Origin of the sequence: Nocardia sp. NPDC047038 (assembly GCF_040644075.1) — a bacterium.
GTDB classification, from domain to species: domain Bacteria; phylum Actinomycetota; class Actinomycetes; order Mycobacteriales; family Mycobacteriaceae; genus Nocardia; species Nocardia sichangensis.
In genome coordinates this window covers 113,294-156,360 of sequence record NZ_JBEYVQ010000015.1, presented here as the reverse complement: position 1 = coordinate 156,360, position 43,067 = coordinate 113,294, and the positions used below count along the sequence as shown (strand labels likewise).

The following is a 43,067-nucleotide window of genomic DNA, read 5'->3' as shown; positions in this document are numbered from 1 at the left end:
TACGCTTCACGCCGCTTGTTCGGTGGGCTGTCGGGCTGGCGTTTGCGCGGCCGCCGCGCACGCGACGAAGGAGCAAGCGGCGGCCGCGCAAACGCGAGCCACAAGGGGGCCGCGAACACCCAGCGCCGCAGGCGCTGGAAATCTAGTACCGCACGCGCGAGTTCGCGTACAGGCAGATCGCGGCGGCCGTCGCCAGATTCAGGCTCTCGGCGCGGCCGCGAATGGGAATGCGGACGCGGTGGTCGGCGCGGCGCGCGACGGCCGGGTCGAGGCCGTGCGCCTCGTTGCCGAACAGCCAGGCCACCGGTTCGGTGAACAATTCGTCGGCGTCGTCGAGGTCGACCTCGCCGTTCGCCGCCGTAGCGAGGATCGTGATGCCCGCCGCGGCGATCGCATCCAGCGTCTCGGCGACATCGCGGTGCCGGGCGATCGGCACATGGAAGATGCTGCCCGCGCTGGCTCGCACGCATTTGCCGTTGTGCGGGTCGACCGTGTCGCCCGCCAGCACCACGCCGTCGGCGCCGACCGCATCGGCGACTCGGATGACCGTGCCGGCGTTTCCCGGCTCGGCCATCTCGACCGGGACGGCGAGCATCCGGGGTCCGGCGTCGAGGATCGTGGCCAAGGGCACGTCGAGCAGATCGCAGACCGCCACCAAGCCCGGCGCCGTGACCGTTTCCGCGAGATGCTCCGCCGCGCGGTCGCTGACCAGCGTGGTGCGGACGCCCGCCGCGGACGCCCCCGCGATCAGCGCGTGGTCGCGTTCGGCGGCCGCCTGCGAATAGAACAGCTCGTGGACGCGCGCGGTCTCCAGGGCCGCGGCGACGGCATTGGCTCCTTCGGCGAGGAATCGGCCCGCTTTGCGGCGCTGCGCTCCGCGTTGCAGCTTGACAGCGGAAACGACCCGCGGATTGCGCTCACTGAGCGCTTCCACGGGTCGTTCCGAAAGTCGTCCGGGTGTCAACGAACGCGACTCAGGCGGCCGGCGCGTTGACATCCTGCGGCAGGGCGGCCTTGGCGACCGCGACGAGGCCGGCGAACGCCTCGGCGTCCGACACCGCGAGCTCGGCGAGGATCTTGCGGTCCACCTCCACACCGGCGGCCTTCAGGCCCTGGATGAAGCGGTTGTAGGTGATGTCGTTGATCCGCGCGGCGGCGTTGATGCGCGCGATCCACAGCTTGCGGAAGTCACCCTTGCGCGCCCGGCGGTCCCGGTAGGCGTAGGTGAGCGAGTGCAGCTGCTGCTCCTTGGCCTTGCGGTACAGCCGCGAGCGCTGGCCGCGGTAGCCCTTGGAGGCCTCGAGGATGGAACGGCGCTTCTTCTGAGCGTTGACGGCCCTTTTGACGCGTGCCACTGGTCAGTCCTGTTCGATCTGGGGGCGCGGGGCGGCGCCCGGAAATGGGTCGGGGTGGCGACGGAGGTAACTCCGGTCGCGAGTGCGTGCCGGTCTGCGCGCGGGCGCGATCAGAGACCGAGCAGCTTCTTCACGCGACGGACGTCGGCGGAGGCGACGACTTCCACACCGTCCAGACGACGAGTCCGGCGGCTGGGCTTGTGCTCGAACAGGTGGCGACGGTTCGCCTGCTGGCGCAGCAGCTTGCCTTTGCCGGTCACCTTGAATCGCTTCGAGGCGCCGCTGTGCGTCTTCATCTTCGGCATGGATTCCTCTATCTGTCGTCCCGGCGGTCGGGGCGGACCGCCGGTGTTCTGATCGGTGTTACTGCGGGCCGGCCGTCTCGGCCTGCTCCGGGGCGGGCTGACCGGCCGGGGCGGCGCTGGGCGCCGGGCGCGAAGCCGACTCCTGCTGCGCCTTCACCCGGGTCTTCGCGCCCTTGTGGGGGGCGAGGACCATGGTCATGTTGCGACCGTCCTGCTTGGCCGAGGTTTCCACGAAACCGAGATCGGCGACGTCGGACGCCAGCCGCTGCAGCAGCCGGAAACCGAGTTCGGGGCGGGACTGCTCGCGTCCCCGGAACATGATCGTCACCTTGACCTTGGACCCGGCCTCGAGGAAGCGCACGACGTTGCGCTTCTTGGTCTCGTAGTCGTGGTCGTCGATCTTCGGGCGGAGCTTCTGCTCCTTGATCACCGTCTGCTGCTGGTTCTTCCGAGACTCGCGCGCCTTCTGCGCCGTCTCGTACTTGAACTTGCCGTAGTCCATGATCTTGCAGACCGGCGGACGGGCATCCGGTGCCACCTCGACCAGATCGAGGTCGGCTTCGAGGGCGACGCGTAGTGCATCTTCAACACGCACGATCCCAACCTGCTCGCCGCCCGGTCCGATGAGCCGGACCTCGGGAACACGGATGCGATCGTTGATGCGGGTCTCAGTGCTGATGGGGCCTCCTAGGTCAAGCGGTGTCGTCAGACGACCGCGCGCAATAACTGCAACCCCTGTTCAACACAAAGGCCCCGGTGCGGTATTCCGCGCACGGGGCCCGATGTCGACCGATCACCGACCACGAGCGAACTCGGGTCGACTCTCGCGCGGCAGGGTTCTCCATGAGAACCCCGGCACGAGAAACCCACCCTCGCGGGTGAGTGACCGGACCGCTGGACCGTACGATGACTCGTCGGCAACGGTGGGAGTCGGGCTCCACTTATCAGCCCCGGGGCAGCCCGGGGCGGTCGTCAGCGGAAAGTCTAACATTCCGTTCGGCTATCGCCGAATCGGCCGCGAACCATTGCCCGGCCGCCTCCGGCATGCCACGCTCCCCCGGTGCCCACACGACCCCGCGACCTGCTGCGATGGCAGTTCGACCTGACCTGGTCACTCGCCGGGATCCACCTCGCCGACATCGCCGAGATCGGCCACCTCCGGATGCTCCAGGCGGCGTCGCTAGCCTGAAGGCATGACTGACGAGCTCGACGCCTCCGTACGCGAACTGGCCGACATCCCCGCGGTCGAGGTGATCAGCCGCGCCGCCGTGATGCTGATGAGTTCGGCGGCCGAGAAGCTCGGGCTGGCGGACGAGGACCCCGAGACCAGCCCGCGCCGCGACCTGGACGAGGCACGCCGCGTGATCACCGCGCTGGCCGGACTCGTGACGGCGTCGGTGGAGTACCTGGGGCCCCACGCCGGACCGATGCGCGAGGGATTGCAGTCGCTGCAACGTGCGTTCCGTGAGTCCTCCGCGCATCCCGACGAGCCGGGCAAGGGTCCGGGCGAGAAGTACACCGGCCCGGTCTACTGATCTCGATCGTTCCCCGGGCCGCTCAAAGGTCGGCGACAACGCGGGCAACGCGCCGCGCCGGACACCGACCGGCCTGCGGCTGAGCTTGCGCGGGCATCCGGCCGCGACATGTCCGCCCGATCGGTTCCCAGGCTCGGCGGACTCGGCGCGGCGATGCAGGTGATGCTGTCGCCGCCGTTCGTGTCGCTGGTCGCGCGGATCGGCTGTGCGGTTCTGATCACGAGCGGCGCCATGGCCCTGGCCGACCTGCTGCCCTTCCGGCTCCACCCGGTGCAGGAGGATTCCGCAGCAGCGCCGGAGTTGTGAGCGAAATATGAGCGGGGACAACGATGTTTAGGAAGTTCCCCAACGGGTGGGGCACAGTGGGCCCATGGCTACTCGGATTCTTCTCGCTCCCGGATTCTGGCTCGGTGCATGGGCGTGGGACGAGGTCGCACCCGACCTGCGGCGGCGTGGCAACGAGGTAGTGGCGCTCACACTGCCCGGCTTGGACGAAGCCGACCCGGACCGGTTGTCGGCCACCCTGGAATCCCAGGCGCAAGCCATCGTCGACGCGGTGCCCGAGGGCGAGACCGTCGTGCTCGTCGCGCATTCCGGCGGGGCGGCGCCCGCCTATCTCGCCATCGACCGCGCGCCCGAGCTGTTCCGTCGGGCGATCTACGTCGACAGCGCGCCGCTGCCGAACGGTTTCGTCATCAACTCCGCGCTCGACGTCGCCGTGCGCGAATGGATTCTGCCGGAATGGCCGGAACTCGAGGCCGCGGGCAACAGCCTGGCGGGCCTGGACGAGGCCGCCTTGACGCGCTTTCGCGAGCGTGCCGTGTCGGAGCCCACGTCCGTCGCGGCCGCCCCGCTCCGGTTGAGCGATTCGGACGCCCGCCTGGCGGTCCCGACCACCGTGATCTGCAGCAGCATGACCGCCGACGTGGTCGAGAAGCTGCGCGACAACGGTGAAACTCCCCTCTTCGCCGAACTGGCACGCATCGACGCCGAGTACGTCGACCTGCCCACGGGACATTGGCCGATGTGGTCCAAGCCGAAGGAACTCACCGAACTGATCCACGCCATCGCCAATCGCTGAACGAACGGCGGCGCGGCCCGGTGCACCCGGACCGCGCCGCATCGCACGAGAGGTCAGCCGACCGCCGCGGCCTTCTTCGCCGGACGCTTGGTGGCCTTGGCCGCGGTCTTCTTCGCCGGAGCCTTCTTCGCGACGCTCTGCGGCGCGGGTGGCTGGTCCAGCACTTCCTTCAGGAACTGACCGGTGTAGCTGTGCGCGACGCCCGCGACCTCCTCCGGCGTGCCCTCCGCCACCACGGTGCCGCCGCCGGAGCCGCCCTCTGGACCCATGTCGATCACCCAGTCGGAGGTCTTGATGACATCCAGGTTGTGCTCGATGACGATCACCGTGTTGCCCTTGTCCACCAGGCCGTTGATGACGTTCAGCAGCTTGCGGATGTCCTCGAAGTGCAGGCCCGTGGTCGGCTCGTCGAGGATGTACACCGTGCGGCCGGTGGACCGCTTCTGCAACTCGGCGGCGAGTTTCACTCGCTGGGCCTCACCACCGGAGAGGGTGGGAGCGCTCTGGCCGAGACGTACGTAGCCGAGCCCGACGTCCACCAGGGTCTTGAGGTAGCGGTGGATCGAGGTGACCGGTTCGAAGAACTCGGCGGCTTCCTCGATGGACATGTCCAGCACCTCGGCGATGGTCTTGCCCTTGTAGTGCACCTCGAGGGTTTCCCGGTTGTAGCGGGCGCCGTGGCACACCTCGCAGGGGACGTAGACGTCCGGCAGGAAGTTCATCTCGATCTTCAGCGTGCCGTCGCCGGAGCAGGCCTCGCAGCGACCGCCCTTGACGTTGAAGGAGAACCGGCCCGGCTGGTATCCGCGCACCTTCGCCTCGGTGGTGGCCGCGAACAGCGTGCGGATCTTGTCGAAGACGCCGGTGTAGGTGGCCGGGTTGGACCGTGGCGTCCGGCCGATCGGCGACTGGTCCACCTGCACCAGCTTGTCCAGGTGGTCGAGCCCGTTGACCCGGGTGTGCCTGCCCGGCACCTGCCGGGCGCCGTTGAGCCGGTTCGCCAGCACTGTGGCCAGGATGTCGTTCACCAAGGTCGACTTGCCCGACCCGGAGACGCCCGTCACCGAGGTGAGCACACCGAGAGGGAAGGCGACGTCGATGCCCTTCAGGTTGTGCTCGCTCGCCCCGACCACGGTGAGCTGCCGCTTCTTGGTGACCGGGCGGCGCACCAGCGGCACGTCGATGCGTTCCCGGCCCGACAGATATGCCCCGGTGAGCGAGTTCGGATCGGTGAGCAACTCTTCGTAGGGCCCGCTGTGCACCACCGTGCCGCCGTGCTCGCCGGCGAACGGGCCGATGTCGACCACCCAGTCCGACGCGCGGATGGTGTCCTCGTCGTGCTCGACCACGATCAACGTGTTGCCCAGATTGCGCAGCCGCGTGAGGGTTTCGATGAGCCTGCGGTTGTCCCGCTGGTGCAGGCCGATGGACGGCTCGTCGAGCACGTACAGCACACCGACCAGGCCGGAGCCGATCTGGGTGGCGAGCCGGATCCGCTGCGCCTCGCCGCCGGAGAGGGTGGCGGCCGCGCGGGACAGCGTGAGGTACTCCAGGCCGACATCGAGCAGGAAGCCCAGCCGCGCCTGCACCTCCTTGAGCACCTGCCCCGCGATCGCCGCCTCGCGCTCGCCCAGGGTGAGCGAGTTCAGGAACGCCGAGCACTCGCCGATGGACAGATCGCTGACGTCGGCGATGGACTTCTTGTCGCCGTTCGCGGCGATGGTGACGGCGAGGATCTCCGGGCGCAGCCTGGCGCCGTTGCACACCGGGCACGGGATGTCGCGCATGTACCCGTCGTAGTGCTCTTTCATCTGCTCGGACTCGGTGTTCTCCATGCGCCGCTGCAGGAACGGCATCACGCCCTCGAAGTCCGCGTAGTACGAGCGCTTGCGGCCGTAGCGGTTGGTGTAGGAGACGTGCACCTGGTCGGCGCTGCCCTCCAGCACGGCCTTGCGCGCCTTGGGCGGCAGATCCTGCCACGGGGTGTCCATGGAGAAGCCGATGGAATCGGCGAGGCCCGAGAGCAGCCGGGTGAAGTACTCGGCGGTCTGGCCGCGCGACCACGGCGCGATGGCGCCGTCGTTCAGGCTCAGCGCCGGGTCGGGCACCACCAGTTCCGGGTCGACCTCCTTGCGGATGCCGAGGCCGGTGCAGTCCGGGCAGGCGCCGTAGGGCGAGTTGAACGAGAAGGAGCGGGGCTCCAGGTCCTCGATGTCGAGCGGGTGGCCGTTCGGGCAGGCGAGGCGCTCGGAGAAGCGGCGCTCCCGGTCGTGCGCGTGCTCGTCGCGATCGACGAAGTCGAGCACCACGATGCCGTCGGCCAGGCGCAGCGCGGTCTCGATGGAATCCGTCAGGCGCTGCTTGGAACTCGGCTTCACCGCCAGGCGGTCGACGACGACCTCGACGTCGTGCTTCTCCTGCTTCTTCAGCTTCGGCGGATCGGTGAGCGGATACACCACGCCGTCCACCCGCACGCGGGAGTAGCCCTGGGTGTTGAGCTGGTCGAACAGGTCGACGAACTCGCCCTTGCGGGTGCGCACCACCGGCGCGAGCACCTGGAATCGGATGCCCTCCTCCATGGCCAGCACCTGGTCGACGATCTGTTGCGGCGTCTGCTTCGCGATCAGCTCGCCGCAGACGGGGCAGTGCGGCGTGCCCGCTCGCGCGTAGAGCAGCCGCAGATAGTCGTAGACCTCGGTGATGGTGCCCACGGTCGAGCGCGGGTTGCGGTTGGTCGACTTCTGGTCGATGGACACCGCGGGCGAGAGGCCTTCGATGAAGTCGACATCGGGCTTGTCCATCTGACCGAGGAACTGCCGCGCGTACGCCGACAGCGACTCGACGTAGCGCCGCTGCCCCTCCGCGAAGATCGTGTCGAAGGCCAGGCTCGACTTGCCGGAGCCGGACAGACCGGTGAACACGATGAGGCTGTCGCGGGGCAGGTCGAGATCGACACCCTTGAGGTTGTGCTCCCGAGCTCCGCGCACAGTGAGGCGTTCCGCCACGGCCGTCCCTTCTCCTTCGTGTTCGGCGTCCAGACATACCCCCGGCCGCCATGCTAGGCATGGGCACCGACAAGTTTCGCGGACCGGCCGTCACCTGGGCGAATGACGGGACCCCTGTGGCCGGACGTTGCGGATGAGCCGGGAAACGGGCCAGGACGCCTCCGTAGCATCGCCCTCCCGGCACCACTGGTCAACAGCGCGACGTCATTCGGCATTCCCCTGGTCGACACAGTTACGGCAGGCAGCCCGACGCAGGGCGGCCCGCGACGCCCCCAACGGATGCGCGGTGCGCGAGATCACTCCGCGGTGGTGGGATGGAAAACCTCGAGCACGCGCGGCGAACGAACTGGTCAGCACGGTGCGAGCACCCACAGACACCCACAGAAGCGCGGCGCGGATGTCTCCGGCGAGACCGGTCACCACTCCGCACAACTGCGCCCCGCGCGCACCGGTCCCCGACTAAACTGAGCCCGCTGTGCGCCCCCCACCGGCCTCCCCCACTCATCCATGACGATCCTGACCCAGCATCTCCCGTCAACGGTGCTCGACACCCTGCGCGCCCTGCTGCGAACCGCCACCCGCTCGGTCGCGGCCCGCTACGGCGCGCTCGGCATCCGCGGCCACGACGACCGGCTGGTCGAGTTCATTTTCCACGGCGTCGACGACGCGACGGCCGCCCACATCGGCCGCTCCCCCGAGGGACACGGCGTACTGGGCTTGCTGCCGGCGCACCCGCACCCGATCCGGCTGGACGATCTGTCGGAACATCCGGCCGCTGTGGGCTTTCCGCCCGGCCATCCGCCGATGGGCAGTTTCCTCGGCGTCCCGGTGCGGGTCGGCGAGGAGATCTTCGGCAATCTCTACCTCACCGAAAAGGCCGGGGGACAGTCGTTCACCGAGGACGACGAGGCCATCGTGCTCGCCATGGCCGCCGCGTCGGGTATCGCCATCGAGAACGCGAAGCTGTACGAATCCGCGCGGACCAGGCAGGCGTGGATCGAGGCGACGCGCGACATCGCGACCGAGTTCCTCGCGGGCACGGCGCCGGATCTCGTGCTCGCGCAGGTGGTGGCGCGCGCCCGCGCGCTGACCGGTTCGCAGCAGGCGCTGCTGGCCGTGGTGGCGCCGGGGACGCCGCCCGATGAAGCCACCGAACTCGTTGTGGCGCAATGGTTCGGCCCTGGAGGGGGCCCGGAGCGGGTGCGCATCGCGGATACCGCCACCGGCACGGCGTTCACTCGCCGCGCGCCGGTGCGGTTAGCCGACGCCGAATCGGTCGATCTCGGGGCCGAGGTCGGCGCGGCGGGGCCCGCGCTGTTGCTGCCACTGCAGACCGCGGACCTCGCGCTCGGTGTACTGATCGTGGTGCGGCCACCCGGGTGTCCCCCGTACCCCGGCGAACTGGTGGACCTGACCGCCGCGTTCACCGATCAGGCGGCGCTGGCCATGCAACTGGCCCAGACCCAGCGCAGAATGCGCGAACTCGACGTGCTCGCCGACCGCGACCGCATCGCACGCGACCTGCACGACCATGTGGTCCAGCGACTGTTCGCGGTCGGGCTCGGGTTGCGGGCCACCGCGGCCCGCACCGAGGATCCCGTAGTGCGGCAACGGCTTTCGGTGGAGATGGACGGTCTGCAGGAGGTCGTGCAGGAGATCCGTACGTCGATCTTCGACCTGCACGGCGGCGACCCACTGCGCCGTCGGCTCGAGGACGCCATCCGCCAGCAGACCGCCGACGGCGCGTTCCGGACCAGTGTGCGGTTCTCCGGGCCGCTGTCGGTGGTCGGCGACGAGCTCGCCGACCACGCGGAAGCCGTGGTGCGCGAATCGGTCAGCAACGCGGTGCGCCATTCCGGCGGGAACCGGCTCGCCGTCGAGATCACCGTCGGCGACGAACTGACCGTGCTCGTCGAGGACAACGGCGCGGGGATGCCCGCGCAGGTGACACCGAGCGGTCTGGCCAACCTCGCGCAGCGTGCGAGCATGTCCGACGGTCACTGCACGGTGCAGCGGACCGACAGCGGCGGCACCAGGGTGCACTGGTCCGCGCCGCTGGCCTGAGAGTCAGGCGGGCAGCACGATCGCCAGGTCGCCGTCGTGGCGCCGGTACAGCAGCCCGCCACGCCCGCTACCCGGATCGGTACAGAACAGGAACGGCAATCCCTTGTGGCACAGGATGTTCGCGGCCTCGGCCGGGTCCAGGCAGGCGGCGGGAGCCGCGTCGGCCAGGATCGGCGGGGTGCCGCGCACCGGCTCCGTCGACCGGATCGGCGGATACGTCGCCCACTGGCGGACGAGTCGCACGCCCGCCTCCGCCCAGTGCACCACCGCGTCCGCACCGGTCTCGGCGTCGATGAACAGGTGGGCGTCGTAGTCCATGGCGTCCAGCACCGCGACCGCCTCGGCGGGCGTGCAGACGGACAGGACGCACCGCTTGCGGCGCACGATCGGACGCGGCGCACCCGCGCGGGCCAGCGGAGGGCGGGCCGGATCGGGCCAGGTCCGCGTCTCGCCCGCGGCCGAGCGGGCCAGTCGCCGGTCGAGCCGCTCGGCGGCGAAGGTCACCGCGAACCCGCGCGGCCCGGTGACCTGCACCCGGGTGACCACATCCCGGTGGTGGACGTCGACTTGGACCACCGTCGGCGCCTCCGGATCGGGCGGCGCGCCGAGACGCACCCGGGCGGGCCCGTCGAGATGATGCCTGCGCAGAACCCGGGTGATGGCGCGCACCGCCCGCGTCACGTCCATGGCCGAGACCTCCCCACGCGTGGTCACCGCCACTTCCGGCCCCGCGGCCGTCGTCCACTGGTCCGACGCGAATCGCAGTCCCGATGAGACCATCTGCATTGCCCCGCCTTCCGGATCGATTCGTCCCACCCCATGCCAGCACCGCGGGGGATGCCGCGAACAGGGCCGAAAGTCCCCATCGAGCGAAAAAGACTGGCGCAGGCGGAATTCAGGCTCGGCCCGGGGCGAGTGCCCGCGCCGCGCCTCGCGTGGCGGCCACGATCACGCGGCGCCGAGCACCACGACGGAGTTGTTGCCGCCCATACCGAGGGAGAGCTTCACGGTGATGCCGCCCTCGAACGGTGTGGGGCCGTCCAGCAGCCGTGGATGCGCGGGCGCGACGATCGGGGCCGCGGGCACGATGCCCCGGTCGTAGCCGAGCGCGGCGGCCGCGACCTCGACGGCGGCCGCGGCGCCCTGGCAGTGGCCCGCAAGCGGCTTCACCGCGTAGATGTGCGGGCGGTCGGCGAACACGTCCGCGAGCAGATGGTGCTCGGCCACGTCACACTGCCGGGTCCCGGTGCCGTGCGCGTTGAAATAGCGCACGTCGGCGGCGGTGACGTGCGCGGCGGCGAGCGCGCCGCGAGCGCAGTCGAGGATCTGCTCGTGTGTCGGGTCGACCGAGACCACGTGATAGGCGTCGTTGGACATGGCGCCGCCGAGCACCGCCGCATAGGGCCGATCCACCGAACGGGTCAGCACGAACGCCACCGAGGCCTCGCCCATGCTGAAGCCGCGACTGCCCTCCTGGAAGGGACGGCAGGCGTCCAGCGGTTCGGCGTCGGCGACCGCGGCGCCGAGCCGCACGAAACTGTCCAGCATGTCCGGGGTTGCGGACAGGTCGGTCGCCACGAAGATCACGTCGTCGGCCATGCCCGCGTCCAGCCAGAGCTTCGCGGTGATGAGCGCGACGTTGGCGGAACTGCACGCGGCGGAGATGTTCATCGCCGGGCCGTGGAAGCCGAATTCCTGCATCAGCATCGAGACCGGCGTGGACGGCAACAGCCGCAGGTAGTCCCTCGACCGGCGGCGGCCGCCGTCGACGAGGTAGAAGTCGCGCCAGTTCACCACGTCGCCGAGCACGATGGCGTGCAGCAGGCCGACGGTGCGGCCCGGCCGCCAGCCCCGGTCGCGTGCGTCGGCGACGGCCTCCCGCGCCGCCTCGTGCACGGCCCGCCCGTACCGGCTCGTGCTCACCTCGGGGTCCCCGCCGTCGGGGACGAGCGCGACCCACGCGTCGTCGTCGCGGCCGGGCCCGTAGCCCGGTTGCAGAGCCGCCGCCGACTTGCCGCTGAGCAAGCCGTCCCACAGCTGTTCACGTCCCCATCCGTATCCGGTGATCGCGCCGATCCCGGCGATGGTCATGTTGTCTCGAGGCCCCCGCGGATCGGTGCGGAACCGCGTAGCGGCGTTCGGGTCGGCACCCGGCATGTATCGCTCCTTCACCGGCTCCCAGGGCGGGCCGAACCGTCTGCCCCGCCTCGACGCAGAAACCGGTTTCTGCCATGATCGCCGGATCCGGCCCGAGAACGTGCCAGTACTGTGATCGAAGCAATAGCGTGGAGGATGTGATCTTGTCCACGTCGATACCAGAATAATCCCGTGTTCCAATGGCCATAATGGGGTCGATGATCGGGGGTTCGAGTGGGTGACGACAAGCTGGCCGCGGCGGTCGACGCCGCCGAACAGCTGGCTGCGCGCTACCGCTCCCTGGTCGAGCACACCCCGGACGGGATCTGTGTGCACGAGCGTGGCCGGGTCGTCTACGTCAACCCGGCCACCGTCCGGTTGCTCGCCGCGGAGGACGCCGAGGAGATCATCGGCCGCCCGCTGACCGACTTCGTCCACCCCGCCTCCGTCCCCTCGATGCTCGACCGCATCAGCACACTCACCACCGCGGGCGCGGCCTCGATTCCCACCGAGATGACCTTGATGCGGGTGGACGGCGGCACCGTGCCCGTGGAGACGGTGTCCGTGCTGACCGCGTGGCACGATCACCTCGCCTATCAGGTGGTCATCCACGACCTCACCGCCCAGCGCCATGCCGAGGCCGCGCAGCGCAGGGCCGAGCACTACTTCACCACGGTCGTGTCCCAGTTGGAGGAGGGCGTCGTGGTGATCGATCCGGAGGGCCGGATCGAGTCGATGAACCCGGCGGCCAAGCGCATCTTCGGTACCGAGGGGCCCGACGGCATGGTCATCGGGCGCACCATCCAGTCGTTGCCGCTGGTGCTGCTGGACGCGAACGCCCAGCCGCTGCCGCCGAGCCGCCATCCGGTGGCGCGCACGCTGGCCACGGGCGAGACGATCACCGGCTATGTCTTCGGCGTCGACCGGGTGGACGGCCAGCGGCGCTGGCTGTCGGGCAGCAGCCGCCTGCTCAATCCAGGCGATCCGCGCTCGTCGGCGGTGTCCTCCTTCGCCGACATCACCGAATTCCGCGCCAGCAGAAGGCAATTGGAGTATCAGGCCACGCACGACTCGCTGACCGGGCTGGCCAATCGCTCGCTGATCCTGTCCCAGCTGGCCGCCGCGCTGGCCAGCACCGAGGAACTGCTGCCGGTGTCCACCGTGCTGTTCATCGATCTTGACGGGTTCAAGGCGATCAACGACACGCTCGGGCACGCCATCGGCGACACCGTGCTGCAGATCGTCGCCCAGCGCCTGCAGCGCGCCCTGCGCGGCGACGACATCGTCGGCAGGCTCGGCGGCGACGAATTCCTGGTCCTGCTGTCCGGCCGCACCCGCCGCGTCGACATCGACGCACTGGTGAGCAGGTTGCGCTCCACCATGGCCGAGCCGATCATCGCGCGCGGGCACCGGATCGAGGTGAACGCCTCGATCGGCGTCACCGAACTGGGGGTGGGCGACCGGCGCAGCCCGGAGGCGGTGCTGCACGACGCGGACTTGGCGATGTACCGCGCGAAGCCGCCTGGACGGCGGGAAGGCACCGTCACCAAAGGCCGCAGACCCAACAGCACCCACGCGTCCTGACGAGCTCGCCATGATCATCGAACACGCACTTCTGCCGGTTCGCCCCGAACTCGCCGCCGATTTCGAAGCCGCCTTCGCCGCGGCACGGCCGATCATCGCGAGCATGCCCGGCTTCCGGGCGCTGTCGCTGTCGCGCGGTGTCGAGTCGCCGGGCAGCTACCTGCTCCGGGTGGAATGGGACCGGCTCGACGATCACGTCGTCGGATTCCGCGGCTCGCCGGAATATCAGCGCTGGAAGGACCTGCTACACCACTTCTACGACCCGTTCCCGGTGGTCGAGCACTTCACGCCGGTGCAGCTCACACCGCCCGCCGACCTCACCCCCGCCCCGGCGCCGGGGGCCTCACCTGCGGTTACGGCGAGCCCGCCGCAACCCCAGTAGACTCGACAACTCTGTTTTCCGTGCGTGCACCTGCCCGATCCCGGCGGCGTGCTCGCGCCTGTTCGCGGTGACAAGGAGTTCAGTTTGCCCGACCTCACTCAGGACCGTGCCGCAGGCGGCGGCGCGCCCGAGCGGACCCGCGAAACCGATCAGGAGCAGGCCTACCTGTCGGTGCTGTACGAGCGGCTCGACGAGATGCGCGACTACGCGCGCAATCGCCTGCGCACCGTGCTGCTGGAGACCGGCGGCACGCCGCAGGCCCGCAGCGAACGGGAGTCCTTCAGTCAGCTCTACACCGAGGACCTGGCGAAATACGACGCCGCCGAGCACGGCCTGTGTTTCGGCCGCATCGACCTCGACGGTGAACAGGAGGAGTACCGCTACATCGGCAGGCTCGGCATTCTCGACGAGAAGGACGACTACGAGAGCCTGCTGCTGGACTGGCGCGCCCCGCTGGCGCGGCCGTTCTACCTGGCCACCACCGCGGCGCCGGACGGGGTGACCCGGCGCAGGCACATCCGCTCGCGCAACCGCAAGGTCACCGCGATCAACGACGAGTACCTCGATCTGACCGCCGCGCGCCGGGCCGGCGTGACGGCCGCGGACGGCGGTGTCGGCAGCGAGAGCGCGCTGCTGTCCGCGCTCAACGCCGCGCGCACCGGCCACATGAACGACATCGTCGAGACCATCCAGCACGAGCAGGACGCGATCATCCGCTCCGAGCACAAGAGCGTGCTCGTGGTGCAGGGCGGGCCCGGCACCGGCAAGACCGCGGTCGCGCTGCACCGGGCGGCGTATCTGCTCTACACCTACCGGCAGCAGCTGGCCAAGAGCGGCGTGCTGATCATCGGGCCGAACGCCACCTTCCTCGACTACATCGGGCAGGTGCTGCCGTCGCTCGGCGAAACCGGCGTGCTGCTGTCCACCATCGGCGATCTGTACCCCGGCGTCCGGGCCGCGCGCGAGGACTCGTTGCGCGCGGGCGAGATCAAGGGGTCGCTGACGATACTCGAGGTGCTCAAGCAGGCCGTGCGCGACCGTCAGGAGGTGCCCGCCGAACCGATCCGGTTGGGCTTCGACGGCTATCCGGTCACGCTGGATCGCAAGATCGCCACCAAGGCCCGTGGCCGCGCCCGTTCCTCGCGCCGCCCGCACAACCTGGCGCGGCCGATCTTCGCCGCCTCGGTGATCGATGCGCTGACCGATCAGCTCGCCGCGACCATGGGCGCCGACCTCTCCGGTGGGCCCAGTCTGCTCAGCTCGGCCGATCTCACCGAGATCCGCGACGAGATGCGCGCCGACCCGCAGATCCAGGCGGCGATCGCGAAACTGTGGCCGATCCTGTCCCCGCAGGATGTCCTGGCCGAACTGCTCGCCGACCCGAAGCGACTGGACCGGGCCGCCGGCTCGCTGGAGCCGGCCGACCGCGCCGAACTGCTCCGGCCGGACGACGGGCGGTTCAGTCCGGCGGACGCACCGCTGCTGGACGAGCTGGCCGAACTGCTCGGCGTGGACGACACCGAGGAACGCGAACGCGCCCGCCGACGCTGGCGCGCCCAGCTCGCCGAGGCGCAGGACGCCCTCGACATCCTCACCGGCTCCGCGCCCCAGGACCTGGAGGACGACCTCGATCCCGAGATTCTGATGGCCTACGACCTGATCGATGCCGGCCAGCTGGCCGAACGCCAGGACTTCCGCACCCGCCAGACGACCGCGGAGCGCGCTGCGGGCGACCGCACCTGGACCTACGGCCACGTGATCGTGGACGAGGCGCAGGAGCTGTCGGAGATGGCCTGGCGCATGGTGATGCGGCGCATCCCGAACCGGTGGGTGACGGTGGTCGGCGACGTCGCGCAGACCGGCGACCCGGCGGGCACGTCGTCGTGGCAGCGGATGCTGGAGCCCTACGTCGCGGCCCGGTGGAAGCTGACCGAACTCACCGTCAACTACCGCACCCCCGCGGAGATCATGGACGTAGCCGCCGACGTCCTCGCCGCCATCGATCCGACGGCGACCGCGCCGCGCTCGGTCCGCGAGACCGGCCGCGCGCCGCGCGCGTACCGGGTCGAGCCCGGCGACGTGCACGCGGAGGTCGCCCGGCTGGTCGCCACCGAGACGGGGCCGGGGACCACGGCGGTGATCGCGCCGCAGGCGCTGGTGGCACCGCTGGCCGACCTCGCGAGCGAATCGGTGCGCGTGCTGACCGTGCACGAGGTGAAGGGTTTGGAGTTCGACGCGGTCTACCTGGTGGAACCGCGGGACATCCTCGACGAATCGCCGCGTGGCCTCAACGATCTGTACGTCGCGCTGACCCGCGCCACCCAGCGGCTCGGCGTGGTGCACAGCGCGGACCTGCCCGCCGTGCTCGACCGGCTGCGCTGATCACCGACGCACCGGAAGACGAAAGGCTCCGTGCCACAACGCTGTTCGCGGTGGGCGCGGAGCCTTTCGGCCGAGGCGGGACTCAGCGCACGGTGTGCACGATCAGGACGTCGGAGCGCGATTTGCGCGCCACATCGGAGGGCACCGAGCCGAGCAGCCGTCCGGCCAATGTGTTCAGGCCCCGGTTACCGACGACCAGCAGATCGGCGTCGACCTCCTTGACCAGCGCCAGCAGCGATTCCACCGGCTCGCCGACGATGGCGCGCTCGACGATGTCGGCCGCACCCGCCGCGATCGCCTTGTCCCTGGCGACGCGCAGGATCTCATTGGTCGGCGCGGAACCGCGTACCTGGTAAGCCTCCTCCTTGAGCACGTCGGCCGCGGCGGCGACATCGCGGTCGTCGGTCGGGTAGTACGCGCAGGCCACGACCAGGGTCGCGCCGGACACACCGGCCAGGGCCCCTGCCTTCTCGACGGCGACATACGACGAGTCCGAGCCATCGGTACCGACGACAATGGTCCGGTAGGCGGTCATTTCTCCTCCAACTATGCGGTGTGTCGGGTGCTGCGCACGGGTTCGCCTCTGGTTCGACGGCGCGCCGGCGCGGCGACTGGGGTCGACCATAGCGGCAATCGGTGCGGAAATTTCAGAAATCGCAAGACATCACACCGGGGCCGTCCGGCCATTCCCGCCGCGTATTCGCCAGGGAATACCGGAAGGGCCGGACCAACCAGGGCAGACGCAATTTCGGAGAACTAAACTTGTGATGTGCCACAACGGCCTTCAACGCCGTTGCGGGCCTGGGATATTCATCACAGAGCCAGGTCCGTCACACGAAGATCGGTCCGCCCCGCACGTTGATCACGTGCCGGGAACGGACCGATCGGGCCCGGACTACCGTGCGGCTACGGCCACTGCCGATAGTTTGCCCAGAATATGCCGAGAATCGCTCCGATGATGTCCATGGCTTCTTCTTCCTGCGGTGAAAAGGACGCGCAATATTAGCGCGCGGAGCGCGGACTAGAGGTCGAAAAGCGGACCGGTGATGGTCAATCCGAGTTCGTCGACGTGCGCGAAGAACGCGAACAGCATCAGGGCGGCGCCCGCCAGGGCGACGTCCTTGTTGAAATGGATCATCTCGCCCTGTCTGGTCTGCGGATCGGACTCCTGCCAGAACCGGTGCATCACGGCCGCCGTCGGCAGCAGCGCGACTACCAACAGCAGCGAACCGAGGTCGGCCCAGATGCCCAACAGCACGCTGAGGCCGCCCAGCAGGAACAGCGCCCCCGAGCCGAACACTGCGGCCTTCGCCATCGGGACGCCCTTACTCCGCGCGTACCCCGCCATCGCCTCGGTCTGAGTGAAATGCCCGAGGGCGGAGGCCAGGAACAGCAGCGCGAACAACACTCGTCCGATCAACACCACGACATCCATGTCCAGCTCCTCGTCGGCTGTCCGGCAACTAAGCCCTCGCCGGGATGACCTTGGCGGTGACCTCGTTCCGGAGACGTAGGGAATTCTTGGCGTATTCCAGGGGTGCCATACCCACTTCCGCGGTGAACTCACGCGAGAAATGGGCCTGGTCGAAATAGCCCAGTTCCGCGGCCAACGCGGCGAGATCCTCGGTACGGCCTTTCGCGAGCAGGTCGGCGCCGTCCTGCAATCGATAGCGCCGCAGCACCCATTTCGGCCCCGCGCCGACGTAGCGGCGGAACATGCGCTGCAGCGTGCGGGCGGGCACATCGAACCGCTCGGCGATCTGATCGACCCTGGTGAGCTCCTGGTCGGTGGCCATGGCGTCGATGATGCGCAGCACCGACCGATAGGTAGGGTCCTCGTCCGCGGGGTGGTCGGCGAGGTATTCCTCGACGATGTGGCGACGCCGCTCGACAGTCGGCGCGTCCAGCACGCGTTCGGTCAAGCTCGCGGCGTCGGGCAGCACGTCGGCGAGTGGCACGGCGCGATCGCGGAACGAGCCGACATCCAGGCCGGTGAACGCGCCGAATCCGCCCGCACGGAAGCGGATGCCGAACGTCTCCCCGAGCCCGCTGAGTTCGCGGATGAATTTCGTGGTGGTCACGCCGTTGACGAATCCGCCGGTGCGCGTTTCGGATCGCTCGAAGGTGACGTTCACGCTCGGATAGGACAGGACCTCCGCCCGGTACGGCGGCCTGCCCCGCAGATCCCAGCTCACCGCCCAGTACCACTCGATGTAGCGGTCGACCGCGGGACCCGGCGGCAAGCGAACCAGAGAGCGATGCTTCGCCTGCTCGTCCGGATGCAGAATGCCCTTCGTGTCCTCGGGCGCGAAGGGATTGCGGGGCTGCGGCGGCTCGGCGGCGGATGATTCGGCGCTACGCGGCACGGTGTCGCTTTCTTACAAGACCCGGGGGCCCGGACCGGCGAAAGTAGTGGTCATGACGAACACAGTGAATCCCATTGCCGATGGCTACCACTCGATCACCTGTTTCCTCGCGGTCGGCGACGGCAACAAAGCGATCGATTTCTACACCGCCGTCTTCGAGGCCGAGGTCGTCACTCGCAACGACATGCCCGACGGGCAGCCCGCGCACGCCGAACTGAAGATCGGCGACTCGACCCTGCAGATGGGGCTGCCCATCCCGGACAACGGCGTGCTGGCGCCGAACGGCGAGTGGGTGCACACCTCGATCGTGCACTACTGCCCCGATGTCGACGCCGTGGTGCGGCGCGCCGTCGAACACGGCGCCCGCAAGGTCGAGGAGCCGCAGACCTTCGTGACCGGCGACCGGTTCGGCGTGGTGATCGATCCCTTCGGGCACCGCTGGGTGGTGCTCACCAAGGTCGAGGACGTGTCGCGCGAAGAGGCCGAGCGCCGGGTGAACGAATGGATGGCCACCCAGGCCTGACGGCTCGGCTGCCTCCGCGGTCGTTCCGGGAACGGACCGCGGAGGCAGCGCCGCTGCGCCCCGGATCAACTCAACCCGGCGGCGTCCATGCCGCGCAATTCCTTCTTCAGATCCGCGATCTCGTCGCGTAACCGCCCGGCGAGTTCGAACTGCAACTCCCGAGCCGCGTTCATCATCTGTGCGGTGAGTTCCTTCACGAGATCGGCCAGTTCGGCGCGCGGCATCGACTTGACGTCGCGGCCCTCGTACACACCCGCGCTCACCGCCCGCCCCGGCTCGCCTTGCGCGCGTCTGCCCCGGCTGGCGTTGCGTCCGGAGCCGCCGACCTCCACCTCGGTCTCGTCGGCCTCGCGGTACACCTGATCGAGGATGTCGGCGATCTTCTTGCGCAGCGGCTTCGGATCGATGCCCATTTCCTCGTTGTAGGCGATCTGTTTCGCGCGGCGGCGTTCGGTCTCGTCGATGGCGAACTGCATCGAGTCGGTGATCTTGTCCGCGTACATGTGCACTTCGCCGGAGACGTTGCGCGCTGCGCGCCCGATCGTCTGGATCAGCGCGGTCGTGCTGCGGAGGAATCCTTCCTTGTCCGCGTCGAGGATCGCCACCAGCGACACCTCGGGCAGGTCGAGGCCCTCGCGCAGCAGGTTGATGCCCACCAGCACGTCGTATTCGCCGAGCCGCAGCTGCCGCAGCAGCTCGACGCGGCGCAAGGTGTCGATCTCGGAGTGCAGATAGCGCACCCGGACCCCCAGCCCGAGCAGGTAGTCGGTGAGGTCCTCGGCCATCTTCTTCGTGAGCGTGGTGACCAGGACCCGTTCGTCACGCTCGGTGCGCTGCCTGATCTCGTGGATCAGATCGTCGATCTGCCCCTTCGTCGGCTTCACCACGACCTGCGGATCGACCAGGCCGGTCGGCCGGATGACCTGCTCGACCACCTCGCCACCGGTCTGCCCGAGTTCGTACGGACCGGGAGTCGCCGACAGATACACCGTCTGCCCGATCCGATCGGCGAATTCCTCCCAGGTCAGCGGCCGGTTGTCCACCGCGGACGGCAACCGGAAGCCGTACTCCACCAGGTTGCGCTTGCGGGACATGTCGCCCTCGTACATACCGCCGATCTGCGGGACGGTGTTGTGCGACTCGTCGATGACGAGCAGGAAGTCCTCCGGGAAGTAATCCAGCAGCGTCGCGGGCGCCGAACCGGCCGGGCGGCCGTCGATGTGGCGGGAGTAGTTCTCGATGCCGGAGCAGAACCCGACCTGCCGGATCATCTCCAGGTCGTATTGAGTGCGCATGCGCAGCCGTTGCGCCTCGAGCAGCTTGCCCTGGCGTTCCAGCTCGGCGAGCCGGTCCTCCAGCTCGGCCTCGATGTCGTGCACCGCGCGCTCCATCCGCTCCGGGCCCGCCACGTAGTGGGTGGCGGGGAAGATCCGCAGCATGTCGACCTGACGGACGACGTCGCCGGTGAGCGGGTGCAGGTAGTACAGCGCCTCGATCTCGTCGCCGAAGAACTCGATGCGAACGGCGAGTTCCTCGTAGGACGGGATGATCTCCACGGTGTCGCCGCGCACCCGGAACGAGCCGCGGGTGAACGCCATGTCGTTGCGGGTGTACTGCACGTCGACCAGCAGCCGCAGCAGCGCGTCCCGATCGATCTCGGTGCCGACCTGCAGCTGCACCGACCGGTCGAGATACGACTGGGGCGTGCCGAGGCCGTAGATGCACGACACCGAGGCGACCACCACCACATCGCGCCGGGACAGCAGGCTCGAGGTCGCCGAATGACGCAGCCGCTCGACGTCGTCGTTGATCGAGCTGTCCTTCTCGATGTAGGTGTCGGTCTGCGCGATGTACGCCTCGGGTTGGTAGTAGTCGTAGTAGGAGACGAAGTACTCGACGGCGTTGTTCGGCAGCATCTCGCGCAGTTCGTTGGCCAGCTGGGCGGCGAGCGTCTTGTTCGGCGCCATCACCAGCGTCGGCCGCTGCAACCGCTCGATCAGCCAGGCCGTGGTGGCCGACTTGCCCGTACCGGTGGCGCCGAGCAGCACCACGTCACGTTCCCCCGCGGTGATCCTGCGCTCCAGTTCGGCGATCGCGGCAGGCTGGTCGCCCGCGGGCTGGTGCTCGCTGACCACCTCGAACCGGCCGCCGACGCGCTCGATCTCGCCGACCGGGCGGAACTCCGAGTGCGCGAGCGGCTGCTCGGCGGCCCTGTCCTCGAAGCCCTCCGCCGGAATCTCGGTTGCGAATGCCATGCTCACCAGCCTAGGCCCACCCACCGACAGGTTCCCGTGGACAACGGACGGTCACGAGCCGGGCGATGCCCCACGCTTCGGCGCTGTGAAACCGATCACACCGAAAGCGGTCGCCGGCCGGTCGTTCGCCGAAAGTTCCCGAGTTCGCGTGCCACCGATACGCACGGACGCGATCGAGCCGCCTGTCGACCATCGAGAAGAAGGGGATAAGCGACACCGCGCGGTGGGTACACCGAAAGCGAACGATTTCAACGACTTTCGATGAAGCGGTGCGAGCCCGCTCCTATCATCCTCGGCGGCACGGAGTTCGCCGTGCGGCCCGCGCTCGACCGCATCCTCACAGCCCACGTACCCGCGCTCGGCGCGAACGGTTACATGTCCGAAATGTCCGTTGCGGCAACAGGTTTCGTGTGGAAGAACACCTTATCGCGAACCGCGCGAGCACCCCGACCCAGGTGTAACCTGATCTGGTTGTTCGGACGTGGTGAAGGACAAAAGCCATGAGCGGTCTGATTCCATTGCTCGTCGCCGTGCCGGCTGTGACCGGCATCGCCGGGTACGTCGCCAGAGACATCCGCGCGGTGGTTCCCTCCGTCGCCGGCGCCGTCATGGCCGCCCCACCAGGGCCGATCGCTCCCGTCAGACCGGCGCCGCACCGGCCGCGGGTGGAGTTCTTCAATCTGGCCGAACTCAGCAACACCGACGCCAAGGGCTTCGTCCGCCCGGTCGACCGCTTCCACGTCGAGCCGTGGGGCCTGTACATGGCCCGCCGGGTCGGTGGACCGGATTCGCACTACCTCGAATCCTGGTTGCTGCCGGGACTCTCGTTGCGCGCGACGCTGGCGCGGACCAACCCGGCACACCACCGGGAACCGGTCTACCGCCTCGACGTCGGCGAGTTCAGCCGGGTCGGCCAGAAACGCTGGAAGGCGGTGGACCAGTACTTGTCCATCGCCGTGCGCCGCGGCGGCACCGCCGAACTGCTCGGCGTCGACGAACTGCTCGCCGCGCATGCCGCGGGACTGGTCGAGACGGCGCAGGCGCACCGGGCGTTCGAGCGGGCCACGGCCGTGCTGGACGGGCTGGCCGCGCACGATCACCGCGTGGAGGGCTGGCTCGCCACCCACGGCATCACCCTCACCTGGATGTAGCCCGCGGATTACTGCCTCCGGCTCGACGCGCCGGGAACGGCGGTAGATTCTTGATGCATGACGCAGGCACCCATCGTCGACGTGCACCGGCCCAAAGTCGAGTACTTCAACCTCGCGGACCTGACGAACACGGATCCGAAAGGCTTCGTGCGCCCGGTCGAGAAGTACCACGTCGAGCCGTGGGGCCTGTACATGGCGCGCACCTCGGATCACCCGCAGTTCCACTACATCGAGTCCTGGTTGCTGCCGAAGCTGCACCTGCGCGCGACCATCTTCCACTACCTGCCCGCGCATCGGCGCGACCAGGACTTTTACCTCGACATCGGTGAATTCACGCCGGTCGCCCCGAAGAAGTGGAAGTCCGTCGATCACTACCTCGACATCGTCGTGCGCTCCGCACGCGAGACGCAGCTGCTCGACGTCGACGAGCTGATCGCCGCGCACGCCGCGGGCCTGATCAGCCTCGCCGACGCCGAGGCGGCGGTGCAGCACGCCACCGCCGCCATCGACGGCATCGCCGCGAACGGTCACACCTTCGAGGGCTGGCTGGAGACCATGGACATCACGTTGACCTGGCTGTAGTCCCGGACCTGCGCACACCCGACCCGATCGGCGCGGCGGACGGCCGGGGCCGGAGCGGCTAAGGCGCCGACGACTCCCGCCAAGCGAGCGCCCGCGGATACGCGGCGTCGAACCAGGGCTCTTTGACGTCGAGGTAGGCGGCGGTGGCCTCCGCGCCCGTCAGCCCTGCCGCCTTGGCTTCACCCTCACGCTTGACGGCAAGATACTCCGCGCGAGCCCCGGCGTCGGCACGCAGCCAATCCCGCAGCAGCAGCGCGTACTGCTGCCCCGGCGAACCCTCGACGCGCACGTGCACGTTGGCCAGCCGGCCGGGGTCGGCGCTCTGGTGGAAGCGCTTGCTCCACAGCGCGGTGTCAACGCCCGCCGGGTCCTGCGGTGTCGGCTTGGGATTGTCCTGGGTACTCTCCGGCCGCGCCGGGAATCCCGCGGCGGCGATGGCATCGCGCAGGCCGTCGGCGACGGCCAGGTCGGCGACCGTGATCTGCAGATCGATGACGTCCTTGGCGGGAAGGCCCGGCACGGACGTGGAACCGACGTGGTCGATCCGGGAGGCGGCGCTGCCGCAGGCCACCCACAGCCGGGCGATCAGCCGCTGCGCCTGCGCGGGCCAGGCCGGATCGGCGGGCACCAGCCGGATGTCACCGCGTCGCGCGGGCGTCCCGGCGCGCAGGTTGCGCTCGAAGGGCACCAGGCGCTCCGCCCACAGCGCGCGTACCTCCGCCTCGACCTCCCCCGGCGCGCCACTGTTGTCCAGCAATACATCGGCAACGGCTCGGCGCTGCTCGTCGGTGGCCTGCGCTGAAATACGCGCACGCGCATCGGATTCGGCGACACCACGGAATTCCACCAAACGGCGAATTCGCGTTTCCGCGTCGACGTCGACGATGAGCACGAGATTCATCAACGGCGCCAGGCCGTTTTCCACCAGAAGCGGAATATCCTGCACCACAACGGCGTCCGCGGGTGCGGCCGCGATCAATTCCGCGGTACGTTTTCCGACGAGCGGGTGCACGATCGAATTCAGTTTCGCGCGCGCCGCGTCGTCACCGAAGGCGGCGGCAGCCAGGGCGGGCCGGTCGAGACTGCCGTCCGCGGCGAGGATGCCTGCGCCGAACGCCTCCACCAGCGCGGCGAGTCCCTCGGTGCCCGGCTCGACCACCTCCCTGGCGATGAGGTCGGAATCGATGACCACCGCGCCGAGGTCGGCCAGTGCGCGAGCCACCGTCGACTTCCCCGCTCCCATGCCTCCGGTGAGGCCGATTCGTAACATTCGACCAGTCTCGCATCCGGGCCTGGCAGGGGCCTGTGCTGCCCCGAACGCGTCGGCGACGGTCCGCCTCGTAGGCCCGGCCCGTCGACGGTCGATCCGGCCGATTACCCGATGCGGTCGCGTATTCCACCGCCCGGGAAGCCATTTGCCCGATCCGTGACAGCGCCGAGACCGATTCGCAACAATTCCGGATGTTTACGGTTCGGCCGCGACGACTTTCCGACACGCCGAGGCAATTACTCGGGCAAAATACTCTGCCGATCAGTTTCGTTCCGCTAATCTTCGCCGTGGCGATCCAGGCCGACACCAGCGAAGCAAAGGAACACCATTGGGCACCAGAATCAACCGGGCGGGTCGCCACCGCCTGGGCATGGCGGGGCGAGTGCACTGCATTCAGATCCCCGCTGTCGCGGCGGCGCTCGCCGAGCACCGTCGCTCTTGGTTCACCGCGTTCATCAGTCCCGCGCGGCACAGTTTCGCTGCCATGCGGAACCGTCCGGCCGCACCCGCGGTCCGGTGGGTACCTGCTACCGCAAGCTGAACCCGAGCTCGAAGTGGCCCAGCCTCTCGCCAAGGCTGGGCCACTGTTTTGCGTGCCAACGGTGAGCGCGGTTCTCGGTGCACGACATCGGCCGGACAGAATGTAAGTACAGATGCAAGATCGATCGCGGGCCGCGACAGTGAACTCGCTTCCGGCGGAACTCCGCGCCGACCGTCCCCGAATAAGCCGTGCTTCCCCGAGCGCGAACTCCGAGCGGCCCGGACGCCCGGGTGACATCGTAAATAATTACGAAAGTTCTCCTCCGATTCGGTGACGAAGCCGTGCGACGACACGGCATGCACTCGGTTTCGATTCGTGACCGTCACCGGAACGAGAGAAAAACAGCTCCGAAACCGCCGCCGTTTCCACGGCTTCTCGCGCAACTCGACCCACCGAACGGCCCCAAAAGCGCCGACGACCGAATTCCCGGCATTATCGCCAGCGGGATATTGCCTTTCACCAGCGGCCGAAGCCTTTCGGATTCTCGATGTGGTGCGTCTCCTGGCAAACCATCCGCAGCGAGCCGGGCTACCGGGTCTCTCGCGGCGCTCAGCCCGACGTCACGCGGCGCAGCAGCCCGTACAGTTGCCTGCGCTCCGGTTCGTCGAGCACGGCCAGTGCGGGCACGTTGTCGAACACCTCTCGATCGAGAGTTCTCCGGAGCTCCTCTCCCCGCTCGGTGAGAGTCAGCAGGCGCGCGCGGCGATCGGTGGGGTGCACCTCCTTGCGCACCAAGCCCAGCGCCTCCAAGCGGTCCACCATGGTCGCGGTATTCGACAGGTCGGCACCCAACTGACGGGAGAGATCCTTCGGCGTCATGGGCGTAGCCAGTCGCCCCAGTGCCTTCGCCTGCGCCGGGGTCACGCCCAAACGCGCTGTGGCAGCGGCGAAATGCGCACGCACCAGCCCGACCGCGCGCTGCAGCACGTCGACCAACTCCGCCATGCTCGGCACCTCTTGCGGTTCGCTCACCGGCACAGCCTACCCACGGCACACTAATTAGTGGTTGACCACCATTAAATCGGATGTCACCATAGCTCGGTAATAGTGGTACACCACCAATGAAGGAACCATGACTACTTCGACGATCGCACCGCGCCCCGGCCTGAGGTCCGGCTATCTGGCGTTGACGCTGTTGTGCTCGGTGCAGATGATGCTGAATCTCGACGACACCGTGGTCAACGTCGCACTGCCCACCATCCAGCGCTCGCTGCACATGTCCGAAAGCGACCTGACCTGGATCGTCAACGCCTACCTCCTGCTGTTCGGCGGGTTCCTGATCTTCGGCGGACGTTGCGCCGACCTGTTCGGCGGCAAGCGCGTCTTCCTGGTGGGCGTCACCGTGTTCGCGGTCGCGTCACTGACCACCGGCCTCGCGCAGAACGGCTTGATGGTGGTGGCGAGCCGGGCGGGTCAGGGCATCGGCGGCGCTCTCGCCAGTCCGGCCGCGCTGAGCATCGTCGCGGGATTGTTCACCGACCCACGGGCGCGAAGTCGCGCCTTGGGCATCTGGGCCGGCCTCGGCGGCTTGGCGGCCACGCTCGGCGTGGTGCTTTCCGGCGTCATCACTCAGTACGCGAGCTGGCGTTGGTGCTTCTTCATCAATGTGCCGGTGGCGCTGATCGCCCTGGTCGCGATTCCACGACTGGTCGAGACGGGAACCCGGAGCGAGGCCGTGCGGCCGCGCATCGACGGGCTCGGCGCAGCCCTGATCACCGCGGCGGTCGCGGCGTTCGACTACGGGCTGATCGACAGCGGCCGAGCATCCTTCGCCGCGACGGCGTTGCGGCTGGGTGCGGGTCTCGCGCTGCTGCTCGCGTTCCTCGTTCGCGAACGGCGCCACGCGTCCCCGCTGATTCCCTTGTCGTTCTTCCGCGATCGGGATCGGGCGGTCGCCAACGCGGCCAACGTCCTGTTCTGCTCGGCGATCCTGTCGATGTTGTTCTTCCTCACCCTCCACCTGCAGCAGGTCATGCACTACAGCCCGGCCCGAACCGGAGCGGCCTGGCTGCCGTTCTGCGCGTTGGTGATCGCGGGCTTCGCGACTTCGGCGGCCCTCACTCCACGTTTGGGCGTCCGCTGGGTTCTGACCACCGCGATGGTCGCTTGCGGTCTCGGCATGCTCGCGCTGTCGCGGCTGTCCCCCACGGGAGGCTATCTCGAGCTGTTGCCGGGCATGCTGGCCGCCGGGTTCGGAATGGGCTTGGCGTTCGTGTCGATCACCATCGCGGCGGTCGGTGAAACCCACGAGGACATCACCGGACTGGCCTCCGGACTGGTGACGACGACGCAACAGCTCGGCGGCGCGTTCGGGCTCGGCGTGCTCAGCACCGTCGCGATCAGCCGCAGCACCGCGTTGCTGGAGTCCGGGATCTCCACCGAATCCGCACTCACCCAGGGATTCCGGCTCGCATTCGAAATCAGCTCGGCGATTCTCGCGGTGGCGGCGATCCTCGCGGCACTCGGCATCACAGCGAAAGCCGGCACCGCTCCGGCACCGGCTCGCTGAATTCATGGACCGGCGACGGCGAGACACCTCATCGGATGCCTCGCCGAAGCCGCACCAGCCCGGAACGCGGGGTCAGGCAGTCGTACCCGCGTGCATCTGCCGAGGCGGATTCGGCAGCCCGAGTGCGGTATTGAGGCGGTAAGCCCCACCCAGACCGTGGAAGACCGCCATGCTCAGGCCTCCGATGCCGATGCTCACCGCACCGACCCATGGATGACTCGCCAAGTCGGCCCAGTACACCAGCAGCGCCGTCAGCAGCAGTCCGAGGAATCCGGCCACGGAGTTGCGCACGGGCGCGTTACCCGTGACGTTCGGGAACTCCTCCCCCATCATCCCTTTCACGAAATGCGGAACGGCGTTCACTCCCAGGATCCCGGCACCGAGGGCCAGGGCGACAGTGGACCACATCGCTACCACCTCACTCTCCAATTCGGTCAACAGTTGTAGACCGAAAGCTACCCCTGCGTGGCCTTTGAGTCAACGCACGTAGACTGAATTCATGGATGCCACTCCCACCCGAGCCCAGCAGCGCCGCAACACCGAGGAACGGATCCTGGCGGCGGCGGGCCGGTTGTTCGCGGAGATCGGCTACGACCGGACGACCATCCGGGCCGTCGCGACGGAGGCGGACACCGATCCGAGCCTGGTGATGCGCTATTTCGGATCGAAAGAGAATTTGTTCGCGCGGGTCGCGGTCTTCGCCGACGACCACCCGATCACCGGGACGCCGGAGCAGGTCGCCGAACTCCTGCTCGACGCGCTCGCCATCAAGCTCGCCGACCAGCCGGTCAACACGCTGGCGGCGATCCGCTCGATGCTCACCCACCCGGACGCCGCCGACGAGGTACGCGCGGCCATGACCGCGCGACAGCGGGAAGCGGCCGGGCAGTTGCGCGACGACGCGGCGGACCTGCGCGCCGGATTGCTGGGAGCCCTCACCATCGGCGTGGTGATCGGCCGTCATCTGCTCGAACTCGATGGTCTGCGCGACGCGCCGCCGCAGCGCATCATCGCCTTGCTGCGCAACGCCTTTCACGACATCGCGCACGGCCCCGCGGAACCGGGATCGCACGAGGGAACACGACCGGCACGCTAGACCGTCCGAGCTCCGCGACGCCGCTGCGGAACCGCCGCCGAACCCGACGGGCTAGAAGCCGAGCGAACGAACCAGGTCGCGCATCTCGGCGCGGAACAGTTTCCCCGGGTCCTGCGACTGTGGACGCAGGTGGCCGTACACCTCCAGTGCGATCGGGCCGTGCATCCGGCCCCACAGACGCAGGGCGAGGGCGAGCGCGTCGGGAGGTAGATCCGGGAAGTCGGACCGGACATGGTCGACCAAGCTCGCGTCGAAGTCGGACCACGTGCAGTCACCCGCGGACTGGGTAGCCGCGGCCCGTGGCCACGCGGCGGCCGCGAGACCGACCAGGCCGGTACAGGCGCGTAATTCGGCCGCGCCGGCGGGTCCGCCCGGCGGCGGCCGATAACCGGGCACCGGATCGCCGTAGATGAGCCGGAATTCGGCGGGCCGTTCGATTGCCCAGGCGCGCACGGCCTCGGCCCAGGCCATGATGCGTCCGGCCGGATCCGCCGCCGGAACGGCGTCGCGCGCCGCTTCCAGCCGGTCGACCAAGGCGGTGTAGACGTCCGAGATGAGGGTGGAGATCAGGTCGTCGCGGGTGGCGAAGTAGCCGTAGATCGCGCCCGCCGTCATGCCCATTTCGCGAGCGATGGCGCGCAGCGAGATCGCGTCCGGACCGCCCTCGGCGAGCAGCCGCATCGCGATCGTCGTGATGTCCTCCAGCGTCTGGGCGCGCAGGCGCTCCCGGCGACTTCTCACGATCTCGGCCACGGTTGACACCCTACAGCGTTTGGGTACTATCTGCCGTGTTGTTACTGAACGGCGTGTAGTAAATGAACACTGCTAAGGAGAATCGTGGACATCGGAGTTTTCGGGGCGACCGGCGTCATCGGGTCGCGCGTGGTCACCGAAGCGCTGCGGCGGGGGCACCGGGTCACCGCGTTCACTCGCGACGCGGCGCGTGTCCCGACCCGCGGGGGGAGCGCGACGTGGGCGGTGGCCGACTGGCTGGATACCGACAGCATCGCCGAGGCCATAGCCGGGCTCGACGTCGTCGTGAGCGCGGTGAACGCCGGGCACGGCATCGCCGACACCATCGCCAGAGCGGACGACTTCGTGGTGGGCGCACAGGCGATGGTCGCCGCGCTCGACCGGCAGCCGCGCGTCCGGCTGATCGCGGTGGGCGGGGCGGGCAGCCTGGAAGTCGCGCCCGGCATCCAATTACTGGACACCGAAGACGATTTCACTCGCACCCTCACCGAAGTGCTCGATGTTCCCGCGGACTACGCGCGGGTGGTGCGCGCATTGCGCGACGCGTTGAACATCTATCGGCTGTCCAACCGCAATTGGACCTACCTGAGCCCCTCCTCGGGGCGGATCGCTCCGGGCGAGCGCACCGGCCGCTTCCGGATCGGCGGCGATCAACTCTTGGTCGGCGGCGGAGACCTCTCCGCCGAAGACGTGGCGGTCGCCCTCATCGACGAGGCCGAGCAGCAGCGTTTCGTTCAGCGCCGCTTCACCGTGGGCTACTGAGGCTGGAGTCGCCTGCCGAACAATCCGGGGCCTACGGGCGAACAGCCGGGCGCCGCGCACGGTTTCTGTCGGACCCCTCCGGCACAATAAGGGATGTCGGACGTCGATCAGGTTGCCACACAAAGTAATCCGCAACCCGAGAGATAGGGGTCACCATGCCCGACGTCCTTGCTTCGACGCCCGACCGTCTCGCCGTGGACCACGAAGAGCTCGTGGCCTTCGCGGCGGAGATCGAGCGGCACCGTGCCCTGCTGCGCCCCGCCGCGGAGGATTACCGGTACCGCGTGGCCCAGCGGATCGAGCATCTGGACCCGTCGGACCAAGAGCCGTTCCTGCGGCAGGCGGAGCAATTCGTCGAGTCGCTGCTGATCGACCCGATCCGGCACAACACACTGGATCTGGCCGCTTACCGGGCGATCCGAGACGGTGTCCCCGTGCGGTTCGACGCCGAACGTCGAGCCTACGTTCTGCGTCGACCGGAGCGGGAACCGCTGGTGATTCGCCCCGGCTTGCCGGAACATCGGCTGGGCGTCATCGCCCGGCTGGCCTCGCTCGGGTTGCGGCTCGAGCAGATTCAGGTCGTCGCGCTCACCACGGCCCAGATGGTGGCGCCACACGAGGCGCTACGGCCGCCCGCTCACGCGCCACGAGTGCAACGCGGCACGACGAAAGCCTCACGGCACGAGAACGACTGAAAAACTCACCGAAAAACGACTGTGCCCCAACCGAATCCCGGTTGGGGCACAGTCGTTCAGCCTATTGCCGATCAGGCGTTGCCGGACAGCTTCTCACGCAGAGCCGCCAGCTGGGCGTCGCTCGCCAGCGAACCGCCGGCGGGCTCGGCCTGGCCCGCGGAGGACTGCGAACCGCTCTCGGAGGAGTAGTTCGACGCGCCGCCGCCGTTCGCGGCCTCGGCCGCGGCGTCGGCCGCCATCTTCTCCATCTGCGCGGTGTGCATCTTGTGGCGACGCTCCGCCTCGGCGTAGCGGCCCTCCCACTCCTCGCGCTGCTTGTCGAAGCCCTCGAGCCACTCGTTGGTGTCGGGGTCGAAGCCCTCGGGGAAGATGTAGTTGCCCTGCTCGTCGTAGCTGTCGGCCATGCCGTACTTCGACGGGTCGAACTCGGCGTGGTAGTCCTCGTTGGCCTGCTTGAGGCTCAGCGAGATCCGGCGACGCTCCAGGTCGATGTCGATGACCTTGACCATCGCGTCGTCGCCGACGGCCACGACCTGGTCCGGCACCTCCACGTGGCGCTCGGCCAGTTCGGAGATGTGCACCAGGCCCTCGATGCCCTCCTCGACGCGGACGAACGCGCCGAACGGAACGAGCTTGGTGACCTTGCCCGGCACGATCTGGCCGATCGCGTGGGTGCGGGCGAACTGACGCCACGGGTCTTCCTGGGTCGCCTTGAGCGACAGCGAGACGCGCTCGCGGTCCAGATCGACGTCGAGCACCTCGACGGTGACCTCGTTGCCGACCTCGACGACCTCGGACGGGTGGTCGATGTGCTTCCAGGACAGCTCGGAGACGTGCACCAGACCGTCCACGCCGCCCAGGTCGACGAAGGCGCCGAAGTTGACGATCGAGGAGACCACACCCTTGCGGACCTGGCCCTTCTGCAGCTGGTGCAGGAACTCGCTGCGCACCTCGGACTGGGTCTGCTCCAGCCAGGCGCGGCGGGAGAGCACGACGTTGTTGCGGTTCTTGTCCAGCTCGATGATCTTGGCCTCGATCTCCTTGCCGACGTACGGCTGGAGATCGCGGACGCGCCGCATCTCGACCAGCGACGCGGGCAGGAAGCCGCGCAGGCCGATGTCGAGGATCAGGCCGCCCTTGACGACCTCGATGACGGTGCCCTTGACGGCCTCGTCCTTCTCCTTGAGCTCCTCGATGGTGCCCCACGCACGCTCGTACTGCGCCCGCTTCTTCGACAGGATCAGGCGGCCTTCCTTGTCCTCCTTGGTGAGAACAAGGGCCTCGACCTCATCGCCCACGGAAACGACCTCGTTGGGGTCGACGTCGTGCTTGATGGAGAGTTCACGAGAGGGGATGACGCCTTCGGTCTTGTAACCGATGTCGAGCAGGACCTCGTCGCGATCGACCTTGACGATGGTTCCTTCGACGATGTCGCCGTCGTTGAAGTACTTGATCGTGGCGTCGATGGCGGCGAGGAAATCCTCGGCGGAGCCGATGTCGTTGACGGCTACCTGCGGCGAGGTGACGGTGGTGGGCATATGTCGGTTTGCTCCGGACGGATTGTGGTCGGTTGCGGACATTGGAACTTTCGGTACGCTGCGATCTCACCGCGAGGTGTGAAGACGGACACTAGGAACGTACCGCACGCGACGCGCGTGAAACTCAGCACGGGTTGAACTTCGGTACGGCTGTACGGAAGACACTCGCGCGTTCAGCGTACGCGACCTCGGTCCGGGCGGGCAAACCGGTCGGGGCGCCACGCCGATAGTCTGATCGGCGTGTCGGAAGATCGCCATGCGCAAGCAAACGCACTGCTCGGAACGACGGGCACGGTGCGGACCCGGATCGGATCGGCGGCCAGCAGACTGGCCAGCAGGCGATGGTGGGACGCCGACGCCGCGCAGTACCACGAGACGCACGCGGAGTTCCTCGCGTGGACTCCCCCGGCGGCGAGTTCGTGTGGTGCCCGGAGGGCCTGCACGAAGGCGACATGAGATTCCTCGGCGACGTCACCGGCAAAGCGGTGCTGGAGATCGGCTGCGGCTCCGCTCCGTGCTCGCGCTGGCTGGCGGGGCAGGGCGCGCGCCCCGTCGGGCTCGACCTGTCGCGCGGGATGCTCGAGCGGGGCCTCGCGGTGATGGCGCGCGGCGGCCCGCGAGTGCCGCTGGTGCAGGCGGACGCCGAGGCCCTTCCGTTCGCGGACGCGTCGTTCGATCTGGCCTGCTCGGCGTTCGGCGCGGTGCCGTTCGTCGCCGATTCGGCGCAGGTGATGCGCGAGGTCGCGCGAGTGCTGTGCCCCGGTGGGCGCTGGGTGTTCTCGGTGAACCACCCGATGCGCTGGATCTTCCCGGACGATCCCGGCCCGGCGGGCCTGACCGCCACCATCCCGTACTTCGACCGCACCCCTTACGTCGAGGTCGACGGCGACGACGTGCCCACCTACGTCGAGCACCACCGGACCATCGGCGACCGGGTCAGGGAGATCGTCGCGGCGGGCCTGGTGCTGGAGGACATCGTCGAACCGGAATGGCCGGAATGGCTCGACCGCGAATGGGGGCAGTGGAGCCCGCTGCGCGGTGAGCTGTTCCCCGGTACGGCCATCTTCGTCACGAGGAAGCCCGGGCCGTGAGGCGGCGGTCATCGACCAGCTCGAGGATGGAGACCTCGTGGCTGACCAGTAGCATCTGCGTCCGCGGCAGGTCGATCAGCTTGTGCAGACCGTCCCGGAAGGCTTCGGCCTCCGCCATGGTGTCGAAGTCCAGCTCGATGAGCACCCGGTTGGGGTTGTGCGTGAACCGCGCCACCCGGCAGTTGCGGGCTCCCGCCTCGGTGTAGTACTGCACCAGACCGTCGAAGGCGGGCTTCCACGTCTCGTAATCGCGGACGGTGTCATCGATGTGCACGACCGTGGTCATCATTTCCCCTTTCGGTTCCGATGGCCGGACATTTGCTGACACCTTGCAAGTCTTCGCGCCCTCGGGCCGGGGCACCATCTCTGATCGGTATCGAGGTCGTGTCACTGCGACTTCGGTTTGCGTCCGGCCTGCTCCAGCGCCAGGCGCAGCGCGTACTCGATCTGGGCGTTGATGCTGCGCAGGTCGTCGGCCGCCCACTTCGCGATGGCGTCGTGGACGGCCGGGTCCAGGCGTAGCAGCAGTTTCTTGCGCTCGGCCATGGGCAGCCCGCCTCAGGAGTAGAGCGAACCGGCGTTGACGACGGGCTGGGTGGGACGGTCACCGCACAACACGACGAGCAGGTTCGACACCATCGCCGCCTTGCGCTCCTCGTCCAGTTCCACCATGCCCTCCTGAGCGAGCCGCTCCAGCGCCAGGCCGACCATGCCGACCGCGCCCTCGACGATCCGGGTCCGCGCGGCGACCACCTGGGCGGCCTGCTGGCGGACCAGCATGGCCTGGGCGATCTCGGGCGCGTAGGCGAGGTGGGTGATCCGCGCCTCCAGCACCTCGATACCCGCCATTTCGGTGCGTTCACGCAGTTCGACGGTCAGTTCCCCGGCCACCTCCGCTCCGTCGCGCAGGCTGGTGCGGTCGGCCTCGTGCGCGTCATACGGGTGCGTCGTGGCCAGGTGCCGGACGGCCGCCTCGGACTGGGTCTCGACGTACTCCTCGTAGTCGTCGACGGCGAAGGCCGCCTTGAAGCTGTCCACCACCCGGTAGACGACCACCGCGGCGATCTCCACCGGGTTGCCGTCGGCGTCGTTGACCTTGAGCTTCTGGGTCTCGAAGTTCCGCACGCGCAGCGAGATGCTCTTGCGGTCGGTCAGCGGGAGCACGGAATAGAAGCCGGGCTCGCTCACCGAGCCGACGTAGCGGCCGAAGAACTGCACCACTTTGGCCTCGTTCGGGTTCACCACGGTCAGCCCGGTCGCGAGCAGCAGCAGGACGACGACCACGACGACCGCCGCCACCGCACCGGCCACCGCGAAGCCGTTGCCGTCCCTGGCGCCCACGGCGAAACCGAGCGCCGCGCCGCCGCCGAACAAGACCGTGAGCACGAACCACCCGAGCAGCACCAGAAAGCCGTCGACGTGGAACGCGGATCGAAACTGCATGACATTCTCCCAATATCAGAGTGATATCACGAAGATAGCATGACGCCGCCGCGCCGCACCAGGGCGCGGCGGCGGTGGGATCAGCGGGCTTCCGGCCGGATGTTGCGGTTGAAGCGGAACAGATTGCGCGGATCGTGCTCGGCCTTGAGCGCGGCCAGCCGGGCGTAGGTGTCGGGCCGATAACCCGCGCGGGTCTGCGCCTCGTCCGCTTCGGCGCCCGCGCCGTAGAGGAAATTGAGGCTGTGCCCGAGCGTCCACGGCGTCAGCGCGGCGCGGATCGCGGCGCGAGTCGCGGCCTCCTCGGGGCCGGTGATGATTCGCACGACATACGCGGCCTCGCGATGATCCACGGCGATGCCGGTATCGCTCGGGCGGGCCAGTGCCCCGCCGAGATGACGGACGTCGACGACCGCGCCCGCACCGGAATCCGGGCCCGCGGCGGCGAGCAGGGCAGCGGCCGTCTCCTCGGTGAATTCGCCGAGTAGCGCGTTGGTAGCGGCATAGGCGTGTGGATGGTCAGGGTCGCTGTGAATGGTGTGCGACTCCGGGTACGGCATTTCGCGCAGATCGTCCTTCAGTCGTTCCCCCACCGCCCGCAGCGGCGCGACCAGCCGTTCCCCTTCTTCCGCTGGCCCGTTGTAAGCGATCCGGATGGAGGCGACGTACCGCCCACGCAGCGGCGCGGGCACCTGGGGGATATCCGGGAAGGCGAGCATGGTGACCGTCGAGGTGAGGTCCTCCGGCACGGTCGCGGTCCATCGTCGCCACGCGTCCAGCGCCCGCTCGACCAGCGGCGTGTCGAACACCAACTGCCCGCCGTACACCGTGGTGACCGGGACCAGGCCGACTTCCAGCGCGGTCACCACGCCGAAGTTGCCCCCGCTGCCGAGTACGGCGCCGAACAACTCGTCGTCCGGCGTCAGCGTGCGCACCCGGCCGTCGGCGGTGACCAGCTCGATCGATCGCACGTGCTCGGCCGCGTACCCGAACCGGCGCGCGAGCAGACCGACGCCGCCGCCGAGCAGATAGCCGACCACGCCCACCGACGGCGACGAACCGTTCAGCGGCGCCAGTCCGTGCTCGGCCGCCGCGTCGACCAGCGCGCCCGCCCGCACTCCCGCGCGGACATGCGCGGTCCGGCGCACCGGATCGATCCGGATGTCGGTCATGCGCCCGGTGCTGATCAGCACACCGCCGTCCGCGGCGACCGACAGTCCGTGGCCGGTGGCCTGCACGGCGATCGGCAGATCGTGGCGCGCGGCGTATTCCACGGCCGCGCGCACGTCCTCGGTGTGCACCGCGCCCACGATCAGCGCGGGCCGATGGGTGTAGGCGGTCTGGAACCCGGCGATCTCCGCGTCGTAACCGTCGTCGCCAAGGCGGAAGACCGGGCCGGTGAAGATGTCGCTGTTTTCTTCGATCTGTGCGGCGTTGTTTCCCATGGCTTCGACCCTGCCCGGCCAGCGTGAAGAAGTAAAACAGATACTTCTTCTAGTTCCTATAATGACCGGTTATGGAGCTGCGTCAGCTACGGTACTTCGTCACGGTCGCCCAGGAAGCGAGCTTCACCCGCGCGGCGGCTCGGCTGCATCTGGCCCAACCCGGCCTGAGCGCCCAGATCCGGCAGCTGGAGCGCGAACTCGGCCAACCGCTGCTCGACCGTGGCGGGCGTACGGTGACCCTGACCGAAGTGGGCGCCGCCGTTCTGCGGCACGCGCAGGCGGCGCTGGCCGCCGCCGAGCGGATCACCCATACGGTGGACGAGTTCAGCGGGTTGCTGCGGGGTCAGGTCCGGGTCGGCCTGATCTCGGGAGCGGCGGTCGAGGAGTTCGACGTCGCCGCCGTGCTCGCCGAATTCCACGGGGACCACCCCGAGGTCGGCATCAGCCTCACCGAGGACACCTCCGAGCGGATGCTCGCCGCCCTCGGCCGGGGTGATCTCGACATCGCCCTGATCGGGATGACCGGCGCGGACCTCGAACCGGGCATCGGCATCGAAGTGGTGCTGGAGACCGCGGTGGTCGCCGCCGTCGCGGTGGCGGACCTCGACTACGGTGCGGAGATCCCGCTGACCGCGCTGCGGGATCGTCCGCTGATCTGTCTCACCCCCGGCACCGGAAGCCGCGGCGTCTTCGAGCGGGCATGCGCCGCGGCGGGATTCGAGCCCGCGATCGCCTACGAGGCGGCGGCGCCCGCGCTGCTGCTGCGCCTGGCGGCGCGCGGTCTCGGTGTCGCGGTCGTGCCCGCGCTCAGCACCGAGGAGGCCGCGGCCTTCGGGGTGCGGACCGTCCGGATCGTCGAACCGGAACCGCGCGGGCGCCTCGCACTGGTCTGGCGCACCGACCGTCCTGCGAGTCCGGCAGCCAAAGTGCTGCTCGGACAGCTGCGCATCGCGTTGCGCGCCGGGACGTAACCCCCTCAGAGCAGTCGCGAGAGGAACGCCTTGGTGCGCTCGTGCTGCGGATCCGCCAGCAGTTGTCTGGGCGGCCCCGACTCGACGACCACGCCGCCGTCCATGAACGCCAGCTGGTCGGCGACCTCGCGGGCGAATCCCATCTCATGGGTCACCACGACCATCGTCATGCCCGAGCGGGCCAGTTCCCGCATGACCGTGAGGACCTCACCGACCAGCTCCGGATCCAGCGCCGAGGTCGGCTCGTCGAACAGCATGAGCTTGGGGTCCATGGCCAGGGCACGGGCGATCGCGACGCGCTGCTGCTGCCCGCCGGACAGCTGCGCCGGGTAGGCGTTCGCCTTGTCCGCCAGCCCGACCCGGTCCAGCAGCTCACGCGCCCTGGCCACCGCCTCCGCTTTACGCACCTTCTTGACCTGGGTGGGCGCCTCGATGATGTTGTCCAGCGCGGTCCGGTGCGGGAACAGATTGAAATGCTGGAACACCATGCCGATCTCGCGGCGCTGCTTTGCCGCATCACGCGGGTGCATCTCGTAGAGCTTGTCGTTCTTCTCCCGGTAGCCCACGATCTCGCCGTCGACGTACAGCCTGCCCGCGTTCACCTGCTCCAGGTGATTGATGCAGCGCAGGAAGGTGGACTTACCCGAGCCGGACGGCCCGATCAGGCACAGCACTTCGCCGCGGCCCACCTCGAGGGAGACGCCCTTGAGCACATGCAGTGCGCCGAAGTTCTTGCAGACCCGGTCCGCCAGGACCATCGGAGGGGCCGTGGTCTTCTCGACCTCCACGCTCATTTGGCCTTCTCCCCCTGCTGGGCGTCGGCCAGCTCCTGCAGCTGCTTGGTGGTCAGCGTGCGGGAGACGCCGCGCGAATAGTAGCGCTCCAAGTAGTACTGCCCGACCATGAGCACACTCGTGATCGCCAGATACCAGGTGGCGGCGACCAACAGCAGCGGAATGGGCTGGAAGTTCACGCCGTAGATGTCCCGCGCCCGGCCGAACAGATCGGTGCTCAGCGGGATGCCGGTGACCAGCGAGGTGGTCTTCAGCATGCCGATGAGCTCGTTGCCGGTCGGCGGGATGATCACGCGCATGGCCTGCGGCAGCACCGTGCGGCGCATGGTCTGGCTCCAGGACATGCCGAGCGCCAGCGACGCTTCCCGCTGCCCTTCACCGACGGAATTGATCCCGGCCCGCACGATCTCGGCCATGTACGCCGCTTCGTTGAGCCCGAGGCCGAGGACGGCGAAGGCGAACGCGGCCTGCAGTTGCTGCACGTCGAGGTGGAAGAACTCCGGCCCGAACGGAACGCCGAGCTGGATCCGGCTGTACAGCGAGGGGACCAGCCCCCAGAACACCAGCTGCACGAACACCGGGGTGCCACGGAAGATCCAGAGGTACACCCATGCCGAGCTGCGCAATACCGGGTTCGGCGACAGCCGCATCACGGCCAGCACCGTTCCGAGCACGACCGCGATCGCCATCGCGCACACGGTGAGTTCCAGCGTGACGATCGCGCCTGCCGTGATCCTGCTGTCGAACAGGTACTTCCCATAGGTATCCCAGCGATAGGCCGGGTTCGTGGCGGCGCCGTAGACGAACAGCCCCACCAGGACGAGGATGACCGCCGCCGCTATCCAGCGCCCCGGCCTGCGCAGCGGAACCGCTTTGATCGGCTCCGGCTCCCGCGTCGAATCCGCTCCGCCGGGCCCGGGATCGCCGGGCGCCGGCCGAGTGTCGTTGTCCGTCATCGATCAGCTCACGGCGCCGTTGACGACGGACTTCGTGATCGCGCCTTCCTGCACGCCCCAGTTCTTCGTGATCTCGGCGTATTTGCCCGTGTCGATCAGGTGCTGGACCGCCTTCTGCAGCACGGCGGCCAGCGGCGCGCCCTTGGGCACCGCCCAGCCGTAGGGCGCGGAGTCGAACACCGGCCCCGCGTTCTCGATCTTGCCGCCGCTCTGCTTGATCGCGTACGCCGTCACCGGCGAATCGGCCGACATGGCGTCGACCTGACCGAGCACCAGCGCGTTGGTCGCGGCGCTCTGCTCGTCGAACGACTTGATATCGATGGCGGGCTTGCCCGCGGCGACGCACTTGGCGCTCTTGGCGGGCACCTCGTCGGTGTGCTCCACGGTGGTGGCCTGCACGGCGACCTTCTTGCCGCAGGCGTTCTCCGGATCGACCGGCTTGCCCTTCTGCTGGGCCCACTGGATGCCCGCGTTGAAGTAGGTGGTGAAGTCGACCTGCTGCTCACGTTCCTTGGAGTCGGTGATCGACGACATGCCCACGTCGTAGGTGCCCGCCTGGATCGAGGGGATGATCTTCTCGAAGGCCGACTCGAGGTACTCGGCCTTGACGCCGAGCACGGAGGCGATCGCGTCCATCAGGTCCACGTCGAAGCCGACGATCCGGCCACTGGCGTCCTTGTACTCGTTCGGCTGGTAGGGGATGTTCACGCCGACGACGAGCCGGCCGGATTGCTTGATCTTGTCGGGGAGTTGTGCGGCGATCTCGTCGACCTTGTCCACCTGCACCTTGGCCACCGAGGGTCCGGTGTCCTCGGTGTTGGTGGTACATCCGGTCAGCACCAGTGCGCCCGCGGCGAGCGCGCCCGTGGCGGCTCGCAGGGCGCGCCTGCCGAGAAACGAACGATCAGACACAGCAGCCCTCCACATTTTGACTCCACGCTACCCGGGCGTCATCACCCGTTTGGCAATTTAAGCGACCGGGCCGCTCCGCGCTGGACAGTAATGCAACAGCAACACGATCTGCTCGCGCGCCCCGTGCCGGGGCGCCGGCGGGGAGACCCTACTCCGCCGGGTGCCGCTCCGCGGATCGAATGAACGACGTCGGCTCGGGCTCTGCGTCGGCCCGGTTCCGCCGCCGTACGCCGCGGCTCTTCCCACGCGTGCGGTCCGGGGCGTGGCGGTGGACACGGCGCTCACATCCGGGCACGCGGTCCATCGGACACCGGCTCCGTTCGCGCGACGACGCCGTTGCGGCACCGGCGCCGAATTCCCCGGCAATCTTGACGACGCCTCCGCCAGCGCCGATGATTATTTGCCGGTCTTTTCGGGCCGGACGAGTTTCTCCGGATCGACGGATGAACCGAACGACTGTCCGGACACTCGAAAATTGATGTGCCCTCGAATATTCGAGCGACACGGCGGCGGTGAAACGTTCCCTCTTTCGGACGCTTCGCACCGACGCCCGCACCGAGCACCGATGCGGGCTGCCCTACCGAACAAAGAGATATACGGCAGGCAGAGCCCGGCAAGCGCACAGAGAAAGGTTTGTTTTCCGGCCACCGGGCCGTCCGACGGTCCGATCCAGGACATGGTGAGCCGCGGATTTCGAATACGCCGCGGGCTCGTCAGAGGAGGTTCACATCATGGATTCGTTCTGGGACTACGTGTGGTACACGATCCTCGTATTCGCTTTCGTGGCATACCTGATCGTGCTGTTCCAGATTCTGGTCGATCTGTTCCGGGATCACTCCGTCTCGGGCATCGCCAAAGCCGTGTGGGTGATCGCCTTGGTGGTGTTCCCTTACCTCGCGGCATTGGTCTACCTCGTCGTCCGGGGCCGGGGCATGGCCCTGCGCGCCCAACATGCCCAGGCAGAAGCGAAACAAGCCACCGACCAGTACATCCGGGAGGTCGCGGGCAGGTCTCCCGCGGAGAGCATCGCCGACGCCAAAGCCCTCCTCGACTCCGGCGCGATCACCGTGGCCGAATTCGAGCAACTCAAGGCCCAGGCACTGGCAGGACAGCAGCCCGGTGCGGCGCCGCAAGCGGGCGCGGCGCCGACGCCGCAACCGAGCGGGGCGCCCACCCGGCCTGCGGGTCGGTGACCAGCGCCGGTTTCGCGCTCAGGAAGCGAGGATGCGGGCCTTCTCGGCCTCGAATTCGGCTTCCGTCAGTACGCCCTGAGCTTTGAGTTCGGCGAGTTCCTTCAACGCGGTGATCCGGTCCATGCCCGCACCGCCGCCACTCGGCGGTGCGGGCGCGGGCTGCGGCGCGGCGGGTTGCTGCGCATACTGCTGCTGCGCGTACTGCTGCTGCTGCTGCGCGTACGGGTCGTACTGCGACTGTTCCTGCGCCGCCCAGCGTTCCCCCTGACGTCGGGAGACCCGATTGGAGACGGCGGTCGCGGTGCCCGCGACGACGGCGGTGCGGGCGACTCCGCGAAGCAAACCTGGCATGACTGTCTCCTATCGACTCTGTGCCTCGAGGGCATCCAACGACGACAAAAGGCTTTGCACCGGGATGCGCCCGGAGGCAACGAGTTGAGCGCCGTTGCGGCGCAACGCGGACGCGAAAGGCGCCGCCCACCTGTTCTCGTAGACCAGGACCGCGGCCGAACATCCCGGTTCGAGCGCCGCCCCGGCTTCCCTGCGGTCGGCTTCGTCGAGCAGGCCCGAGCCCGCCTCCGCGAACAGGGTGATGTCGAAGTCCCCTTCGAGTCCCATGTCGGCGATGTCGATTCCGGTGAGGGAACCGTCGGTGTCCTTGCGGACGAACGCCAGATCGAGGACCCGGACTATGCCGCGCTCGACGAGGTCGGCCAGCATGGGCAGCGCCGAGCCGTCCGGGGGTCGATCCGGGGGAAATTCGATAACGAGATAGTCAATAGGGCCTATCGCGTCGATATCGGTATCGGTCACCGGAAGCCTCTTTTCCGTTGCGAAATGGAGAAATTCGTTCGAATCGGGCCGCCGTGCCGATCGGCCTCTCACAGGTCTGCCGGAATACGCACCGGCATCCCGGATCCGAGAAATGACAACTTCGAACTCGGCTGCCATCCCGATGCTAATCTCAGTCATAGCGTACGCCGCCGACCGCCACCCGGTCGCGAAACCTTCAGCCCGGCCCGGACCCTCAGGTTCGAAGCCCGTCCCGACATGGCGTGCATGCGCACATCCCATGCCGATACGAAATCGCCGCGAAAGGGAACCGCAAATGTCGCAACACACGCCTGTGGGCCAGGAAAACCACCGCGTCCGGCAAGGCATCGCCGCGGGCACATCGATTGCGGCCGCGATCATACTGACCACCGTCGGGTTCCTTCAGCTGTTCCAAGGAATCTCGGCGGTCGCCGAGGACGAGTTGTTCGTCCAGGGCCAGCAGTACACCTTCAAATTCGACTTCACCGCCTGGGGATGGACTCACATCGTGCTCGGCGTGGTGATGATCGTCGTCGGCATCGCGTTGATGACCGGCGCGACCTGGGCGCGGGTGTCGGCGATCGTCATCGCGGCGCTGTCGATCATCGCCAACTTCCTGTGGCTGCCGTACTACCCGGGTTGGTCCATCCTGATCATCGCGCTGGACGTGGTGGTGATCTGGGCCGTCACGACGTGGAACCCGGAGACCACGTTCCAGGGGCCGGGTTCCGCCGCCGGCCCCGGAGCGCCGCCCTCCGGCTCGGCGACGGCCTGAGCAGCGCGGCTGCCGGTCGCGTCCCGCAACCCGAATCCGTTCCTGGAGTGAGGAACCCATGGATTCCAACGCGAGTGACAATGCACCCGAACGTCGGCTGAGCGCGGACGAACGCGCCGAGCTCGAGCGCCTGCGCGCCGAGGTCGCCGCGCTGCGGACGGAGGCGCGCGGTGCGCCGCCGCGAGTGTCGCGGCCACCGCGGCATGCGTGGCGGTGGACCGCGGTGGTGATATTGACGGTGCTGGTCGCCGTCCTGGCGATCACCACGGTGCTGGCGCGCTTCGTGCGCGGCGAGATCCTCGACACCGACCGGTACCTGAGCACGGTGGCGCCGCTGGGGTCGGATCCGGCGCTGCAGACGGAGGTGGCCGACACGGTCACCGACGAGATCTTCGCTCGCGTCGACATCGAGGGCCTGACCGCGGACGCCCTGGCCGCGCTGACCGACGCCGTTCCGGCGACCGCGAACCGGCCTCGGGTGGACCGGGCGGTCGAGGGTCTGGCGCCGGTGATCACGCAGCAGGCCCGCGGCTTCGTCAACGACACCGTGCTGTCGTTCGTGCGCAGCGACCAGTTCGAGGATCTGTGGGTGCAAGCCAACCGCGCCGCCCACACCGCGCTGGTGGGGGTGCTGACCGGCCACGTCGGCCCGCAGTCGGTGACCGTCGACGAGAACGGCACGGTGAGCCTCTCGCTGCGCACCGTGATCGAGAACGTCAAGGCGCGGCTGATCGATCGCGGCTTCACGTTCGCCGAGAAGATCCCCGCGGTCGACAAACAGTTCGTGTTGTTCCGGTCGCCGGAACT

Annotated in this window: 43 protein-coding genes and 2 pseudogenes (1 of these 45 cut by a window edge); 20 read left to right on the top strand and 25 right to left on the bottom strand. The window is 68.5% G+C overall.

The window, feature by feature from the left end; translation table 11 throughout:
- Positions 1 to 142 precede the first annotated feature (142 nt).
- From ABZ824_RS32790 to infC, 4 genes are all read right to left on the bottom strand, one after another.
- On the bottom strand, positions 143 to 934 hold the full coding sequence (locus ABZ824_RS32790) for an RNA methyltransferase (RefSeq protein WP_356967886.1): 792 nt from the start codon (positions 932 to 934) through the stop codon (positions 143 to 145).
- A 40-nt stretch (positions 935 to 974) separates the two neighbouring features.
- Positions 975 to 1,355: a 50S ribosomal protein L20 gene (rplT, locus tag ABZ824_RS32785; protein WP_039797323.1), complete on the bottom strand. Its 381-nt coding sequence runs from the start codon at positions 1,353 to 1,355 to the stop codon at positions 975 to 977.
- Between the two features lie 110 nt (positions 1,356 to 1,465).
- Entirely contained in the window at positions 1,466 to 1,660 is a 195-nt protein-coding gene (gene rpmI, locus ABZ824_RS32780) for a 50S ribosomal protein L35 (protein WP_355078204.1), read from the bottom strand.
- Positions 1,661 to 1,718: 58 nt separating this feature from the next.
- Positions 1,719 to 2,369: a translation initiation factor IF-3 gene (gene infC / locus ABZ824_RS32775; protein ID WP_355078340.1), complete on the bottom strand. Its 651-nt coding sequence runs from the start codon at positions 2,367 to 2,369 to the stop codon at positions 1,719 to 1,721.
- A gap of 351 nt (positions 2,370 to 2,720) precedes the next feature.
- Here infC and ABZ824_RS32770 point away from each other — a divergent pair, with 351 nt between their 5' ends.
- The 4 genes from ABZ824_RS32770 (at position 2,721) to ABZ824_RS32755 (ending at position 4,276) form a co-directional block, all read left to right on the top strand.
- On the top strand, positions 2,721 to 2,849 hold the full coding sequence (locus ABZ824_RS32770) for a hypothetical protein (RefSeq protein WP_356967883.1): 129 nt from the start codon (positions 2,721 to 2,723) through the stop codon (positions 2,847 to 2,849).
- 4 nt (positions 2,850 to 2,853) lie between these two features.
- Positions 2,854 to 3,195 carry a DUF1844 domain-containing protein gene (locus ABZ824_RS32765; RefSeq protein ID WP_355078206.1) on the top strand — a complete coding sequence of 114 codons (342 nt, stop codon included), beginning with the start codon at positions 2,854 to 2,856 and terminating at the stop codon, positions 3,193 to 3,195.
- Positions 3,196 to 3,348: 153 nt separating this feature from the next.
- Positions 3,349 to 3,501 (top strand): hypothetical protein, encoded by a 153-nt coding sequence (locus tag ABZ824_RS32760; RefSeq protein ID WP_356967881.1) that lies wholly within the window; start codon positions 3,349 to 3,351, stop codon positions 3,499 to 3,501.
- Positions 3,502 to 3,565: 64 nt separating this feature from the next.
- Positions 3,566 to 4,276: an alpha/beta hydrolase gene (locus ABZ824_RS32755; protein WP_356967879.1), complete on the top strand. Its 711-nt coding sequence runs from the start codon at positions 3,566 to 3,568 to the stop codon at positions 4,274 to 4,276.
- 53 nt (positions 4,277 to 4,329) lie between these two features.
- Here the strand turns inward: ABZ824_RS32755 and uvrA are convergent, their stop codons facing one another.
- A complete protein-coding gene (gene uvrA, locus ABZ824_RS32750; RefSeq protein WP_356967877.1) occupies positions 4,330 to 7,281 on the bottom strand; it encodes an excinuclease ABC subunit UvrA in 2,952 nt (983 codons plus the stop codon).
- A 507-nt stretch (positions 7,282 to 7,788) separates the two neighbouring features.
- On the opposite strand from uvrA, the gene ABZ824_RS32745 reads away from it, so the two are divergent.
- A complete protein-coding gene (locus tag ABZ824_RS32745) occupies positions 7,789 to 9,345 on the top strand; it encodes a GAF domain-containing protein (protein ID WP_356967875.1) in 1,557 nt (518 codons plus the stop codon).
- Positions 9,346 to 9,348: 3 nt separating this feature from the next.
- On the opposite strand, the gene ABZ824_RS32740 is transcribed toward ABZ824_RS32745, so the two are convergent.
- Both ABZ824_RS32740 and ABZ824_RS32735 read right to left on the bottom strand, forming a co-directional pair.
- A complete protein-coding gene (locus ABZ824_RS32740) occupies positions 9,349 to 10,131 on the bottom strand; it encodes a sigma 54 modulation/S30EA ribosomal C-terminal domain-containing protein (protein ID WP_356967873.1) in 783 nt (260 codons plus the stop codon).
- A gap of 162 nt (positions 10,132 to 10,293) precedes the next feature.
- Positions 10,294 to 11,436, bottom strand: coding sequence for a beta-ketoacyl synthase N-terminal-like domain-containing protein (locus tag ABZ824_RS32735; protein ID WP_355078341.1), 1,143 nt, complete (start codon positions 11,434 to 11,436; stop codon positions 10,294 to 10,296).
- A gap of 279 nt (positions 11,437 to 11,715) precedes the next feature.
- On the opposite strand from ABZ824_RS32735, the gene ABZ824_RS32730 reads away from it, so the two are divergent.
- From ABZ824_RS32730 to ABZ824_RS32720, 3 genes and pseudogenes are all read left to right on the top strand, one after another.
- Positions 11,716 to 13,065, top strand: a complete 1,350-nt coding sequence (locus ABZ824_RS32730; RefSeq protein ID WP_355078211.1) for a diguanylate cyclase — start codon at positions 11,716 to 11,718, stop codon at positions 13,063 to 13,065.
- 10 nt (positions 13,066 to 13,075) lie between these two features.
- Positions 13,076 to 13,360, top strand: a pseudogene (locus ABZ824_RS32725) (antibiotic biosynthesis monooxygenase); the annotation flags it as partial.
- A gap of 258 nt (positions 13,361 to 13,618) precedes the next feature.
- Positions 13,619 to 15,829: an ATP-binding domain-containing protein gene (locus ABZ824_RS32720; protein WP_356967897.1), complete on the top strand. Its 2,211-nt coding sequence runs from the start codon at positions 13,619 to 13,621 to the stop codon at positions 15,827 to 15,829.
- 82 nt (positions 15,830 to 15,911) lie between these two features.
- Here ABZ824_RS32720 and ABZ824_RS32715 read toward each other — a convergent pair whose 3' ends face one another.
- The 3 genes from ABZ824_RS32715 to ABZ824_RS32705 form a co-directional block, all read right to left on the bottom strand.
- Positions 15,912 to 16,364, bottom strand: coding sequence for a universal stress protein (locus ABZ824_RS32715; protein ID WP_355078212.1), 453 nt, complete (start codon positions 16,362 to 16,364; stop codon positions 15,912 to 15,914).
- Between the two features lie 486 nt (positions 16,365 to 16,850).
- Complete coding sequence (locus ABZ824_RS32710) at positions 16,851 to 17,264, bottom strand: DoxX family membrane protein (protein ID WP_355078213.1); 414 nt, start codon at positions 17,262 to 17,264, stop codon at positions 16,851 to 16,853.
- A 28-nt stretch (positions 17,265 to 17,292) separates the two neighbouring features.
- Positions 17,293 to 18,195, bottom strand: coding sequence for a helix-turn-helix domain-containing protein (locus tag ABZ824_RS32705; protein WP_356967870.1), 903 nt, complete (start codon positions 18,193 to 18,195; stop codon positions 17,293 to 17,295).
- Between the two features lie 52 nt (positions 18,196 to 18,247).
- On the opposite strand from ABZ824_RS32705, the gene ABZ824_RS32700 reads away from it, so the two are divergent.
- Positions 18,248 to 18,718 (top strand): VOC family protein, encoded by a 471-nt coding sequence (locus ABZ824_RS32700; RefSeq protein WP_355078215.1) that lies wholly within the window; start codon positions 18,248 to 18,250, stop codon positions 18,716 to 18,718.
- Positions 18,719 to 18,783: 65 nt separating this feature from the next.
- On the opposite strand, the gene uvrB is transcribed toward ABZ824_RS32700, so the two are convergent.
- A complete protein-coding gene (gene uvrB, locus ABZ824_RS32695) occupies positions 18,784 to 20,973 on the bottom strand; it encodes an excinuclease ABC subunit UvrB (protein WP_356967868.1) in 2,190 nt (729 codons plus the stop codon).
- A 500-nt stretch (positions 20,974 to 21,473) separates the two neighbouring features.
- On the opposite strand from uvrB, the gene ABZ824_RS32690 reads away from it, so the two are divergent.
- Positions 21,474 to 22,124 (top strand): hypothetical protein, encoded by a 651-nt coding sequence (locus ABZ824_RS32690; protein WP_356967866.1) that lies wholly within the window; start codon positions 21,474 to 21,476, stop codon positions 22,122 to 22,124.
- Positions 22,125 to 22,181: 57 nt separating this feature from the next.
- A complete protein-coding gene (locus ABZ824_RS32685) occupies positions 22,182 to 22,706 on the top strand; it encodes a DUF402 domain-containing protein (protein ID WP_356967864.1) in 525 nt (174 codons plus the stop codon).
- 58 nt (positions 22,707 to 22,764) lie between these two features.
- Here ABZ824_RS32685 and coaE read toward each other — a convergent pair whose 3' ends face one another.
- Together coaE and ABZ824_RS32675 are read right to left on the bottom strand one after the other, a co-directional pair.
- Positions 22,765 to 23,976, bottom strand: a complete 1,212-nt coding sequence (gene coaE, locus ABZ824_RS32680; protein ID WP_356967862.1) for a dephospho-CoA kinase — start codon at positions 23,974 to 23,976, stop codon at positions 22,765 to 22,767.
- 1,090 nt (positions 23,977 to 25,066) lie between these two features.
- Complete coding sequence (locus ABZ824_RS32675; RefSeq protein WP_356967860.1) at positions 25,067 to 25,489, bottom strand: MarR family transcriptional regulator; 423 nt, start codon at positions 25,487 to 25,489, stop codon at positions 25,067 to 25,069.
- Positions 25,490 to 25,589: 100 nt separating this feature from the next.
- Between ABZ824_RS32675 and ABZ824_RS32670 the strand changes: the two genes are divergently transcribed.
- Positions 25,590 to 27,026: an MFS transporter gene (locus tag ABZ824_RS32670; protein WP_356967858.1), complete on the top strand. Its 1,437-nt coding sequence runs from the start codon at positions 25,590 to 25,592 to the stop codon at positions 27,024 to 27,026.
- Positions 27,027 to 27,098: 72 nt separating this feature from the next.
- On the opposite strand, the gene ABZ824_RS32665 is transcribed toward ABZ824_RS32670, so the two are convergent.
- Positions 27,099 to 27,434: a hypothetical protein gene (locus ABZ824_RS32665; protein ID WP_355078222.1), complete on the bottom strand. Its 336-nt coding sequence runs from the start codon at positions 27,432 to 27,434 to the stop codon at positions 27,099 to 27,101.
- Between the two features lie 91 nt (positions 27,435 to 27,525).
- Here ABZ824_RS32665 and ABZ824_RS32660 point away from each other — a divergent pair, with 91 nt between their 5' ends.
- Complete coding sequence (locus ABZ824_RS32660) at positions 27,526 to 28,122, top strand: TetR family transcriptional regulator (protein WP_356967855.1); 597 nt, start codon at positions 27,526 to 27,528, stop codon at positions 28,120 to 28,122.
- A gap of 51 nt (positions 28,123 to 28,173) precedes the next feature.
- Here the strand turns inward: ABZ824_RS32660 and ABZ824_RS32655 are convergent, their stop codons facing one another.
- Positions 28,174 to 28,875 carry a TetR/AcrR family transcriptional regulator gene (locus tag ABZ824_RS32655; RefSeq protein ID WP_356967854.1) on the bottom strand — a complete coding sequence of 234 codons (702 nt, stop codon included), beginning with the start codon at positions 28,873 to 28,875 and terminating at the stop codon, positions 28,174 to 28,176.
- An 84-nt stretch (positions 28,876 to 28,959) separates the two neighbouring features.
- Between ABZ824_RS32655 and ABZ824_RS32650 the strand changes: the two genes are divergently transcribed.
- Positions 28,960 to 29,637 carry an NAD(P)H-binding protein gene (locus tag ABZ824_RS32650; protein WP_356967852.1) on the top strand — a complete coding sequence of 226 codons (678 nt, stop codon included), beginning with the start codon at positions 28,960 to 28,962 and terminating at the stop codon, positions 29,635 to 29,637.
- Positions 29,638 to 29,792: 155 nt separating this feature from the next.
- Entirely contained in the window at positions 29,793 to 30,332 is a 540-nt protein-coding gene (locus ABZ824_RS32645; protein ID WP_356967850.1) for a hypothetical protein, read from the top strand.
- A 71-nt stretch (positions 30,333 to 30,403) separates the two neighbouring features.
- Here the strand turns inward: ABZ824_RS32645 and rpsA are convergent, their stop codons facing one another.
- Positions 30,404 to 31,870: a 30S ribosomal protein S1 gene (gene rpsA / locus ABZ824_RS32640; protein WP_039797295.1), complete on the bottom strand. Its 1,467-nt coding sequence runs from the start codon at positions 31,868 to 31,870 to the stop codon at positions 30,404 to 30,406.
- Between the two features lie 240 nt (positions 31,871 to 32,110).
- On the opposite strand from rpsA, the pseudogene ABZ824_RS32635 reads away from it, so the two are divergent.
- Positions 32,111 to 32,961 (top strand): annotated as a pseudogene (locus tag ABZ824_RS32635) (class I SAM-dependent methyltransferase).
- Here the strand turns inward: ABZ824_RS32635 and ABZ824_RS32630 are convergent.
- From ABZ824_RS32630 to ABZ824_RS32615, 4 genes are all read right to left on the bottom strand, one after another.
- Entirely contained in the window at positions 32,939 to 33,247 is a 309-nt protein-coding gene (locus ABZ824_RS32630; protein ID WP_355078228.1) for a hypothetical protein, read from the bottom strand. The pseudogene ABZ824_RS32635 and the gene ABZ824_RS32630 overlap by 23 nt on opposite strands.
- Positions 33,248 to 33,348: 101 nt before the next feature.
- Positions 33,349 to 33,507 (bottom strand): hypothetical protein, encoded by a 159-nt coding sequence (locus ABZ824_RS32625; RefSeq protein ID WP_168434213.1) that lies wholly within the window; start codon positions 33,505 to 33,507, stop codon positions 33,349 to 33,351.
- A gap of 12 nt (positions 33,508 to 33,519) precedes the next feature.
- A complete protein-coding gene (locus ABZ824_RS32620; RefSeq protein ID WP_355078229.1) occupies positions 33,520 to 34,404 on the bottom strand; it encodes an SPFH domain-containing protein in 885 nt (294 codons plus the stop codon).
- A gap of 80 nt (positions 34,405 to 34,484) precedes the next feature.
- Entirely contained in the window at positions 34,485 to 35,846 is a 1,362-nt protein-coding gene (locus ABZ824_RS32615) for an FAD-binding oxidoreductase (RefSeq protein ID WP_356967847.1), read from the bottom strand.
- Between the two features lie 71 nt (positions 35,847 to 35,917).
- On the opposite strand from ABZ824_RS32615, the gene ABZ824_RS32610 reads away from it, so the two are divergent.
- A complete protein-coding gene (locus ABZ824_RS32610; protein WP_356967845.1) occupies positions 35,918 to 36,817 on the top strand; it encodes a LysR family transcriptional regulator in 900 nt (299 codons plus the stop codon).
- 5 nt (positions 36,818 to 36,822) lie between these two features.
- Here the strand turns inward: ABZ824_RS32610 and ABZ824_RS32605 are convergent, their stop codons facing one another.
- From ABZ824_RS32605 to ABZ824_RS32595, 3 genes are read right to left on the bottom strand one after another with little or no spacing between them, the layout of a single operon-like run.
- Positions 36,823 to 37,575, bottom strand: a complete 753-nt coding sequence (locus tag ABZ824_RS32605; protein ID WP_356967895.1) for an amino acid ABC transporter ATP-binding protein — start codon at positions 37,573 to 37,575, stop codon at positions 36,823 to 36,825.
- 32 nt (positions 37,576 to 37,607) lie between these two features.
- Positions 37,608 to 38,567: an amino acid ABC transporter permease gene (locus ABZ824_RS32600; protein ID WP_356967843.1), complete on the bottom strand. Its 960-nt coding sequence runs from the start codon at positions 38,565 to 38,567 to the stop codon at positions 37,608 to 37,610.
- Positions 38,568 to 38,570: 3 nt separating this feature from the next.
- Positions 38,571 to 39,479 (bottom strand): ABC transporter substrate-binding protein, encoded by a 909-nt coding sequence (locus ABZ824_RS32595; protein ID WP_356967841.1) that lies wholly within the window; start codon positions 39,477 to 39,479, stop codon positions 38,571 to 38,573.
- 731 nt (positions 39,480 to 40,210) lie between these two features.
- Here ABZ824_RS32595 and ABZ824_RS32590 point away from each other — a divergent pair.
- Entirely contained in the window at positions 40,211 to 40,672 is a 462-nt protein-coding gene (locus tag ABZ824_RS32590) for an SHOCT domain-containing protein (RefSeq protein ID WP_356967839.1), read from the top strand.
- An 18-nt stretch (positions 40,673 to 40,690) separates the two neighbouring features.
- Here ABZ824_RS32590 and ABZ824_RS32585 read toward each other — a convergent pair whose 3' ends face one another.
- A complete protein-coding gene (locus ABZ824_RS32585; protein WP_356967837.1) occupies positions 40,691 to 41,023 on the bottom strand; it encodes an SHOCT domain-containing protein in 333 nt (110 codons plus the stop codon).
- 9 nt (positions 41,024 to 41,032) lie between these two features.
- Positions 41,033 to 41,485 carry a DUF6325 family protein gene (locus tag ABZ824_RS32580; protein ID WP_355078236.1) on the bottom strand — a complete coding sequence of 151 codons (453 nt, stop codon included), beginning with the start codon at positions 41,483 to 41,485 and terminating at the stop codon, positions 41,033 to 41,035.
- 295 nt (positions 41,486 to 41,780) lie between these two features.
- Here ABZ824_RS32580 and ABZ824_RS32575 point away from each other — a divergent pair, with 295 nt between their 5' ends.
- Both ABZ824_RS32575 and ABZ824_RS32570 read left to right on the top strand, forming a co-directional pair.
- Positions 41,781 to 42,260 carry a hypothetical protein gene (locus tag ABZ824_RS32575; RefSeq protein ID WP_356967835.1) on the top strand — a complete coding sequence of 160 codons (480 nt, stop codon included), beginning with the start codon at positions 41,781 to 41,783 and terminating at the stop codon, positions 42,258 to 42,260.
- Positions 42,261 to 42,318: 58 nt separating this feature from the next.
- A protein-coding gene (locus ABZ824_RS32570) for a hypothetical protein (RefSeq protein WP_355078238.1) crosses the window boundary here: on the top strand, positions 42,319 to 43,067 show its 5' portion. 664 nt of this gene lie beyond the right edge of the window; only the first 749 of its 1,413 coding nucleotides appear in the window; the start codon lies at positions 42,319 to 42,321; the stop codon falls past the right edge of the window.

Coding starts and splice junctions, on each gene's coding strand:
- rpmI (WP_355078204.1), bottom strand. CDS start 1,660: ATGCCGAAGATGAAGACGCACAGCGGCGCCTCGAAGCGATTCAAGGTG.
- ABZ824_RS32765 (WP_355078206.1), top strand. CDS start 2,854: ATGACTGACGAGCTCGACGCCTCCGTACGCGAACTGGCCGACATCCCC.
- ABZ824_RS32760 (WP_356967881.1), top strand. CDS start 3,349: ATGCAGGTGATGCTGTCGCCGCCGTTCGTGTCGCTGGTCGCGCGGATC.
- ABZ824_RS32755 (WP_356967879.1), top strand. CDS start 3,566: ATGGCTACTCGGATTCTTCTCGCTCCCGGATTCTGGCTCGGTGCATGG.
- ABZ824_RS32745 (WP_356967875.1), top strand. CDS start 7,789: ATGACGATCCTGACCCAGCATCTCCCGTCAACGGTGCTCGACACCCTG.
- ABZ824_RS32740 (WP_356967873.1), bottom strand. CDS start 10,131: ATGCAGATGGTCTCATCGGGACTGCGATTCGCGTCGGACCAGTGGACG.
- ABZ824_RS32735 (WP_355078341.1), bottom strand. CDS start 11,436: ATGACCATCGCCGGGATCGGCGCGATCACCGGATACGGATGGGGACGT.
- ABZ824_RS32715 (WP_355078212.1), bottom strand. CDS start 16,364: ATGACCGCCTACCGGACCATTGTCGTCGGTACCGATGGCTCGGACTCG.
- ABZ824_RS32710 (WP_355078213.1), bottom strand. CDS start 17,264: ATGGATGTCGTGGTGTTGATCGGACGAGTGTTGTTCGCGCTGCTGTTC.
- ABZ824_RS32700 (WP_355078215.1), top strand. CDS start 18,248: ATGACGAACACAGTGAATCCCATTGCCGATGGCTACCACTCGATCACC.
- uvrB (WP_356967868.1), bottom strand. CDS start 20,973: ATGGCATTCGCAACCGAGATTCCGGCGGAGGGCTTCGAGGACAGGGCC.
- ABZ824_RS32690 (WP_356967866.1), top strand. CDS start 21,474: ATGAGCGGTCTGATTCCATTGCTCGTCGCCGTGCCGGCTGTGACCGGC.
- ABZ824_RS32685 (WP_356967864.1), top strand. CDS start 22,182: ATGACGCAGGCACCCATCGTCGACGTGCACCGGCCCAAAGTCGAGTAC.
- coaE (WP_356967862.1), bottom strand. CDS start 23,976: ATGTTACGAATCGGCCTCACCGGAGGCATGGGAGCGGGGAAGTCGACG.
- ABZ824_RS32670 (WP_356967858.1), top strand. CDS start 25,590: ATGACTACTTCGACGATCGCACCGCGCCCCGGCCTGAGGTCCGGCTAT.
- ABZ824_RS32665 (WP_355078222.1), bottom strand. CDS start 27,434: ATGTGGTCCACTGTCGCCCTGGCCCTCGGTGCCGGGATCCTGGGAGTG.
- ABZ824_RS32660 (WP_356967855.1), top strand. CDS start 27,526: ATGGATGCCACTCCCACCCGAGCCCAGCAGCGCCGCAACACCGAGGAA.
- ABZ824_RS32645 (WP_356967850.1), top strand. CDS start 29,793: ATGCCCGACGTCCTTGCTTCGACGCCCGACCGTCTCGCCGTGGACCAC.
- rpsA (WP_039797295.1), bottom strand. CDS start 31,870: ATGCCCACCACCGTCACCTCGCCGCAGGTAGCCGTCAACGACATCGGC.
- ABZ824_RS32630 (WP_355078228.1), bottom strand. CDS start 33,247: ATGACCACGGTCGTGCACATCGATGACACCGTCCGCGATTACGAGACG.
- ABZ824_RS32625 (WP_168434213.1), bottom strand. CDS start 33,507: ATGGCCGAGCGCAAGAAACTGCTGCTACGCCTGGACCCGGCCGTCCAC.
- ABZ824_RS32620 (WP_355078229.1), bottom strand. CDS start 34,404: ATGCAGTTTCGATCCGCGTTCCACGTCGACGGCTTTCTGGTGCTGCTC.
- ABZ824_RS32615 (WP_356967847.1), bottom strand. CDS start 35,846: ATGGGAAACAACGCCGCACAGATCGAAGAAAACAGCGACATCTTCACC.
- ABZ824_RS32610 (WP_356967845.1), top strand. CDS start 35,918: ATGGAGCTGCGTCAGCTACGGTACTTCGTCACGGTCGCCCAGGAAGCG.
- ABZ824_RS32605 (WP_356967895.1), bottom strand. CDS start 37,575: ATGGTCCTGGCGGACCGGGTCTGCAAGAACTTCGGCGCACTGCATGTG.
- ABZ824_RS32600 (WP_356967843.1), bottom strand. CDS start 38,567: ATGACGGACAACGACACTCGGCCGGCGCCCGGCGATCCCGGGCCCGGC.
- ABZ824_RS32590 (WP_356967839.1), top strand. CDS start 40,211: ATGGATTCGTTCTGGGACTACGTGTGGTACACGATCCTCGTATTCGCT.
- ABZ824_RS32585 (WP_356967837.1), bottom strand. CDS start 41,023: ATGCCAGGTTTGCTTCGCGGAGTCGCCCGCACCGCCGTCGTCGCGGGC.
- ABZ824_RS32575 (WP_356967835.1), top strand. CDS start 41,781: ATGTCGCAACACACGCCTGTGGGCCAGGAAAACCACCGCGTCCGGCAA.